General features: G+C 68.6%; 56 protein-coding genes, 2 tRNA genes, 1 other RNA gene and 4 pseudogenes (2 of these 63 cut by a window edge). 40 read left to right on the top strand and 23 right to left on the bottom strand.

Annotated elements, in window-relative coordinates:
* The 3 genes from P0592_RS17380 to P0592_RS17390 form a co-directional block, all read left to right on the top strand.
* On the top strand, positions 1 to 351 hold the 3' portion of the coding sequence (locus P0592_RS17380; RefSeq protein WP_276272173.1) for a hypothetical protein. Its footprint begins 285 nt before the window's first position; the window shows 351 of its 636 coding nt (coding positions 286-636); its start codon lies off the left edge, out of view; its stop codon occupies positions 349 to 351.
* Positions 352 to 353: 2 nt separating this feature from the next.
* Entirely contained in the window at positions 354 to 1,589 is a 1,236-nt protein-coding gene (locus P0592_RS17385) for a P-loop NTPase (RefSeq protein ID WP_276272174.1), read from the top strand.
* A 130-nt stretch (positions 1,590 to 1,719) separates the two neighbouring features.
* Positions 1,720 to 1,872, top strand: a complete 153-nt coding sequence (locus tag P0592_RS17390) for a hypothetical protein (protein ID WP_276272175.1) — start codon at positions 1,720 to 1,722, stop codon at positions 1,870 to 1,872.
* Positions 1,873 to 1,904: 32 nt separating this feature from the next.
* Here the strand turns inward: P0592_RS17390 and ffs are convergent.
* An RNA gene (gene ffs / locus P0592_RS17395) (signal recognition particle sRNA) lies at positions 1,905 to 2,222 on the bottom strand.
* A 62-nt stretch (positions 2,223 to 2,284) separates the two neighbouring features.
* Entirely contained in the window at positions 2,285 to 2,698 is a 414-nt protein-coding gene (locus tag P0592_RS17400) for a DUF7548 family protein (RefSeq protein WP_276272176.1), read from the bottom strand.
* 79 nt (positions 2,699 to 2,777) lie between these two features.
* Here P0592_RS17400 and P0592_RS17405 point away from each other — a divergent pair, with 79 nt between their 5' ends.
* On the top strand, positions 2,778 to 3,023 hold the full coding sequence (locus P0592_RS17405; protein WP_276272177.1) for a DUF5798 family protein: 246 nt from the start codon (positions 2,778 to 2,780) through the stop codon (positions 3,021 to 3,023).
* Here the strand turns inward: P0592_RS17405 and P0592_RS17410 are convergent, their stop codons facing one another.
* Positions 3,024 to 3,656 (bottom strand): RAD55 family ATPase, encoded by a 633-nt coding sequence (locus tag P0592_RS17410; protein WP_276272178.1) that lies wholly within the window; start codon positions 3,654 to 3,656, stop codon positions 3,024 to 3,026. It lies immediately after the preceding gene.
* Between the two features lie 126 nt (positions 3,657 to 3,782).
* Here P0592_RS17410 and P0592_RS17415 point away from each other — a divergent pair.
* From P0592_RS17415 to corA, 9 genes are all read left to right on the top strand, one after another.
* Positions 3,783 to 3,857 (top strand) — tRNA-Arg (locus P0592_RS17415).
* A 144-nt stretch (positions 3,858 to 4,001) separates the two neighbouring features.
* Positions 4,002 to 4,685 (top strand): nucleotidyltransferase domain-containing protein, encoded by a 684-nt coding sequence (locus tag P0592_RS17420; protein ID WP_276272179.1) that lies wholly within the window; start codon positions 4,002 to 4,004, stop codon positions 4,683 to 4,685.
* Between the two features lie 2 nt (positions 4,686 to 4,687).
* Complete coding sequence (locus P0592_RS17425) at positions 4,688 to 5,182, top strand: DUF8154 family protein (RefSeq protein ID WP_276272180.1); 495 nt, start codon at positions 4,688 to 4,690, stop codon at positions 5,180 to 5,182.
* A gap of 242 nt (positions 5,183 to 5,424) precedes the next feature.
* Complete coding sequence (locus P0592_RS17430; protein ID WP_276272181.1) at positions 5,425 to 7,875, top strand: heavy metal translocating P-type ATPase; 2,451 nt, start codon at positions 5,425 to 5,427, stop codon at positions 7,873 to 7,875.
* Positions 7,876 to 7,975: 100 nt separating this feature from the next.
* Complete coding sequence (locus P0592_RS17435) at positions 7,976 to 8,452, top strand: DUF7523 family protein (RefSeq protein WP_276272182.1); 477 nt, start codon at positions 7,976 to 7,978, stop codon at positions 8,450 to 8,452.
* A 65-nt stretch (positions 8,453 to 8,517) separates the two neighbouring features.
* On the top strand, positions 8,518 to 9,996 hold the full coding sequence (cysS, locus tag P0592_RS17440) for a cysteine--tRNA ligase (RefSeq protein WP_276272183.1): 1,479 nt from the start codon (positions 8,518 to 8,520) through the stop codon (positions 9,994 to 9,996).
* 48 nt (positions 9,997 to 10,044) lie between these two features.
* Positions 10,045 to 10,680, top strand: a complete 636-nt coding sequence (locus P0592_RS17445; RefSeq protein ID WP_276272184.1) for a DUF6517 family protein — start codon at positions 10,045 to 10,047, stop codon at positions 10,678 to 10,680.
* A gap of 47 nt (positions 10,681 to 10,727) precedes the next feature.
* Positions 10,728 to 10,898: a hypothetical protein gene (locus P0592_RS17450; protein WP_276272185.1), complete on the top strand. Its 171-nt coding sequence runs from the start codon at positions 10,728 to 10,730 to the stop codon at positions 10,896 to 10,898.
* Positions 10,895 to 11,872, top strand: a complete 978-nt coding sequence (corA, locus tag P0592_RS17455) for a magnesium/cobalt transporter CorA (protein WP_276272186.1) — start codon at positions 10,895 to 10,897, stop codon at positions 11,870 to 11,872. Before P0592_RS17450 ends, corA begins: the two co-directional genes overlap by 4 nt.
* On the opposite strand, the gene P0592_RS17460 is transcribed toward corA, so the two are convergent.
* From P0592_RS17460 to P0592_RS17475, 4 genes are all read right to left on the bottom strand, one after another.
* The gene (locus P0592_RS17460; protein ID WP_276272187.1) at positions 11,867 to 13,093 is read right to left on the bottom strand and encodes a tripartite tricarboxylate transporter permease; all 1,227 of its coding nucleotides are present in this window, start codon (positions 13,091 to 13,093) and stop codon (positions 11,867 to 11,869) included. The genes corA and P0592_RS17460 overlap by 6 nt on opposite strands.
* Before the next feature lie 134 nt (positions 13,094 to 13,227).
* Complete coding sequence (gene rpl12p / locus P0592_RS17465; RefSeq protein WP_276272188.1) at positions 13,228 to 13,578, bottom strand: 50S ribosomal protein P1; 351 nt, start codon at positions 13,576 to 13,578, stop codon at positions 13,228 to 13,230.
* A gap of 18 nt (positions 13,579 to 13,596) precedes the next feature.
* Positions 13,597 to 14,637: a 50S ribosomal protein L10 gene (locus P0592_RS17470; protein ID WP_276272189.1), complete on the bottom strand. Its 1,041-nt coding sequence runs from the start codon at positions 14,635 to 14,637 to the stop codon at positions 13,597 to 13,599.
* A gap of 1 nt (position 14,638) precedes the next feature.
* Complete coding sequence (locus P0592_RS17475) at positions 14,639 to 15,277, bottom strand: 50S ribosomal protein L1 (protein ID WP_276272190.1); 639 nt, start codon at positions 15,275 to 15,277, stop codon at positions 14,639 to 14,641.
* A gap of 197 nt (positions 15,278 to 15,474) precedes the next feature.
* On the opposite strand from P0592_RS17475, the gene P0592_RS17480 reads away from it, so the two are divergent.
* Positions 15,475 to 15,954: a universal stress protein gene (locus tag P0592_RS17480; protein WP_276272191.1), complete on the top strand. Its 480-nt coding sequence runs from the start codon at positions 15,475 to 15,477 to the stop codon at positions 15,952 to 15,954.
* 153 nt (positions 15,955 to 16,107) lie between these two features.
* On the opposite strand, the gene P0592_RS17485 is transcribed toward P0592_RS17480, so the two are convergent.
* Both P0592_RS17485 and P0592_RS17490 read right to left on the bottom strand, forming a co-directional pair.
* A complete protein-coding gene (locus P0592_RS17485) occupies positions 16,108 to 16,596 on the bottom strand; it encodes a 50S ribosomal protein L11 (RefSeq protein ID WP_276272192.1) in 489 nt (162 codons plus the stop codon).
* A gap of 136 nt (positions 16,597 to 16,732) precedes the next feature.
* A complete protein-coding gene (locus tag P0592_RS17490; RefSeq protein ID WP_276272193.1) occupies positions 16,733 to 16,933 on the bottom strand; it encodes a VNG_1110C family protein in 201 nt (66 codons plus the stop codon).
* 176 nt (positions 16,934 to 17,109) lie between these two features.
* On the opposite strand from P0592_RS17490, the gene P0592_RS17495 reads away from it, so the two are divergent.
* The 4 genes from P0592_RS17495 (at position 17,110) to artA (ending at position 23,416) form a co-directional block, all read left to right on the top strand.
* Positions 17,110 to 18,219, top strand: a complete 1,110-nt coding sequence (locus P0592_RS17495; RefSeq protein WP_276272194.1) for an OBG GTPase family GTP-binding protein — start codon at positions 17,110 to 17,112, stop codon at positions 18,217 to 18,219.
* A gap of 58 nt (positions 18,220 to 18,277) precedes the next feature.
* Entirely contained in the window at positions 18,278 to 18,724 is a 447-nt protein-coding gene (locus P0592_RS17500) for a TIGR04206 family protein (RefSeq protein WP_276272195.1), read from the top strand.
* 337 nt (positions 18,725 to 19,061) lie between these two features.
* Positions 19,062 to 22,271 (top strand): DUF7282 domain-containing protein, encoded by a 3,210-nt coding sequence (locus P0592_RS17505; RefSeq protein WP_276272196.1) that lies wholly within the window; start codon positions 19,062 to 19,064, stop codon positions 22,269 to 22,271.
* A 140-nt stretch (positions 22,272 to 22,411) separates the two neighbouring features.
* The gene (gene artA, locus P0592_RS17510; RefSeq protein ID WP_276272197.1) at positions 22,412 to 23,416 is read left to right on the top strand and encodes an archaeosortase A; all 1,005 of its coding nucleotides are present in this window, start codon (positions 22,412 to 22,414) and stop codon (positions 23,414 to 23,416) included.
* Positions 23,417 to 23,426: 10 nt separating this feature from the next.
* Here artA and dph5 read toward each other — a convergent pair whose 3' ends face one another.
* On the bottom strand, positions 23,427 to 24,197 hold the full coding sequence (gene dph5, locus P0592_RS17515; protein WP_276272198.1) for a diphthine synthase: 771 nt from the start codon (positions 24,195 to 24,197) through the stop codon (positions 23,427 to 23,429).
* Positions 24,198 to 24,272: 75 nt separating this feature from the next.
* On the opposite strand from dph5, the gene P0592_RS17520 reads away from it, so the two are divergent.
* The 13 genes from P0592_RS17520 (at position 24,273) to P0592_RS17580 (ending at position 35,616) form a co-directional block, all read left to right on the top strand.
* On the top strand, positions 24,273 to 25,253 hold the full coding sequence (locus P0592_RS17520; RefSeq protein ID WP_276272199.1) for a class I SAM-dependent methyltransferase: 981 nt from the start codon (positions 24,273 to 24,275) through the stop codon (positions 25,251 to 25,253).
* A 68-nt stretch (positions 25,254 to 25,321) separates the two neighbouring features.
* Positions 25,322 to 25,573, top strand: coding sequence for a hypothetical protein (locus tag P0592_RS17525; RefSeq protein WP_276272200.1), 252 nt, complete (start codon positions 25,322 to 25,324; stop codon positions 25,571 to 25,573).
* Positions 25,574 to 25,646: 73 nt separating this feature from the next.
* On the top strand, positions 25,647 to 27,194 hold the full coding sequence (locus tag P0592_RS17530) for an SLC13 family permease (RefSeq protein ID WP_276272201.1): 1,548 nt from the start codon (positions 25,647 to 25,649) through the stop codon (positions 27,192 to 27,194).
* 160 nt (positions 27,195 to 27,354) lie between these two features.
* A complete protein-coding gene (locus P0592_RS17535; RefSeq protein WP_276272202.1) occupies positions 27,355 to 28,677 on the top strand; it encodes an amino acid ABC transporter substrate-binding protein in 1,323 nt (440 codons plus the stop codon).
* 5 nt (positions 28,678 to 28,682) lie between these two features.
* Entirely contained in the window at positions 28,683 to 29,570 is an 888-nt protein-coding gene (locus P0592_RS17540) for a branched-chain amino acid ABC transporter permease (RefSeq protein WP_276272203.1), read from the top strand.
* Complete coding sequence (locus tag P0592_RS17545) at positions 29,567 to 30,655, top strand: branched-chain amino acid ABC transporter permease (protein ID WP_276272204.1); 1,089 nt, start codon at positions 29,567 to 29,569, stop codon at positions 30,653 to 30,655. The genes P0592_RS17540 and P0592_RS17545 overlap by 4 nt, the downstream gene beginning before the upstream one ends.
* Positions 30,652 to 31,437, top strand: coding sequence for an ABC transporter ATP-binding protein (locus P0592_RS17550; RefSeq protein WP_276272205.1), 786 nt, complete (start codon positions 30,652 to 30,654; stop codon positions 31,435 to 31,437). Before P0592_RS17545 ends, P0592_RS17550 begins: the two co-directional genes overlap by 4 nt.
* A gap of 1 nt (position 31,438) precedes the next feature.
* Positions 31,439 to 32,185: an ABC transporter ATP-binding protein gene (locus tag P0592_RS17555; protein ID WP_276272206.1), complete on the top strand. Its 747-nt coding sequence runs from the start codon at positions 31,439 to 31,441 to the stop codon at positions 32,183 to 32,185.
* Between the two features lies 1 nt (position 32,186).
* Positions 32,187 to 32,600 (top strand): universal stress protein, encoded by a 414-nt coding sequence (locus P0592_RS17560; protein ID WP_276272207.1) that lies wholly within the window; start codon positions 32,187 to 32,189, stop codon positions 32,598 to 32,600.
* A 128-nt stretch (positions 32,601 to 32,728) separates the two neighbouring features.
* Positions 32,729 to 32,803, top strand: a tRNA-Thr gene (locus tag P0592_RS17565).
* Between the two features lie 388 nt (positions 32,804 to 33,191).
* Positions 33,192 to 33,953, top strand: coding sequence for a hypothetical protein (locus tag P0592_RS17570; protein ID WP_276272208.1), 762 nt, complete (start codon positions 33,192 to 33,194; stop codon positions 33,951 to 33,953).
* Positions 33,953 to 35,197, top strand: coding sequence for a DCC1-like thiol-disulfide oxidoreductase family protein (locus P0592_RS17575; RefSeq protein ID WP_276272209.1), 1,245 nt, complete (start codon positions 33,953 to 33,955; stop codon positions 35,195 to 35,197). Before P0592_RS17570 ends, P0592_RS17575 begins: the two co-directional genes overlap by 1 nt.
* Positions 35,198 to 35,313: 116 nt before the next feature.
* Positions 35,314 to 35,616, top strand: coding sequence for a DUF7562 family protein (locus P0592_RS17580; RefSeq protein ID WP_276272210.1), 303 nt, complete (start codon positions 35,314 to 35,316; stop codon positions 35,614 to 35,616).
* 14 nt (positions 35,617 to 35,630) lie between these two features.
* Here the strand turns inward: P0592_RS17580 and P0592_RS17585 are convergent, their stop codons facing one another.
* The 3 genes from P0592_RS17585 to P0592_RS17595 form a co-directional block, all read right to left on the bottom strand.
* Positions 35,631 to 36,671 carry an NAD(P)-dependent alcohol dehydrogenase gene (locus P0592_RS17585; protein WP_276272211.1) on the bottom strand — a complete coding sequence of 347 codons (1,041 nt, stop codon included), beginning with the start codon at positions 36,669 to 36,671 and terminating at the stop codon, positions 35,631 to 35,633.
* A 69-nt stretch (positions 36,672 to 36,740) separates the two neighbouring features.
* On the bottom strand, positions 36,741 to 36,986 hold the full coding sequence (locus tag P0592_RS17590; protein ID WP_276272212.1) for a DUF7385 family protein: 246 nt from the start codon (positions 36,984 to 36,986) through the stop codon (positions 36,741 to 36,743).
* Positions 36,987 to 37,024: 38 nt separating this feature from the next.
* On the bottom strand, positions 37,025 to 37,891 hold the full coding sequence (locus P0592_RS17595; protein WP_276272213.1) for a cytochrome c oxidase subunit 3: 867 nt from the start codon (positions 37,889 to 37,891) through the stop codon (positions 37,025 to 37,027).
* Between the two features lie 174 nt (positions 37,892 to 38,065).
* On the opposite strand from P0592_RS17595, the gene P0592_RS17600 reads away from it, so the two are divergent.
* The 5 genes and pseudogenes from P0592_RS17600 (at position 38,066) to P0592_RS17620 (ending at position 45,317) form a co-directional block, all read left to right on the top strand.
* The gene (locus tag P0592_RS17600) at positions 38,066 to 41,143 is read left to right on the top strand and encodes a dipeptide ABC transporter ATP-binding protein (RefSeq protein ID WP_276272214.1); all 3,078 of its coding nucleotides are present in this window, start codon (positions 38,066 to 38,068) and stop codon (positions 41,141 to 41,143) included.
* An 89-nt stretch (positions 41,144 to 41,232) separates the two neighbouring features.
* Positions 41,233 to 42,906 (top strand): ABC transporter substrate-binding protein, encoded by a 1,674-nt coding sequence (locus P0592_RS17605; RefSeq protein WP_276272215.1) that lies wholly within the window; start codon positions 41,233 to 41,235, stop codon positions 42,904 to 42,906.
* A 67-nt stretch (positions 42,907 to 42,973) separates the two neighbouring features.
* Positions 42,974 to 44,014, top strand: a pseudogene (locus P0592_RS17610) (ABC transporter permease); the annotation flags it as partial.
* 61 nt (positions 44,015 to 44,075) lie between these two features.
* Complete coding sequence (locus P0592_RS17615) at positions 44,076 to 44,960, top strand: ABC transporter permease (protein WP_276273953.1); 885 nt, start codon at positions 44,076 to 44,078, stop codon at positions 44,958 to 44,960.
* A 3-nt stretch (positions 44,961 to 44,963) separates the two neighbouring features.
* Positions 44,964 to 45,317: a DUF7268 family protein gene (locus P0592_RS17620; RefSeq protein WP_276272216.1), complete on the top strand. Its 354-nt coding sequence runs from the start codon at positions 44,964 to 44,966 to the stop codon at positions 45,315 to 45,317.
* 1 nt (position 45,318) lies between these two features.
* On the opposite strand, the gene P0592_RS17625 is transcribed toward P0592_RS17620, so the two are convergent.
* Complete coding sequence (locus tag P0592_RS17625) at positions 45,319 to 46,353, bottom strand: YhjD/YihY/BrkB family envelope integrity protein (protein ID WP_276272217.1); 1,035 nt, start codon at positions 46,351 to 46,353, stop codon at positions 45,319 to 45,321.
* Positions 46,354 to 46,475: 122 nt separating this feature from the next.
* Between P0592_RS17625 and msrB the strand changes: the two genes are divergently transcribed.
* Positions 46,476 to 46,886, top strand: coding sequence for a peptide-methionine (R)-S-oxide reductase MsrB (gene msrB / locus P0592_RS17630; RefSeq protein ID WP_276272218.1), 411 nt, complete (start codon positions 46,476 to 46,478; stop codon positions 46,884 to 46,886).
* Positions 46,887 to 46,896: 10 nt separating this feature from the next.
* Here msrB and P0592_RS17635 read toward each other — a convergent pair whose 3' ends face one another.
* The 5 genes and pseudogenes from P0592_RS17635 to rpl7ae all read right to left on the bottom strand — a co-directional run bounded on the left by P0592_RS17635 (position 46,897) and on the right by rpl7ae (position 48,661).
* A complete protein-coding gene (locus P0592_RS17635; protein ID WP_276272219.1) occupies positions 46,897 to 47,136 on the bottom strand; it encodes a glutaredoxin family protein in 240 nt (79 codons plus the stop codon).
* A 59-nt stretch (positions 47,137 to 47,195) separates the two neighbouring features.
* Positions 47,196 to 47,658: pseudogene (gene ndk, locus P0592_RS17640) on the bottom strand (nucleoside-diphosphate kinase).
* Positions 47,658 to 48,056 (bottom strand): 50S ribosomal protein L24e, encoded by a 399-nt coding sequence (locus P0592_RS17645; RefSeq protein ID WP_276272220.1) that lies wholly within the window; start codon positions 48,054 to 48,056, stop codon positions 47,658 to 47,660. Before P0592_RS17645 ends, ndk begins: the two are co-directional and overlap by 1 nt.
* 3 nt (positions 48,057 to 48,059) lie before the next feature.
* Positions 48,060 to 48,287 carry a 30S ribosomal protein S28e gene (locus tag P0592_RS17650; RefSeq protein WP_276272221.1) on the bottom strand — a complete coding sequence of 76 codons (228 nt, stop codon included), beginning with the start codon at positions 48,285 to 48,287 and terminating at the stop codon, positions 48,060 to 48,062.
* An 11-nt stretch (positions 48,288 to 48,298) separates the two neighbouring features.
* Positions 48,299 to 48,661 (bottom strand): 50S ribosomal protein L7Ae, encoded by a 363-nt coding sequence (gene rpl7ae, locus P0592_RS17655; RefSeq protein WP_276272222.1) that lies wholly within the window; start codon positions 48,659 to 48,661, stop codon positions 48,299 to 48,301.
* 245 nt (positions 48,662 to 48,906) lie between these two features.
* On the opposite strand from rpl7ae, the pseudogene tmcA reads away from it, so the two are divergent.
* From tmcA to P0592_RS20295, 3 genes and pseudogenes are all read left to right on the top strand, one after another.
* Positions 48,907 to 51,145 (top strand): annotated as a pseudogene (gene tmcA / locus P0592_RS17660) (tRNA(Met) cytidine acetyltransferase TmcA); the annotation flags it as partial.
* Positions 51,146 to 51,226: 81 nt separating this feature from the next.
* Complete coding sequence (locus tag P0592_RS17665; protein WP_419181141.1) at positions 51,227 to 51,631, top strand: DUF456 domain-containing protein; 405 nt, start codon at positions 51,227 to 51,229, stop codon at positions 51,629 to 51,631.
* Positions 51,628 to 51,792, top strand: coding sequence for a DUF8014 family protein (locus tag P0592_RS20295; protein WP_276272242.1), 165 nt, complete (start codon positions 51,628 to 51,630; stop codon positions 51,790 to 51,792). The genes P0592_RS17665 and P0592_RS20295 overlap by 4 nt, the downstream gene beginning before the upstream one ends.
* Here P0592_RS20295 and P0592_RS17670 read toward each other — a convergent pair.
* From P0592_RS17670 to P0592_RS17685, 4 genes and pseudogenes are all read right to left on the bottom strand, one after another.
* Positions 51,791 to 52,518 (bottom strand): annotated as a pseudogene (locus P0592_RS17670) (GNAT family N-acetyltransferase); the annotation flags it as partial. The gene P0592_RS20295 and the pseudogene P0592_RS17670 overlap by 2 nt on opposite strands.
* 69 nt (positions 52,519 to 52,587) lie before the next feature.
* The gene (locus P0592_RS17675; RefSeq protein ID WP_276272223.1) at positions 52,588 to 52,947 is read right to left on the bottom strand and encodes a DUF8055 family protein; all 360 of its coding nucleotides are present in this window, start codon (positions 52,945 to 52,947) and stop codon (positions 52,588 to 52,590) included.
* Positions 52,948 to 52,953: 6 nt separating this feature from the next.
* Positions 52,954 to 54,612, bottom strand: coding sequence for an FAD-dependent monooxygenase (locus P0592_RS17680; RefSeq protein WP_276272224.1), 1,659 nt, complete (start codon positions 54,610 to 54,612; stop codon positions 52,954 to 52,956).
* Positions 54,605 to 55,839: the 3' portion of an electron transfer flavoprotein subunit alpha/FixB family protein gene (locus P0592_RS17685; RefSeq protein ID WP_276272225.1), read on the bottom strand. It continues 421 nt past the right edge of the window; 1,235 of the gene's 1,656 nt are visible here — the last part of the coding sequence; its start codon lies beyond the right edge, outside the window — the gene reads right to left on this strand; its stop codon occupies positions 54,605 to 54,607. Before P0592_RS17685 ends, P0592_RS17680 begins: the two co-directional genes overlap by 8 nt.

Raw genomic sequence — 55,839 nt, forward strand, 5'->3', positions numbered from 1 at the left:
AAGGCCGCGGACTACGACCGGCGGGCGATCGACCGCTTCGACGGCGTCTCGCTTGACGCCGACCGCTCGTCCGTACAGGCCGAGATCGACGAGGGCCTGCGCTGCCGGCGCAACGCGGACACCTTCCGGGACGGCGTGGCAGCGGCCTACGACGACGGCCGCTTGGACGACGACGACGTCGTCGCGGCGCTGGAAGACGCCGACTTCGACACCGGCACCATCGCCCGCCGGGAGGCCCTGCTGGAGCGGCTCGACGGGGCCTTCGAGCTCGACTACCGCCCCTACGGGGGGACCCTGATGGACGACGAGGCGGGGCCGAGTCCCGATCCCGACCACGAGGAGACGTGGTGACGATGTCCGGGGACACAGATCCGACGGCGGCTGCCGTCGAGGACGCGCTCCGGACCGTCGCGTCACCGACGGGCGAGGGGAGCGTCCTCGACGCCGGGCTGGTCGACTCGGTCGCCGTCGACGACGGCGCGGTCGCCGTGACGGCGTCGCTCTCTGAGCTGGACGCCGAGGCCGCCGACGCACTGACCGACCGGATGCGCGCCGCGGCCCTCGAGGTCGGCGGCGTCGACAGCGTCGAGGTCGACGCCGACGTGTCGTCACCGGACCACGGCACGGCGCTCGACGGCGTCGATCGGGTGCTGGCCGTCGCCAGCGCCAAGGGCGGGGTCGGGAAGACGACGGTGGCCACACAGCTGGCCCGCGGGCTCTCGGCGGCCGGCGAGCGCGTCGGCCTGTTCGACGCCGACCTCTACGGGCCGAACGTGCCCGAACTACTCGATCTCGACGGCCCGCTCGAGTCGACCGACGACGGCCGCGCGAGACCGGCAGAAGTCGAGGGATTGCAGGTCGTCAGCGTCGGGCTGATCGCCAACGACGAGCCGATGGCCTGGCGCGGCGCGATGGCCCACGAGGCCGTCGAGGAGCTGCTGACGGAGACGGCCTGGGACGTCGACACCCTCGTCCTCGACCTACCGCCGGGGACGGGCGACGTCGTCCTGACGACCCTGCAGTCGCTCCCGGTCGACGGCTGTGTCCTGGTCACGACGCCGTTCCCGACGGCCGCCGGCGACACGGACCGCTCGGCGACGCTGTTCCGCGAGGAGGGCGTGCCGGTCCTGGGCACCGTCGTCAACATGGCCGGGTTCACCTGCCCCACCTGCGGCGACGAACACGCGCCCTTCGGCCGTGATCCCGACGTCGAGGCCGACGTCCTCGCCGAGTTGCCGATCGACGAGCGCCTGCGTGTCACCGACGGCGACGTGCCCGCCCCCTTTCGGGACCTCGCGGAGCAGGTGTCGACGGCTCCCGACGAGCGGACCACGGTCGCGGTTCCCGAGAGCGCACTCGACCTCCGTGGCGTCCCCGACCGCGCCCGCCTCGAACAGGTCCGCGCGGAGTTCCGCGCGCTCGCGCCGGGCGAGTCGCTGCACGTCCTGACCGAGCGCGAGCCGGGCGACGTCGCCGGCGCTCTCTCGGGACTCGCCGACGGGAGACCGACGGTGGCGACCGACCGGAAGGGGCCGGAGCGGTGGGCCATCCGGGTGTCGAAACCGACGGCGTCGGCCCGCGGTGCGTGACCGCCCGACGACCGGCGGGGCTCGACGGCCCCAGCCGGCACGTCGTCCGTGACCATCTGGTCCGTCGCCGGCGGTAAACGGGACGCACGCTCAAGCCGTCCGACGACTTCCACCCACCGGAGAGATACCGATGAGAGACACGCAGTCGACAGTCTGTCGGCGGTGCGGAGCGCCCGTCGGTCCCGAGGACGTCGTCGTCCGTCACGCGGAGTCCGACCCGCTCGTTGTCTCGGAGTGTGGCCGCTGCGGGGCCATCGTCACCATCGGCGGGCACCCCTGGTGACGGGCCGACGGCTATCGAATGAGGATCGCGATGAATGGACGGACGCCCGGGATTGCCCGGCGTTCGGACGTGGGTAATCCCGTTTGCCTCCTCCACCCCGCGACCCCACGAGCGACGGGTGTCCGATGGTCCGCTGCTCACTTCCGTGCCTGGCGGGGTGCCATCGACCAACCACGCGGGCGCGTCCCTGCGGATGCGACCGCGTGGACCGCCGTCCCCGTGGGACGAGGCTTCCACGTTGGCTCACGGGGTCCACGTCCGTCTGACCGGACGCCCCCGGGGTTCGGTCCCCGCTGATGACCATAGCGCGGGCGGGAGAGGGGGGCCAAGCCCCCCGACCTAGTCCACTCGGATTTCCGCCGGGACGACATAAGGGCCTTTCGGACCACCGCCGGACTGCGGCGGGACGCCGTCAGAACAGCCCCAGCGCGCGGGCGAACCACGCCCCGCCCAGCGGCACCGGGAGCGCGGCGGCGACGACGGCCCAGCGGTGGTGTTCCATCAGGGTCGACTCGGTCAGTCCCAGAACGAGGCTGGTCGGCACCGTCGCCGCCCACGCGAGGCTCAGCCCGACGACGAACAGCCCCAGCACGATGCCGGCACCGGCCGCCAGCCCCGGGTCCGTGCGGCCCTCCCGGCCGGCCGCGAAGACGATGATCCCGACCGCGGCGAGGACCGCCGGGACCGCCGGCGAGAGCACGCCCGCGCCGTAGTAGGCACCGACGGCACTGCCCGTCTCGACGACGAAGTACGGCACCGCGAGCGCGACCAGAAAGCAGCAACAGCCGGCGATGGCGACGGCCGGCGCGGTCTGCAACTCGTCCATACCGGCGCTGGGGGCGGCCGCGTCTTAACGGCCACGTTCGAGCGAAACGCGGAAATGGCTACCACAGCTACGCCGCGGTATGGGACTGGGTTCGACGGCGAAGAAAGTCCAGAAGGTCGCCGACGTCGCCGAGAAGCTGTACGCGAAGGTGAACGAACTGAAAGAACAGGTCGAGAACCTCCGGGAGACGGTCGAAGACACGAACGAGCGGGTGGAGAGCGTCGAACGGGACCTGACCGAACAGCGGGCGCTGCTCGAAGCGGTCGCCGAGGAGAGCGACGTCGACGTCCAGTCCGTCCTCGACGACGTCGGGGACGACGACTGACTACCGGTCGACGGTTCGGGGTTCGCTCCCCGGGAGATCGACCGTCGCCGTCCCGTCGGCGTCGAGGTCGATCCGAGCGTCGAACAGTTGCGCCAGCGTGTTCAGCACCTCCGTCCCGTGGGCGGTGGCGGTCACGGTGTACAGTCCAAGTGCGGAGGCGTTCTCGACGCGCGAACAGAGGCGGTGCGCGAACCGGAACACGGTCCGGAGCGTCGAGTACAGCAACGGCGGCGTCAGCGAGTCGAGGAGGAGCCGCGTCCGGCCCCCGTCGTCGTGACACCGGCGGAGCTGTTCGGAGCACGCGACGCCGATGTCGGTCAGGGCCGCCGGCGACGCGACGTACCTGGTCGCCGAGGCGTCCGCCGACCGGCCGACGTGTTCGGTGACGGCGTCGACCACGTGGAGTGGCTCGCGTGGCTCGGCCAGTGCCCGGTACTCGTCTCTGACCCGCGGTGCGCCCTCCCGCGTCGTGACGACGACGGCATCGTCGCACCCGGTGGCGAGCGTTCGCAACCCCAGACGCCGCTTTCCCACGAGCGGCGGTCCGGTTATCAAGACGTTCGCGCCGGGGCGGACCTCAAGCCCCGCGAGGTGGTCCCCGAGATCGTACATCAGTTCTCTCTCCCGTGTCACCCGACGGCGTCGTCCCCTCAGACGCGATCGGCGTATATTCCACTTTCGCACTCGGCTGAAGTATCGGTCCGGCGGCGTACCGAATCGGTTGGTTTAAACCGGTACGCGCGAGTAGCGTGTGACACGGGGCGCTTAGCTCAGCCTGGACAGAGTGCTTGGCTTCGGACCAAACCGTCGGGGGTTCAAATCCCTCAGCGCCCGTAGCGAATTTCCACGTTCCGAACCGCCCGACAGCGGCGGATTTATCTCCTATTCGAACGAGGCGGAAGAGTACGTTCGTTCACGCGTCGAACGGTGTCACGCGTTGCGCAATCTTTTTGCACAATACACAAGTAATTGCATAATATGCAAGAAGGTGCGCGGGTGTGTCTCGACTTCCCGCTCCCAGATGAGCGTATCTTCCGGTATCAGGCGATGCAGGATATCCTCCACCATCTCGTCAACAACCCGTTCGAAAGCTTCTCACAACAGGAACTGGCCACGATAACTGGCGCAGACGTGTCCTCGATTTCCCGAGCGGTTGATCTACTCGACAAGGCCGGTGTCGTTGGCATCGAAGACGGCGTCCCGTCCCGGATCAGTATCGACCAGAACCACGTTGAACGGGCCGACCCTCTGTTCGCGATTCCACAACAACAGTTCAGAAAGCCTGTCCGCGAATTCCTCGACGACCTCCGAGATCGGGCCGATACGGCAGAGAAAATAGCTGATATCGTTGGTGTCGTTCTCTTCGGCAGTGTCGCCCGCGGCGATGCCGACCGGAGCAGTGACATCGACCTCCTCGTCGTCGTCGAGGGCGACGGCACGCACGGTCGCCGCATCGGGGCGAAGATCGCACGGGAACTGGAGGACCAGTCATTCGACGGCGACCGCTATCAGTTCGAAGTTCTGGTCGAAACACCTGAGAGTGCGATGTCTCGTGGTGAACGTCTGAAAGAGATATTCGATGAGGGCATCGTCCTGCTGCAGAACGACCGCTTACGCGAGATACGAGACTCGGCATACGGGACCACTGAGGGAGGCGCGTGAGCGTGCCACTCGACCTCGACGATATCGAACCACTCCTCTCGGACGCCGAAGCAGCGTTCCGGCGAGGTGGACAGGAGACGGAAGACGGACTCGATGTTTCAGATGCCGGATTCGTACAGCTACGGAAAGCGTGTCGGTCTCTCACTGGTGGGGACCAACTACTGACCGACGGATTCTACACGCTCGCTATCGAGGCCGCATTCACGTCGGTCGAGAAGACGTTCATGTTCTGGCTGATCAAAGAGGGACACCAGGATCCGGCCAATCCGCCGCAGTCCCACACGACAGCTATCAAACGCAGTGCGACTGTCGGATTTATCGGTACTGAAACGGCCGACCGACTCGAAGAGCTGTGGACCGAAAATCGAGCGCAGACCTATTACCAGGACGGGAAAGCGACACGAGAGCGTGCCGAAACGATGGTCGCGCTCGCCAACCGAATCCATACCTTGATCGTCGATCTCGTCGGTGTTCGACACGAGTGTGTCTGTGATTGACACCGCGCCTTACAGAGCTAGTATGTGAGATTTGAAACGGCCGATCGTGGTCGATTCACGCCTGACAAGGGGATCCGTTCACCAGTCGAGCGAGCGCCCTCAGCGCCCGTGGCTTCTGCGCGTATGACGGTGAGCGGCGAGCGTCGGTCGACCCCCTCGCGCACCGACGAATTGATGTGTGCGTTGGGTGTTACCACACGTGTGCCACGACCCGGCGGGTGAGACCGGGACGGAGACACGCGATGACAGGTGAACGCGACGCCGACGGCTGTGCGCTCTGCGGGCTCCCGGTCGGGGAGCGAGCGGTCGCCGACGAGTCCGAGAGGGCCTTCTGCTGTGTCGGGTGCCGGAACGTCCACGAACGGCTGGCCGACGTCGACGGCGTGACCGACGACGACGTGGCGACGACCGCCGCGGACGGGACGAGAGCGGGCGTCCCCGACGGCTGCGAGCGGGTCTACTTCCGGGTAGACGGGATGCACTGTGCCACCTGCGAGTCCTTCGTCGAGTCGCTCGCGACCCGGCTGGACGGCGTCGAGTCGGCGGCGGCCAGCTACGTCACCGAGAGCGTCCGCGTGGACTACGACCCCGACGCAGTCGACGCCGAGGAGGTTCGGGCGGCGCTGACGACGGCGGGGTACACCGCACGTCGGCGGACCGACGCGACCCCCGGCGAGGACGACGAGGAGACGAAGTGGCGGCTCGCCGCCGGCGTCCTGTTCGGGATGTGGGTGATGATGCCCTACGCCATCTTCGTCTACCCGCTCCACCTGGGGCTGTACGGCCCGTCGCTGGCGGCGTTCACGCGTCAACAGCTCGCCGGACCACACCACCTCGCGTTCGTCCTCTTCCTGTTCACGTCGCTCGTGCTGTTCTACACGGGCGCGCCGCTGCTGCGGGGAGCACTCGTCAGCCTCCGGACCGGCGAGCCCAATATGGACCTGCTCGTCGCGCTCGCGGCCTGCAGCGCCTTCGTCTACAGCATCGTCGCGGCGCTGCTGGGCCGGATCGACCTCTACTTCGACGTGACCGTCGCCATCGTCCTCGTCGTCACCGCCGGCGGCTACTACGAGTCCCGCATCAGACGCCGCGCGGCCGACCGTCTGGCCGACGTCCACGCCGCCCGGACCGACACCGCACGGCGACTGGACGCGGCGGGCGAACCGACGGAGGTGGCAGTTGAGGACCTCGCGGAGGGAGATCGCGTCCTCGTCCGCGCCGGCGAGCGGGTCCCCGTCGACGGGACGGTCGGGGAAGGGACCGGGACCGTCGACGAGGCCGTCGTGACCGGCGAGGCGCTCCCGGTGCCGAAGTCCGACGGCGACGGCGTCGTCGGCGGATCGGTGGTGACCGACGGCGCGCTCGTCGTCGCCGTCGGCGAGGGCGCGACCAGCGGGGTCGACCGCGTCGCCGAACTGATGTGGGACCTCCAGAGCGGGACGGAGGGCGTCCAGCGGCTGGCGGACCGCCTCGCCACCGTCTTCGTCCCGGGCGTGCTCGCGCTGGCGGTCGCCGCCGGCGTCGGCTACCTGCTCCTCGGTGCCGGCGTCGAGGCGGCGGTGCTCGTCGCACTGACGGTCCTGCTGGTCTCCTGTCCCTGCGCGCTCGGCCTCGCGACGCCGCTCGCGGTGGCGTCGGCCGTCCGCGAGGCGCTGTCGCGGGGGATCGTCGTCTTCGACCGGACGGTGTTCGAGCGGGTCCGCGACGTCGACACCGTCGTCCTGGACAAGACCGGGACGCTGACGACCGGGGACCTGCGCGTCGAGGAGACAGCGGCCCCGTCACCGCTGCTACGGGCGGCGGCGGCCGTCGAGGCGCGCGCGTCCCACCCGGTCGGTGACGCGTTCGTCGCGGCGTTCGGTGAGGGCGCGGCCGCCGGCGACCCGCGAGCGGACGGCGGCGCGGTGGTCGACGACACGGCAGACGGCAGCGACGCGGGCGACTCCGACGGCGCGACCGTCGAGTCGTTCCGCCGGCACCAGCGCGGCGTCGAGGGCGTCGTGGACGGGGAGCGGACGCTGGTCGGCCACCCCGACTGCTTCGGCCGACGCGGCTGGTCGGTCCCGGCGGAGTGGGCGAGACGGGCGACAGATGTCCGCGAGCGGGGCCTGCTCCCGGTGCTCGTCGGCCGCGAGGGCACCGCCGAGGGGATCGTGGCGCTCGCCGACGAACCGCGCGAGGGGTGGCGATCGGCCCTGACCGACCTCGGGGAGCGCGGCGTCGACGTGGTCGTCCTCACCGGCGACGACGAGCGAGCGGCGGCCCGGTTCGGCGACCACGCCGCCGTCGAGCAGGTGTTCGCCGGGGTCCCGCCCGAGGCCAAGGCCGAGACGGTCGAGCGACTGCGCGCAGACGGGACCGTGGCGATGGTCGGCGACGGGACGAACGACGGCCCGGCGCTGGCCGCCGCTGACCTCGGGGTCGCGCTCGGCAGCGGGACGGCACTCGCCGTCGACGCCGCCGACGTCGCCATCGTCGACGACGACCTCGCCTCGCTCGGGACGGTGTTCGACCTCTCGACGGCAGCGGCGCGGCGGATCAAGGGCAACGTCGGCTGGGCGTTCGTCTACAACGCCACCGCGCTCCCGCTTGCCGTGGCGGGCCTGCTGAACCCCCTGTTCGCCGCCGCGGCGATGGCGGCCAGCAGCCTGCTGGTGGTCGTCAACTCCGACCGGGACCTGCTCGACGACTGAGCCGGCGACGGCCGGTGGTGGAGACTGCCCCCCTCCGACCCCGTCGCTTCCCGCAGGGGATCGGGGCAGCCTTTTGGTTCCCGACGCCGGCGTACCGGGTATGTCACTGGCCGCCGCGACCCGCGAGGCCGTCCGGGCGCGCCCGTTCCTCTACGACGCGCTCCGGGCCGGCGTCGTCAACTACACCGCCGCCGCACGAACGCTGGACGTCGACGGCGAGACCGACGCCGTGGCCACGGCCCTGCGACGCTACGCCGAGGAGCTGTCCGACGATCCCGCCCACGACAGCGACGCCCGCGTCTCGATGGAGAGCCGCCTGGGGGAGGCCGGCGACGGCGACGACGCGCTCCTGGCCGTCGGCGACACGGCCTTCGCGAGCGGCGCGGGATCGCTGACCGGGATCGTCGCCACCGGCGACCTCTCACCGGCCGCGCTGGGGGACGTGCTGGGCCGCCTGCGAGCGAACGAGGTCCCGGTCGAGGCCGCCGGCGTCACCGGTGGGACGCTCGTGGTCGTCGTCGCCCGCCGTGACGGCCCCGACGCCCTCCGGGAGATCGAGGCCGCCGTCGGCCGCTGAGGTGGGAGACGGCTCCCGCGTCCGGTCCGACGGGCTAATGTGGCGTGGCCGTGACCACTCCGATAATGACGCTCCGGGTGACGAACACGCTGACCGGCGAGAGGGAGCCGTTCGAGCCACGCGACCCCGACTCCGTCCTGCTGTACTACTGCGGGCTGACAACGTCGGACCCGCCCCATCTGGGCCACGCCCGCGGCTGGGTCCACGTCGACGTGATGTGCCGCTGGCTGGAGTGGCTGGGCTACGACGTGCGCCACGTCGAGAACTTCACCGACGTCAACGAGAAGATCGTCGCCCGCGTCGGCGAGGACGGCGACAGCGAGGCCGACGTCGCCCGCCGCTACGTCCGGCAGGTCATCGAGGACATGCGCTCGCTGAACCTCGACCGCGCGGAGGTGTACCCCCGGGTCTCCGAGCACGTCCCGGAGATCATCGACCTCGTGGAACGACTCGTCGAGAGCGGCCACGCCTACGAGGCCAACGGGTCGGTGTACTTCGACGTGACCTCCTTCGAGGACTACGGGACGCTCTCGAACCAGACCGTCGAGGACATCGAGTCCCAGGGCGAGGCCGCCGAGTCCGAGAAACGCCACCCGGCGGACTTCGCGCTCTGGAAGGCCGGCGGCGTCGCCCCCGACGACATCGCCGAACACCAGCACGCCGGCGCGGCACCGGCCGAGGAGGCCTGCGAGACGGCCCAGACCTGGGACTCGCCGTGGGGCGAGGGCCGTCCCGGCTGGCACATCGAGTGTTCCGCGATGTCGATGACCCACCTCGACGAGTCCATCGACGTCCACGTCGGCGGGCAGGACCTCGTCTTCCCGCACCACGAGAACGAGATCGCCCAGAGCGAGGCCGCCACCGGCGAGCAGTTCGCGAAGTACTGGCTCCACGTCCGCCTCCTCGAGACGGACGACGAGAAGATGTCCTCCTCGCTGGGCAACTACTTCAGCGTCAGCGACGCGGTCGCGGAGTACGGCCCCGACGTGCTCCGGACCTTCCTGCTGTCGACGGCCTACACCTCGCGGGCCACCTTCAGCGACGAGACCATCGCGGAGGCCCGGGAGCGCTGGGACCGCCTCCAGCGGGGCTACGAGCGGGCCGTCGCGGCCTGCGACAGCGTCGACGCGTACGCGAAGGTCGAGGACGCGGACCTGCGAGCGGCCGTCGACGAGGCCCGCGCCGACTTCGAGGCCGCGATGAACGACGACTTCAACACCCGGGGGGCGACGACGGCGCTGCTGGACCTCACGAGCGCGGTCAACGCCCACGTCGACCGGGCCGACGGCTACGACTTCCGGGCGTTGCGTCGGGCGGTCGAGACGTTCGAGGAGTTCGGCGGGGACGTGCTGGGCCTCGCCTTCGGCGAGCGGGACGACGGCGACGTGGAACTGGCCGACGACCTGATCGAACTCGTCCTCGACGTGCGCGAACGCGAGCGCGAGGCGGGGAACTACGAGCGGGCCGACGAACTGCGCGACGACCTCGAAGCGCTGGGCGTCGAGGTGCAGGACACCGACGACGGACCGACCTTCAGGCGGTAAGCCCCGCCTGCCAGGAGACTTATCTCCCCACGTCCTGTCTCCCCCTGTATGAGACGAGTGGTTCTCAGCGCGCTGGTCGCGCTGCTGGTGGTGTCGTCGGGCTGTGTCGGCCTCGTCACGGGCGATACGGTCACGTTCGAGTCGGCACCGACCAGCATCGACGACGGCACGCTGTCGGAGACGGGCTACGAGCAGTCGAACTCGACGACACAGAACATCACCCGGACGGTCTCGGTCGCGGGCCAGGAGCGGACGATCCGCGTGGTCAACCACGTCGACCAGTACCGCCGGAGCATCGACCTCGGTCCCATCGGCGAGCTCCCGCTGGCCCGGTTCGTCGTCGTCTCGACGCCGGGCGCGACGGTGGCCGGACAGACGCTGAACCCCGCGGCCGACTGGTCGAACCGCCGCGTCGTCGAGCAGCTCGCCGGTCGAACCGGACAGATAGACGACGTCGGCTTCGAGGAGAACCGGACGGTCCGGTCGCTCGGCGAGGATCGGACCGTCGGGATGTTCTCGGGGACGACGACGGTCCAGGGACAGGAGATCGACGTGACGCTGCACGTCGCGAGCTTCGAACACGAGGGGGACGTGCTCCTGGTGTTCGCCGTCCACCCGGAGCAGGTCGACGAGCGAGCCCGCGTCGACGCGATGTTCGGCGGGATCCAACACGAGGGGAACTGACGCCCCGGGGGAGTACGCTTTTTTGTAGTCGGTGTGTTCCAGGCCCTATGCAGTCCGTCTCAGTCGGCGGCGCGCTGCTGACCGTCGGCGGTGTCGCCGGCTACGTCGTCGGCATCACTGCCCCGTATCCGGGCCGTGCCTTCTCGCTGACCGCACTGATGGTCGGGCTGACGCTCGTGGCCGTCGGGCGAGCCGGCGACGGGGAGGACGAGCGGTGATCTCCGCGCTGGTCTACAGCGAGGGGACCGCGGTCGCCTACGACGACCTCGCGGCCGCCCGCACCGCGGTCGGGACCACCTGGGTCCACGTGGCCGACGCCACCGACGCGGAGGTCGATGCCGTCGCCGAGGCGTTCGACCTCCACCCGCTGGCCGTCGACGACGTGCGCGGAGACGTGCGCGCGAAGACCGAGGAGTTCGCCGACCACACGTTCGTCCTGGTCAAGAGCGCGCGCCTGACCGCCGGCGAGACCACCTTCGAGAAGGAGGTCTCGACGCGGCCGGTCGGCGTCTTCGTCGGCCGGGACTGGGTCGTCACCCTGTCGTTCGAACCGACCGGCCCCATCGACCGGGTGATGGACGCGGTCGAGCGCGGCGACGAGCGCCTGCTCCACCGCGGCCCGGACTTCACCGCCTACCGGGTCGTCGACACGATCGTCGACGCCTACTTCGACCTGCTGGACGACGTCGAGACCGACATCGAGGAGATCGAGGAGGAGGTGACGATGTCGACGGACATCGAGACCTTAGAGAAGATCAACGACGTGCGCCGGGACCTGCTCTCGTTCCGCAAGCAGGTGTGGCCCGCCCGGGAGGCCGTCGGCGTCCTCGCCCGCGGCGACCCGGCCCAGGTCCAGCCCCAGACGGAGAAGTACTTCCGGGACGTCCACGACCACCTCGTCCAGATCGTCGACCTCACCGAGACGTACCGCGACCTCGTCGCGGGCGCGCGGGACATCTACCTCAACACGCTCTCGCAGTCGACCAACGAGGTGATGAAGGTGCTGACCGTCGTCGCGACGATCTTCATCCCGCTGACGTTCGTCGTCGGCGTCTACGGGATGAACTTCGCCGACAGCCCGTACAACATGCCGGAGCTGGGCTGGACGTTCGGCTACCCCGCGACGATGCTGGGGATGGCGCTGCTGGTCGCGGTCCTGCTGGTCCACTTCCGCCGCCGGGGCTACCTATAGGGCCAGCGGGACCAGCAGGACGCCCATCGCGTTGGCTCGCCGCGCGCCGAACCGGGGCGGGAGGTGGCCGACCAGCGTCGCCACACCGAACGCGCCGACGCCGACGGCCCCGGCGAACAGCGCCGAGAGGCCGACCAGCCCACCGAGCACGGTCACCGAGAGCCACCGGGGGTCGAGCCGACCGACCGTCCGAAGGTACCGGTCGCCGAGCGTGGGGACGAGCAGGGCGGCGACCCCGGCGGCCACGGCCGTCGCCGTCAGTAGCGCGGGGACCGCGAGCGGCACGGCCGCGCGGTCGAGCGCGACGAGGACGCCGGTCCGGGCCTCGCCCAGCGCGACGAGCGCGAACAGGGCGAACACCGCCGTGGCCGTGTTGACGCCGCTGGTCGTGACCACGAACGCCCGCGGCCCGCCGCTCGCGGTCAGCCCGAGCGCGAGCGTCGCCGCGACGGCGCTGGAGACGCCGGGGAGGTAGCCGACGACGGCACCGCACAGCGTCCCGACGGCGGTCAGGGCCGCCAGCGACCGCGGCGGGGTCGTCACCTCCGGCCCGGCCTGCGGCGGGACCCCCTCGCCCTCGATGGCCGCCAGCAACACCGGCGCGCCGAACAGTCCCGAGAACAGCGGGACGAGGACGTCCGCGACAGGGAGCGCGCTCGACACCCGCGCGTCCAGCAGCAGGTGGCCCAGCCCGCCGCTCGCGGCGAGGGTCAGGACCGCGCCGACGCGCGGTCGGACGCCGCCCTCGGTCGCGACCAGCAGCGCAGCGATGCCCGCGAGGAACAGCGACAGGTGCGCCGAGACGAACGGGTACACCCGCTGCATCGCCGCGGTGACGGGGACCGCGAGCGGCGCGGCAAGCAGGACCGCCCCGCCGCTACCGATCGCCGACAGGCGGAGCGCCTCGCGGCCCCGTCCCTCGACGACGAGCCGGTGGCTCGGGAGCGCGCCGGCGGCCATCGCCGGGTCCGGGACGCCCAGCGCGAGCGCCGGCACCACGTCGAGGAAGGTGTGGGTCACGCCCGCCGCCAGCATCGCCGCCCCGACGAGGAGCCGCGGCCCCGGAACGTCGCCGGCGACGGCCGCGAGCAGGAGCGCGAGCGTGTTCGCGTGCAAGCCCGGGACGAGGCCGCTGAGCGTCCCGAGACAGACACCGCCGGCGACGGCGACGAGCAGTCCCGCAACCGCCGACGGCTCCGCCGTCAGTCTGACCGGGAGCATACCGGCTCTGGTCGCGGCCCCTTACTTGAACGTCGGGACCGCGGGCGGCGGCGGTCAGCGACCGGTAGCGAGCGACGGTCCCGTCGCTGTCGGGCGCAGCGCGCGAAAGAAGTGCTGTCCGAGTGGCTGCCGCTTCAGCCGAAGAGTTCGCCGAGGCCCTCGCCGCTGGCCTCGTCGTCCTCGTCGTCGTCGTCGTCGCCGCCCTCGTCGGCGGCCTCCTCCTCTTCGGCCTCCTCGTCGTCACCCTCGTCGGCGTCCGCCTCGTCCTCCGCGGGCGCGGCGGCACCGCCGCTGGCGGGGACGGGTGCGGCAGCGGCCTCCTCGACGGCCTCGCTGATGTCGACGTCCTCGAGGGCCGCGACGAGCGCCTTGACGCGGGACTCCTCGACGTCGACACCGGCGGCTTCGAGCACGTCGGTGAGGTTGTCTTCGTTGATCTCTTCGCCCGATTCGTTCAGGATGAGTGCAGCGTAAACGTATTCCATTGGTCTGTGGTGTAGTGGTTAGAACATCGCTCCGAGCGCGTCGCCGGCGTCCTCGTCGTCGTCATCGTCGTCCTCGGCCTCTTCGGCCTCGGCTTCGGCGTCGTCGGCGTCGTCCTCGGATGCGGTGTCCTCGGTCTGGTCGTCGGTCGATTCCTCGGTCTCGGCAGTCTCGACGCCCTGCAGTTCCTCGGGCAGGGCCTCCTCGTCGTCGATCTGTGCCGCGAGCGCGCGGACCTGCGCGTCGGCCTTGCTCACGAGATCGGGGACGACCTCGGGGTCCTCGATGGCGGCCTGGAGCGCGAGGCTCTTGGCGTCGCCACGGGCCGACTGCAGCATCGTCGCGACCGTCGTCTCGGTCGGGTAGCCGGCGTTGACCGAGAGGTTGAACGCCTGTCCAGCGGCCGCGCGGATGTCGCTCGCGTACTGGTCGACGTCGAGTTCGAGCTCGTCGGGTTCGAAGAGGACGCCGTCGGCGAAGACGGCGCGCAGGTCCAGGCCGACCTCCTTGGGCTCGATGCCCAGCTCGTTGAGGACGTTGGCCAGGTCCTGCGAGACCTCCTCGCCGGCGTCGAGCACGGTCGAGTCGGAGAGGACCTGGATCGACCCCTCCTGGATGCGTGCGTCCGCGCCGACGCCCTGAAGCTCGCCCACGAACGGACCCGGATCGACGCCGGTGTCACCCTCGGGGATGACGATGTCGTTGGGCGCGATCTCGCCGGCACCGATCGGTGCGGGCGTCTTCGAGGCCTCCAGTTCCTGGTACAGCGAGAAGGGGTTGCTGTTCGTGCCGATGAGCCCGACCTGGCCGGAGACGTACTCCGTCAGGTCCTCGAGGCCGTCGTCGACCTCTTCGAGCGCCCGCACCAGCAGGGTGTTCCGGGAGACCCGGAGCTCCGCGGTGCCGTGGAGATCACGGCGCATGTCCTGGAGCTGCCGGGACGGGATGCCGGTGATGTCGACGACACCGACGCTCTCGTAGGAGTCGACGATCTCGGCGATGGCGTCGACTTCCTCCTGCTTCCACTGCGGGATGGTCTCGGTCTTGCGTTCGGCGCTCATCTCAGGCCACCTCCACGGCGGGGCCCATCGTCGTCTTCACGAAGACGGAGTCGACGTTGAGCGGCCCCTTCTCCAGGTCAGCGTGGAGACGGCGGATGATGACGTCGATGTTGTCGGCGATGTCCTCCGCGGACATATCCTCCGCACCGACGCGCGTGTGGAACGTCCGACGCTCCCCACTGCGGAGCTGTACGGTGTTCTTCATACGGTTGATGACCTCGACGACGTCGTCGTCGGGGTCGAGCGGTTCCGGCATCTTCCCGCGCGGGCCGAGGACGGTCCCGAGGTACCGGCCGATGTCCTGCATCATGTCCTGCTCTGCGATGAAGAAGTCGGTGTCATCGGCGAGGTCCTTGGCGGCGTCGTCGTCGCCACCGAGCTCCTCGAGTTCGTCCTGGCTGAGCACGTCGTCGGCTGCCTCCTCGGCACGGAGGGCTGTCTCGCCCTCGGCGAAGACCACGATGGTGGTCTCCTGTCCGGTGCCGGCAGGGAGGACGACGGACTCGTCGACGCGGTTCGACGGGTCGTTGAGGTCCAAGTCGCGAAGGTTCACTGCGAGGTCCACCGTCTCGCGGAAGTTCCGCTCGGGTGCGTCCTCGAGTGCGCGAGAGACTGCGTTCTCTATTTCCTGATCTGCCATTGTTCACCTCCGTAGTGCGCCAAGTGGGCTGCTACGGGTCAGTGAAACAGGCGGATGCCTGTCTCGTCTGGGCAGAAGCCGATGCGACACTTAAAGCCGTCGAACCGGCCCGCTGGGCGGGGCAGCGTGCCACGGCGGCGACGCGGCGAGGATGCAAGCATCACCTTCACCCGTCTCTCGGTGAAAGTACGGGTGGAATGTACGACCGAATCCTCGTTCCGACCGACGGGAGCACACAGGCGACCAACGCGGTCAAAGCCGGGCTCTCGCTCGCGGCGGAACTCGACGCGACGGTCCACGCGCTGTACGTCGTCGAAGAGTTCGAAGGGCGGATCGTCCCGATAACCGACGCGGAGGCGGAAAAGAGCGAGGAGTACCACGACCACGGCGAGGAGGTCGTCGGCGAGGTCGCGGCCGCCGCCGAGGCGATGGGCGTCGACTGCGTGACCAGCGTCGCCGACGGCGTCGTCCACGAGCAGATCGCCGCCTACGTCGACGACAACGACGTCGACCTGATCGTGATGGGGTCTCGCGGCCGCTCGAACATCGAGAAGGCCATCATCGGCAGCACGGCCGACAAGGTCATCCGGACCCTCGACGAACCGACGACGGTCGTCCACGAGCCGCCACAGTCGTTCGAGGGCGTCGACCGCGAGATCCGTCTGGACGGGTGGTAGCCTACGTGGCGGCCGCCTCGACGAACACGCCAGAAACTCACTCCGGTCGTCGCTGCGCCGTCGCGTCGTCGGTCGCGGCTTACGCCGCGGCCTCCGCCGAGAAGACACCGAAAACTCGCTGCACTCGTTTTCGAGCGTTCACTCCGTCAGCCGCTATGCAGCGGCTCCCTCGGCGAACACGTCGTCGTACTCGCCCTCGTCGATCCGCTCCTTGAACTCGCGGGGGTCGTTGCCCTCGATGGTGACGCCCAGCGACGTGCAGGTGCCGACGACCTCCTTGGCGGCGTTTTTCAGGTCGTAGGCCAGCAGGTCCGACTGCTTCTGCTCGGCGATCTGCCGGACCTGGTCGACCGAGAGGTCGGCGACGAACTCCTCGTGGGGTTCGCCGCTGCCGGTCTCGAAGCCGGCCTCGTCCTTGACGAGCTCGGCCGTCGGCGGGACACCGACGTCGATAGTGAACGACCCGTCGTCCTCGTACTCGATGGTGACGGGGACCTCGGTGCCGTCGAAGGCCTCCGTCTGGTCGTTGATCTCCTGGACGACTGCCTGCACGTCCACCGGAGTCGGTCCGAGTTCCGGACCGAGCGGCGGGCCGGGGTCGGCCTGCCCACCGGGGACGAGCACTTCGATAGTTCCAGCCATACACGAGCAATCCTCCGCGGCAGTTTAAAGGATTGCGTTTCAACCGCGGGTCCGTGAGTCCGACACACGGCCTCGACCGGTCGAGAGCGGCGACGTTCTCGATCCAGCGGTCTCGCCGCGGCTCGGCTCGGGGTGGTCAGGCGAAACTGACGCCGTTCATCGCCAGAAAGTCACCGGCGTCCTTGATCTCGACGGGCGACCCGATGACGCGGACCTGCTGTCCCTCGCGACGGACGGTCACGGTGAACCGCGCCTCGAGCTCGTCGCGGATTCCGTCGAGTGCCCCCACCGGGAGGAGTATCTGCGTACTATCGCGGAACCGATCCGCATCAGCCATCGTCAAGGATTGATAGTGGGGATCGTATAGGTGTATCGAAATCCGGGAGACGGACCCCCGTTCGGCCGCTCAGTGGGGGCGTGGCGTCGGTCTCGCTCGTGATAGTCGACGACGCCGCTGACCGCTTCGGGGCGGGTGGAAAGTCTTATTCGGTGTGAGGGGCCGACGTACACCTAATGGGGCTCGAAGAGGAGATCGAGGAACTCGAGGAGGAGATCGCCAACACGCCCTACAACAAGTCGACAGAGGAGCACATCGGCCGCCTGAAGTCCAAGCTCGCCGAGAAGAAGGAGAAGCTCGAACAGCAGTCCGGCTCCGGCGGCGGGGGCGGGTACGGCGTCGAGAAACACGGCGACGCGACCGTGGCCCTCGTCGGGTTCCCCAGCATCGGCAAGTCGACGCTGCTGAACGCCCTGACCAACGCCGAGTCCGAGACCGGCTCCTACGAGTTCACGACGCTCGACGTCCACCCCGGGATGCTCAAGCACAAGGGGGCGAACATCCAGATCCTCGACGTGCCCGGTCTCATCGAGGGCGCGGCCGGCGGCCGCGGTGGCGGCAAGGAGGTCCTCTCCGTCGTCCGGACCGCCGACCTCGTCGTCTTCCTCGTCTCCGTCTTCGAGATCGAGCAGTACGACCGTCTGCGCGAGGAGCTGTACAAGAACAAGATCCGCCTCGACACCGAGCCCCCGCGCGTGACGATTCGGAAGAAGGCAAAGGACGGGCTCTCGGTCAACAGCTCCGTCGACCTCGACCTCGACGAGGAGACGGTCAAGAGCGTCCTCCGCGAGCACGGCTACGTCAACGCCGACGTGACCATCGGCGAGCAGCTCGGCATCGATCGGCTCATCGACGGCGTGATGGACAACCGCGAGTACGTCCCCTCTATCGTCGCGGTCAACAAGGCCGACCTCATCGAGCCCGACTACCTCCCGACCGTCGAGTCCGAGCTCGAAGCGCGTGACATCGACCCCGACGAGGCCATCTTCATCAGCGCCGAGGAGGAGAAGGGGCTGGACAGCCTCACCGAACGGATCTGGGAGGAGCTCGGCCTCATCCGGATCTACATGGACAAGCCCGGCCGCGGCGTCGACCGCGAAGAGCCGCTCATCCTCCGCGAGGGCGACACCGTCGGCGACGCCTGCGAGAAGCTCGGCGGGAGCTTCGACGAGCGGTTCCGGTTCGCTCGTGTCAGCGGCCCCAGCGCCAAACACGACGAACAGCAGGTCGGCCGCGACCACGAACTCGCCGACGAGGACGTGCTCCGCATCGTCGCTCGGAAGTAGTCCTTCGCGCACACACGCGAGACTACACACTCTTTGTCGTCGGGCACTGGGTGTCGGTATGGCCGCTGGTCCACGCCGCCGCCTCGCCGCCGTCGTCGCCGCCGGACTCGTCCCGTGGACGGTCCTGCTGGTCCGTGGCGAACTGACGATGCTGTTCACGTTCGGCCTGTTCAACACGAACCCCGCTCACCTGGTCTCGGTCTACGACTACTTCTTCCGGTTCACCCGGGGCCTGCCGCGGTTCATCGAGGCGTGGGGGAGCGGCGTCGTCCTCTATCTGATCGGCCTGACCAGCGCCGTCGCCGGCGTCGTCGGTCGCGAGGACCCCCGGATCACCGCCCTCGCCGTCGTCGGGGCCGGCCTCTCGCAGCTCACCGTCGCGCTCGGGTTCCACAGGCGGATCGGCTACGTCGTGGTCCCCGTCGGGACCGTCGTGCTCCTCGCGGTCGGCTGGTGGTACTACTGGCCGCTGGTCGGGACACCACAGTCGACGCCGGACCGATGACTCGCCCCCGCGATCGGTGGCACCGGCCGGCGTCCGAGGCGTATGTCACCGGGTGACATTCCCGGCCGTCAGACGATCGTATGACAGCAAATTTAGTATAACCACAAAGCGCTTATACCCCAGTGAGAGACGCTAGAAAACCGGATCTCGGGTGTGTGGATATCTCACATCCCGCTCGTCTGACCACAAAGCATTTATAACATCCGACGTACGTTTGCAGTGTACCCCTACCCATGGCGCCAGAAGTGAGTACACCGGTTTGGTCTGTGCGCGAGGCCGCTCGCGTGCCGACCGCGTGGAAAACGGCTGACGCCGCCCGATAGCAACCAACCAAACTATGACAGATACAAGCGAAAAAATCCGCAGCCTGTTCCTGACAGCGCTGATGGTATTCTCCGTCATCGGGGGATCCATCGCGTTCGCTGGGAGTGCAGCCGCTGCGAACAACGGGTCTCTGACTCTCACGCCGAACGATAATGAGGAGGCAGGACCCACCCAATACGATCACAGTGCAGACCTAGAACTAGACAGTGACCAGTCACTCTATTACGTTGACGTTGACTTCACCAGTGATTCGTCGGCAAATGTCGACCTGAGTGATGTCAGCGCTGAGGACATCCAGGTCCAGACCCCTCAGGGTGATCGGACCCAGGCAAGCGACTTCACGGATGTCACGAAGTCTAACGGTGTCCTTTCGTTCAAGCTGTCGAACTCGATCGACGGCCTGAGCGATGAAGACACCGTGCAGGTCATCGTCGATGATGTCGACAACCCGGTCGCTGCTTCCGGGGGCTCGACGTATACGTTCGAAGTCTCGTATAGAGACTCTTCGGACAGTCAGTTCGACTCGAACAGTGTTGACTACACGATTTCCAACACTGGTGGCGAGGCCGGTACGCCGGACATCCGGAAGGCAACGCACTATGTCCCGACCGATGCTCCCAGCGGTGAAGGTAGTATTGAAATCGCCTTTAACGAGGACATTATTGAGGGCAGCACCGGTGACGAGTCGATCGTCGTCGGCTACGAGAACGGTAGCGAAAGCGACAACCTCGCGGACTCCGCCTCTATCGACGCGGACTCCGGACGGCTCGTCGTTGATCTGAACGCGGTCATTACAAACGTCCAGAACGTTACTGTCTCTGGCTACGAAGACGAGGCCAGTAACGAGATGGACGAGCAGACCGTTGACTTGGTCTTCGCACCGTCGACTGTCGATATGACAAGCGACGGTACTGACGAGCAAGTTGACGATGAAGCCTTCCAGGGTGCGAACGTCGCACTCGAAGGTACCGTTAACGACGAGTTCCGTATCCAGGGAGCAGACGACGATAACAGCCAGGTTGACCTCACCCGCGGTTCGGGCACGCACAGTCAGGTTTACGTCCTTGATACGGACAACCTCGATACTGGCGACTACGATGTTGAGAACACCGATGTCTCTGACATCGCCAGTGAGAACCAGATCAACCGGACGCTCCGGCTGAACAACCTCGGTCTGGAAGTCTCGGCCGACGAGAACACGTTCCAGACTGACGAGAACGTCACCGCCACCGTCGAGTCCAACGCCATCGACCGCGATGTCGATGCCGAACTCGTCGACTCTAACGGTGACGTCGAAGAAGAGGTCACGGTCCGGATCGACTCCGACGGTAACGCCGAAGCCGACTTCGGCGAAATCGACACCGGTAACTACACGGTCAACGCAACCGACGTCAACACGGGCGTCACGGCCACGTCGGACGAGTTCGAAGTCGTCGACGCCGGTGACGCGTCCGTCAGCTTCAACCAGTCCGTCGTGACCGAGCAGCAGGGTGACATCGTCGAAGTCGTCGTCAACCTGCAGAACACGGACACCGCGACCGTCCAGATCGGTGACTACACCGACGACAACTACAACATCACCGGCGAAGTCGAAGACGGTGATGGTGACGGTCAGGTGACCGTCGAGTTCAACAGCTACACCGCTGGTGCCGTCAGCGGCGACGAAGTCGTCTCTGTCGCTGACAGCGACGACGAGATCACCAACGTCTCCCAGGGCGGCGAGTTCACTGATGTCGCCGGCCGGGATGCTGGTGAGAACCTGCTAGAACCGAGCGACTACGACCTGCTGGTCGAAGCCGGCGCGATGACCGGTACCACGGTCGACGACGAGGACGCCGTCGCGACCCTGTCGCTGGCGGAGCGCTCCACGGACGCCACCCAGGTCTGGACGGCTCCCGAGGACGACCTCCAGAGCCTCCAGGACGCTGAGGCCTCCGAGGTCTACGACTACATCGCAGCCAACAACCTGACCCAGGCCGACACGGTCGCGCAGAGCGACACCGTGGTCGTCCAGGTCCAGGCCTCCGGGCTGGAAGGCGCGCTGGCGGCGACCGCTGACGATACCACCGACGCCTACATCGAGGCGACTGGTGCGTACGACAGCGACAGTACCGCCGATCCGATCCAGTTCCAGTTCGAAGAAGTCACGACCGCTGCGAACGCGGTCCCCGACACCGTCACCGTCGGTGACCTCGACAGCGACGAGGTCTCCGTCATCTACGACGAGGCCAACGACTCGCACTTCCTGGTCGTCGACAGTGACGGCGTCACCGACGAGTTCAACGGCCACGAGAGTGGCGACGAGTACGAGGCCAACTTCACGGTCTACGACAACACTGAGCTCAGCGAGGACAACGTCACGGTCAACGATACGTTCGCTATCGAGGACCGCGACGCCACGCTGAACGGTGGCAACGACATCGTCGTCCAGTCCGCGACTGGTCAGTCGATCTCCGGCACGACGAACCTCGCACCCGGTAGCGAGGTCACCGTCCGCATCCGCGACGACGCTGACACGGCCGCGTTCCTGAAGCAGCCCGACGCCACGGTCGGCGTCAACGGCTCCTTCACGGCGACGGCCGACTTCAGCGACGTCAGCCCGGGCACGAACTTCACGGCCCAGACGCGGATCGGCTCGAGCAACGTTGGCGACTCCGTCGACGGGACGGTCACGAGCGGTCCGGCCGCCTCCGTCATCATCAGCGATCAGGAGTCCAACGGTGAGACCGTGACGGTCGACAGCGTCACCCTCTCCGAGGGTGGCTTCGTCGCGATCCACCTGAACAACGCCAGCGGTGACGTGATCGGTGCCTCGGACTACCTCGAATCCGGTACTCACGAGGACGTCGAGATCACGCTGGACAGCGCTCAGGACGAGGACTTCACTGCGGTCGCGATGCCGCACCTCGACACTGACGACGACCAGACCTACGACTTCCCGGACAACGACGGCCCGTACACGGCTAACGGCTCCGCTATCACGGACTCCGCCAACGTGACGGTCGTCTCCGAGGACACGGACACCGAGACGGAGGCCCCCGACACGGACACCGAGACGGAGGCCCCCGACACGGACACCGAGACGGAGATGCCCGACACGGACACCGAGACGGAGACCGACGAGCCGACGACCACTGGCAGCAGTGGTCCCGGCTTCACGGCCATCGTTGCCCTCGTCGCGCTGCTGGCCGCCGCGCTGCTGGCAGCCCGCCGAGACAACTAACGGGAGCAGTTCCCGTCCCTGACACTCGCACTTTCTTTCGGACGCTCGCCCGATAGCGGCAGCGCCGCCCTCGTGCGCTCTGTGCGCACAGACCGGCGCAACGACAAAGCATATAGGTCGGATCAGCCAACGTTCCGGTAATGAACCCGACAGTCCTACAGTCCCGTCTCACCCTCGGTGGACTGTCGTTCGATCCGCTGGTCTACTCCGAGCCGCTGATGTGGCTCGTACTCGGGGCGTTTCTGGGGAGTGCGCTCCTGCGACGGTACGACGAGGCGTGGGCACGCGGCGTCGCCGTCGCCGGCTGGGGCCTGTTCGGCCTGTTCTGGCTGGTCCTGTTCCCGCACTTCACGTTCACGCAGAAGAGTCTCATCGAGGGGGTCGGGGGCCTCGCGGCGGTGCCGCTGTCGCTGTACGCGGGCTACCTGCTCTGGCACGGCCGGGACTCCATTTTCGTCCTGACGCGCGCGGTCGGCCTGATGGGGATCGTCTACGTACCGTTCATCGCGATCGGGCCGCTCCGGCAGTGGCTGGTCGAACTGGTCACGGCACAGACCGCGTTCCTGATGTCGCTGCTCGGCGTCGACCCGCTGGTCGTCGGTGGGTTCTCCCACGACGGACTCCGGATCACCGGCAAGGTGTACCCCTACGAGAGCACGTTCTGGTTCGAGCGGGAGGACGGCCCCATCACCTACAACATCCTGCTGGCGTGTACGGGGATGGGGAGCATCTCCATCTTCGCCGGCGGTATCCTGGCGGTGTCGGCTCCGTGGCGGCGGAAACTCCGGGCGCTTGCGATCACCGTGCCGGTCATCTACGGCCTCAATCTGCTCCGGAACGTGTTCATCGCGGTGTCGTTCGGTCAACAGCGGATGCAGTTCTTCGAGGGGACCATCATGACGCTGTTCGGGTTGACGGACCCGCGGATGGTCTCGTACTACCTCGCGGACCGCATCCTCGCACAGACCGGCTCCGTGGTCGTCCTCGTCCTCATCACGTGGGCGCTCGCCCGGGAACTGCCGGAGCTGACCGTGCTGGTCGAGGAGCTACTGTACCTCGTCACCGGGACCGAGTACGACCTCGCGGCGGCGGTCGACGCCGAGCGCGAGACGGTCGAGGCGGACCCGGCGGTGTCGGACGACTGAGCGGCTCCGTTCAGTCGTCGGCGATAGCCGAGAGTGCCTCCTCCTCGATCGGGTGACGTTCGGCGGGGATCACCAGCAGGTGCAACGGGTCGCCGAACGAGCGAGTGGCCAACTCCGACAGCGGAGCCGCCGCCACGGTCGGATCGGGGCTGCCCGCGCGGGCGACGACGACGCCGAGCGTCTCCGGAAACGGGTCGGCGAGCATCGCCGCGGCCCGGTCGGCGGTCAGGTAGGTGTCGTCGCTGTCGTCCCAGTGGGGGTCGTCGACCTTGATGTCGAGGTAGACCAGCGTGTGGAGGTCCCGCTCGCGGTTGTCCTCGATCGTCCGGACGACGCTGTCGGGGACGCCGTCGCCGCCGTGAGCGGCCTCGAACGGCAGCGTCGTCGCCTTACCGAAGCGGTAGTTCTGTAGTCCGGTCAGGGAGGCGGCGGCGGTCTGTGCCGTCGTCCCGTGGACGACGCGGGTGTCGATACCGCGGTCCTCGGCCCGGAGCCGGAGGTCCGTGTGGGTCGTCGAGACCATCGTGTCGCCGGCGGTCAGGAACGCGACGTCCCGGTCCTCGGCGGCCGCCAGGATCGGCTCCGGGTCCTGTTCGACGCCGGCGCGGTCCCGGACCTCGATGGTCGTGTCGTGGTACGCCTCCAGCGTGTCGAGGTCGGTCCCGACGAGCCGGCTGGTGTAGAACTCCGCGAACACGCGGTCGGCCGCGCGGACGGCGTCCCGGCCGGCGACGGTGACCGAGCGTTCGTCGTAGAGGCCGAGTCCGACGAAAGTGAGCATACCGTCGGTGGGTCGGGCGCGGTGATAAAGGGCGCGAAGCGTCAGGCTTACCGCCCGCGGTGGGGGAGTGAGGGTATGGGCGTCCCCTGCGTTCGCGTCGCTCGCGAGGACGGCGAGGCGACTCGGCAGCGGCTGGCCGAGGCGGACCTCGTCGACGACGGCTACGACATCACGGTCGCCGACGGGTCGCTGTACGTCCCCGTCACCGACCCGACGGCCGTCCCCGACGCGTTCGACGTGGTGGAGTTCGACGCGCCGGTCCGAGAGGGCCAGACGATGCCGGCGGACATCCTGGGGGTCGACCCCAGCTACGAGCGCATCGGGGACCTCGTCATCATCGACGAGGACGACCCAGAGCGCGCACGGACGATCGCCGACGCCATCGTCGACTCGGACCTCCCGGTCGAGGGCGTGTTGAACCGGGCGTCGAAGATCAAGGGGGAACAGCGGGTCCGCGACTGGGAGGTGCTGGCCGGCGACACGACCGAGGTCGTCCACCGGGAGTACGGCTGTGCGTTCGAACTCGATCTCGCCGCGGTGTACTTCTCGCCGCGGCTGGCGACCGAGCGCCACCGCGTCGTCGAGCAGGTGCGCGAGGGCGAGCACGCCTTCGACATGTTCGCCGGCGTCGGGCCGTTCGTCGTCCCGTTCGCGAAGCGCGGGGCCACCTGCGTCGGCACGGACATCAACGAGCGGGCCGTCGAGTACCTGCGGCGCAACGCCGAGCGCAACGGCGTCGCGGACCGGATCACCGCGATCCACGGCGACGTCCGCGAGGTGGCGGCCGACTACACGGGGTGGGCCGACCGCGTCGTGATGAACCTCCCCCACAGCGCCGACGAGTTCGTCGAGACGGCCGTCGAACTGGCCGGCGACGACTGCGTGCTCCACTACTACGACATCCAGCCCGACGAGGACCTCTACGGTCCGGGCGAGCGGGCCGTCCGCGCGGCCGCCGAACCGGCCTACGAGGTGACCGTCGAGACGCGCCGGACGGTCCGGTCGTACGCGCCGGGCGAGCAGAACGTCGTGCTGGACGTCCGACTCCGGCGGTGACGGGGACGGGCGGACCGGGCGTGAAGAACAGTTATGTGCGTCCGGGAGGAGAACCGAAGTAGTCACAGATGGGTGCGAGCGGGGCGGACGACATCGACGTTCGTGACATCTCACCGATGGCGTGGCGACTGCTCCGGGTCGCGGCCGGGTTCGGACAGCGGGAGGTCGAGACGGAGGTCGACGACATCATGCAAGCACACGTCTCGATGCTGGAGAGCGACACTCGCAGTCTCTCGGAGGCGCGCTTGGAGGAGCTGTTCGCCCTGTACTGCGCCGAACTGACCGACGAACAGCTCCGGGCACTGGTGGAGCACTTCTGACCATGACGGGGACACACACGAGGGGGCCGACCGGATCGGGCACGGACGACGAGGGGAACGGGAGGTGGCACCTGTGAGCTGGAACGTCACCGAGAACCCCCGCCGGGTCGCGGCGGGGCTGGTCCTCGGGATCGGCAGCACTGCGCTGGTCGCGCTGCTCCCGACCCCGCCGGGGCTGAACCCGGCCGCTCAGTACGCGCTGGCGACGATGGCGCTGGCCGCGAGCCTCTGGGTGACGAAGGCGCTTCCGCTCCCGGTGACGGCGTTGCTCATCCCGGTGGCACTGACTGGCTTCGGCGTCTACGACTCGATGGAACGGGCGCTGTCGGGGTTCGCGGACCCGCTGATCTTCCTGTTCATCGCGGGCTTCATGCTGGCGGAGGCGCTCCAGACGCACAACATCGACCGGCGACTGGCGCTGACGCTCATCAACCGACTGGGGCGGTCCCCGCGGCTGCTCGTGCTGGCGATCATGGTCGCGACGGCGTTCATGTCGATGTGGGTGTCAAACACCGCGACGACGGCGATGATGACACCGGTCGCGCTCGGGATGCTCGCCGAGGTGGTCGGTCGGGACTCGTCCACCGGCGAGGTGTCGAACATGCGGGTGGCGACGCTGCTGGGGACGGCCTACGCGGCCAGCGTCGGCGGGGTCGGGACGCTCATCGGCACGCCGCCGAACGTCGTCGCCGTCGCCTTCCTGGACAGGCTGGTCGGCGTGGAGATCTCGTTCGCTCAGTGGCTCGTCGTCGGCCTCCCCATCGTCGCGGTGACGCTCCCGCTGACGTGGTACGTCCTGGCCTTCCGGCTCTACCCGCCGGAGATCGACAGCGTCGACGACGCCCGCGAACAGGCCGCGACCTACCTCGAGGAGGAGGGCACGCTCTCGCCGCGGGGACGGCGCGCAGCGTACATCTTCGCGGCGACGGCGATCCTCTGGATCCTCGGGGGGCTCGGGTTCCTGTTCGAGGGGCTGTTGCCCGAGCCGTGGTTCGTGACGCTGTTCGGCGGGGACGGGACGAACGTCTTCGGCCTGGAGGGCCACCGGGGGATCCTGTACTTCGTCGTGGTGGGACTGCTCGCCATCCCGGCACTGGTGCTGTCCGACGCCGACGACTGGGAGAACCTCGTCGACATCGACTGGGGGACGATCGTGCTGTTCGGCGGCGGCATCTCCCTGGCCGACGCGCTGGCCGAGACGGACGCGACCGACTGGCTGGCGACGACGGTGTTCGACGCGGTGATCGGCGCGCCGCTGGTCCTGGTCGTCCTCTCGGTCGTCGTGTTCACCGTCCTCGTCACCGAACTCTCCTCGAACACGGCGACGACGACGATCCTCGCGCCGATCCTCATCGGGCTCGGCAGCGTCCTCGCGAGCACGCTCGGCGTCGATCCGGTCACCGCGTCGGTGTTCCTCACGGTCACGGGCGCGATCGCGGCGAGTTTCGCCTTCGCGCTGCCGGTCGCGACCCCGCCCAACGCCATCGTCTTCGGGAGCGGCCACCTCGAACAGCGGGACATGATCCGGGCCGGAGTCGTCCTGAACGCGCTGATGACGGTGGTCCTGACCCTGTTGCTGGTGGTGCTGTTCTCGGTGTTGTGGCCGCACGTCCTCTGGTAGGGCGCGCGCGACACGCGTCGAGACCGAGCGGAGAGGCGCTCGTCCCGAGAGCGGTTATTTCAGCGCGAACCCGACCCCATTAATCCCTAATGGTTAATAGGTCGTGTTACTTTGACACAGATAGTGCGTGTATCACTGATACACGCTCTGAACACCAACTATGACGCGAGAACACGACCGACGTTCGTTCATCAAGGTTGCGGGAAGCGCAGGCGCGCTCGGACTGACTGGCCTCGCCGGCTGTTCCGGAGACGGCGGCAGCGGCGGGGACGGTGGCGACGGCGGCGGCGATGGCGGCGACGGCGGCGGTGACGGCGGGTCCACCGGCGAGAGCGGGAGCGGGACAGACGTCATCACGCTGGGTGGCTCGATGAGCCTCACCGGGGACAACGCCGACCTGGGCCAGCTGTATCAGGACGCCTACCAGCTCACCATCGACCGTATCAACGAGCAGGGCGGCGTCGAGGCGGGCGACGGCAACACCTACGAACTGGAGATGATCCTCCGGGACGACGGGACCGACGCCTCGACCTCGAAGTCGATCTACCAGGAGCTGATCGACCAGGAGGACATCAACTACCTGCTGGGCCCGTACTCCAGTACGGTGACGCTGCCCGCCAGTGCGGTCGCGGCACAGAACCAGCTCCCGATGGTCGAGGGCGGCGGTGCGAGCCCGGAGATCTTCGCGCAGGGCAACGAGTGGATCTTCGGCCTGCTGCCGACGGCTAACAAGTACGCGAAGAGCTACATCGACATGTGCCTGGCGCAGGACCCGACGCCCGAGTCCATCGCCATCCTCGCGGAGGACGGCACGTTCAGTCAGTCGACGGCGGAGGGCGCACGCAACAAGATCGAGGAGACGGACCTGGAGCTCGTCGTGGACCAGACGTTCCCCTCGGGGACGTCCGACCTCTCGACCAACCTCGGGCGGGTCCGAGACCAGGACGCGGACGTCCTGCTGCTGTGTGCCCACCAGAAGCACAACATCATCCTGGCGAACCAGATGGAGAGTCAGAACGTCAACGTCGACGCCGCGATGGGCACCGTCGGCAGCCTCAACGAGTCGTTCAAGAACGAGGTCGGCGCGAACGGGGACTACATGTACGGACCGTCCTCCTGGGCGACCAACGCGGACTTCGAGGACCCGGTCTACGGCAGCACCAGCGACTTCGTCTCCGCCATCGAGGAGCAGTTCGGCTACCCGCCGGACTACCACAGCGCCGCCGGCGAGGCGGTCATCCTGACGTTCATGAACGCCTTCCAGCAGGTCGACGAACTCGGGCCGACGCCGGTCCGCAACCAGATCCGGCAGTCCGACTTCATGACCGCCTACGGCAACGTCGCCTTCGACGACAGCGGCGTCATCAACAAGAACATGCTGGTCTACCAGTGGCAGCCCGACCCGGGCCTCCAGATCACCTACCCCGAGAACGTCGCACAGTCCGATCCCATCTACCCGATGCCCGACTGGAGTGAGCGCTAACACCGATGGCGGCGACGCAGTTCATCGTCAACGGCCTCCTCGTGGGGGCGCTGTTCGCTGCGGTAGCCGTCGGCTTCGCGCTCATCTGGGGTGTCGTCGACATCATCAACCTCGCCCACGGCGAGATGGTGATGCTCGGCGGCTACACGTCCTACTGGGCGCTGACGCTCGTCACGGGGAACGCCGAGGGGTCACCGATCCTGTTCCTCGCGACGATCCCGATCGCCATCGGCGCGATGTTCGTCGTCGGCTACGCGCTCCAGCGCGTCCTCGTCTCGCAGGTCATCGGGACGGACATCTTCCTCACCCTGCTGGTCACCTTCGGAGCGAGCATCGCGATCCAGCAACTGGCCATCCAGGCGTGGTCGGCGAACCCGCGGTCGATCCAGGTCTCGTTCGCCAGCCCGTCGTTCACGGTCGGGGGCGTCGTCGTCCCGAAGATGAAGCTGGTGGCGTTCGTCGGTGCCATCCTGCTGACGGTGGCACTGTACGCCTTCCTCCAGCGGACCCGGACCGGTCGCGCGATCCGGGCCGTCTCGCAGAACCCCGAGGCCGCAGCGCTCGTCGGCATCGACGTCGAACGCACTCGGGCGATCACCTTCGGACTCTCGTCGGCCATCGCCGGCGGCGTCGGCGCGTTCATCGGCGTCATCCTCAACATCCAGCCCCAGATGGGTCTGATCTACACGCTGAAGAGCTTCGTCATCGTCGTCTTCGGCGGCGTCGGCTCGATCCCCGGCGCGATGGTCGGGGGCCTGTTGCTCGGCTCCGTCGAGGAGTTGGTCGCGGGGTTCATCTCCTCGCAGTGGACGCTGGCGGTGAGCTTCTCGCTGCTCATCGTCCTGCTGGTCGTCAAGCCGAAGGGCCTGTTCGGTGAGGGGGTGAGCGAATGAGCACCGAGACCGACGACTCGGGTGCGCTGCGCTCGCTCGTCCCCCCCGAACAGATCGACCGCCTGTTCTCGGTCTGTGACGCCCACGGCTGGAAGCTGCTGGCCGCGGGGGCCGTCGTCGGCGCGCTCCCGCCGGTGCTCGGCCTCCAGCAGGGCTACATCATGACGGTGCTGTCCGAGATGTACCTGTTCGCCGTGCTGGCGCTTTCGTGGGACATCGTCGGCGGACAGACCGGCTACCCCAGCTTCGGGAACATGGCCTTCTTCGGCATCGGCGCGTACACCTCGGGCATCCTGTTCAAGGACTTCGCCGTCGCCTTCCCGGTCGCGTTCCTCGTGGCCGGCGTCGTCGCGACGGTGTTCGCCCTGTTCATCGGCGCGATCGTGCTCCGACTGCGGGGCCACTACTTCGCCATCGCGACGCTCGGCGTCCTGCTGGCGGCCCAGCAGGTGTCCCGGAACCTCGACATCACCGGCGGCGCGAGCGGGAAGATCCTGCTGAACGGACCCGACGGAGCGGTGTTCTACTACCTGTTCCTCGGGTTGCTCGTCGTCGAGGCCGCGGTCGTCTACTACCTCTCGGACACCCGCTTCGGGTTCGTCCTCAACGCCATCCGGGACGACGAGGGGAAGGCGACCGCGATGGGGTTCAACACGACCTACTACAAGACCGCCGCGTGGGGCATCGCGGCGCTGTTCACCGGCTTCGCCGGCGGCGCGTACAGCCTGTTCAACACGTTCATCAACCCACAGACGGCCTACAACGGCGCGTGGAACGTCGAGCTCATCGCGATGGCGCTGCTGGGCGGCTCCGGCACCGTCGCCGGTCCCATCATCGGCGCGTTCGGCCTCCACACGATCATCGAACTCGTGGAGTCCCACGCCGTCGGCTGGCAGCTCGTCCTACTCGGGCTGTCGGTCATCGTGACCGTCATCGCTATCCCCGAAGGCGTCGTCGGGTCGCTCCGGGAGTACGCCAGTCAGATGGAGTACTACAAGCGCGGCGGGATGGCCGCGACCGACGACACCGCCGAAGACGGGGACCAGCCGGACGACGCCCCGCCCGCGGGAGGTGACTCGGCGTGAGCCAGGCGACCGACGCGCCGGCGACCGACCCCGGGAACGACCGTGCGGTCCTCCGGACCGACGGCGTCACCAAGCGCTTCGGCGGGCTCACGGCCGTCGACGACGTGGACGTCGAGGTCAACGAGGGGGAGATCGTCGGTCTCATCGGTCCCAACGGGGCCGGCAAGTCGACGCTGTTCAACTGCGTCACGGGGACCCTCGACGCCGACGAGGGGAGCGTCTACCTCCAGGGCGAGGACGTCACCGACTGGCCCGAGTACAAGATCGCTCGGGCCGGCCTCGGGCGGATGTTCCAGGAGACCCGCATCTTCGGGGATATGTCGGTCCAGAAGAATCTCCTGCTGGCCGCCCAGGAGGGCGGCGAAGACGTGAGCGACCTGCTGCGTCGACCCGACGACGAGCTGTTGGGCCGCGCACAGGAACTGCTCGAGTACGTCGACCTCGGCGGCCTCGCGGAGGTGCGGGCCGGCCGCCTGAGCTTCGGCCAGCAGAAGCTCATCGAGTTCGCGATGGCGCTGATGGCCGAGCCGGAGGTGCTGCTGATGGACGAACCGGCCGGCGGCATCAACCCCTCGATGATCGAGAACCTCATCGAGTACATCCGCACGGCCAACGCCGACGAGGAGGCGACCATCTTCCTCATCGAACACAACATGGACTTCGTGATGGAGATCGCCGACCGCATCTACGTGCTGGCCCACGGCGAGCGCATCGCCGAGGGGCCGCCCGAACAGATCCAGAACGACCAGCGCGTGCTCGACGCGTACCTCGGGAGGGAGTGAGATGGCCACGACAGACTCCGACACGACCACGACCGACGACACCGTCCTCTCGATGGAGAACGTCACCGCGGGGTACGGCAACACGACCGTCCTCCACGACGTCAACGTCGCCATCGAGGACGGACAGATCGCCTGCCTCATCGGCCCGAACGGCTCGGGGAAGTCCACGCTGATGAAGAGCATCTACGGCTTCGCGGACGTGAAGGCCGGCAGCGTCCACTTCCGCGGCCAGGAGATCACCGGACGCTCTCCCCAGGCCAACCTCAAGAACGGGATCAGCTACGTCCTGCAGGACGCCAGCGTCTTCCCGAACACGAGCGTCCACGAGAACACGCTGATGGGCGGGTACGTCTTCGAGGACGACGAGAAGGCCGCCCAGCGTGCGGAGGTGCTGTACGACGAGTTCCCGATCCTGGGCGACATCCGTCAGCAGGACGCCGGGACGCTCTCGGGCGGTCAGCGCCGGCTTCTGGAGCTGGCGCGCGCGCTGATGGTCGACCCCGACGTGATGCTGCTCGACGAGCCCTCGATCGGGCTCGAACCGCGGTTCATCGACGACGTCTTCGAGCGCATCGAGCAGCTCAACGACCTCGGGACGACGATCCTGCTGGTCGAACAGAACGCCGAGAAGGGCCTGTCCGTGGCCGACCGCGGCTTCGTGCTGGCCAGCGGCGAGATCAAGTTCACCGGCACCGGCACCGAGCTGCTCAACGACGAGCAGGTCGGCCGGCTCTACCTGGGTGGCTGAGATGTACCGCGTACTCGTTCCGGTCGACTCCGATCCGGACCGCGCCCGCGGACAGGCGGCCTTCGTGGCCGAACTCCCGACCGCCGCCGACAACGTCGCGGCCGTCGTCACCCACGCGCTCACCGAGGAAGAGATCGACGCCCCGGACGAACTCCGGACCGTCGAGCGCGTCGAGACGGTCAAGCTCGTCCGGGACTACCTCGCCGAGCGCGGCGTCGACGTCGAACTCGCCGAGGGCCGCCAGCCGCCAGCCGACGGCATCCTCGAACTCGCCGACGAGTTCGGGGTCGACCACGTCGCGATGGGGTCGCGCAAGCGCTCCCCGACCGGCAAGGTGGTCTTCGGCAGCGTCGCACAGGAGGTGATGCTCCAGGCGGACGTCCCCGTGACCGTCGTCGGCGCGCGCGAGGAGTGAGAACGGCTCTCCCGGCCGTCGGGATTCGCAATCCTTATTGCGGTTATCGGTACTACGAAGAACTGCAAGTGGCACACGACCGACGTGCTGTCGTCACGTGAGTCTGGTCGCGTGTGCTCGCTTTCGGTGCCGGTGTAGCTCAGACTGGCTAGAGCGAATCCTTCGTAAGGATTAGGCCGAGGGTTCAAATCCCTCCACCGGCTTTCTGCTGCGAACGGTTCGTGAGCAGCGAACGCCACGACGAGGGATTTGACGCACGGAACGAGAGAGCGAAGCGACCGAAGTTCCGGCGGTTCAAACGCTCTCCACCGGCTTGTTCCGCCGCCCACGAACTCGCGGGTGGCGACGCTGCAGTGTGGCGGGTCCGGATCTGTCCCCACCGACGACGAGGGTTCGAAGCAGGTACCCGTCAGAATCGGGCGGGCGTACTCGCCGTTAGTTCGTCTGTACCGGCCGAATATAGCGCTCGTAACTAAGTCCGGGTCCGGCAGACGGCCCGTATGCGGACCGGTTGGACCGTCGTCGGGGTGTCGGAGCCGTGATCGGGAGTCGAGTCCACCGCGGTCCGAGCTGTGGAGGTGTGAGAGCGCCGTGAGCCTGCTCGTCGGTGGTCGACCGCTCGCGGTGGGTCTCGTCGAATTCCTCCAGCCGTACGCTTCGTACCTCCTCCCCGGTATCTTCGTGGGGTTCCTGGCCGCGGCGGCCGTCGCGGTGGCGCTGTCCGACCGCTTCCACGCCCGGACGGTGTTCGTCGCGGGCTTCTTCCTCGCGTTGCTCGCTGTCAACTTCGTCGTCCCGACGGCTCCGTACCCGTTGGTCTCGTGGGCGCACTTCGCCGAGCCGACGGCGGAGACCGAGACGTACCGGGAGTTCCGGGTCGTCGACGAGTCGGGCCACGAGCTCAAGATGCACGGGCGGATGACCCTCGCCTTCGAGGGCGTGTCGATGAACTCGCTCCGGCGGAGTATGCTCACCGAGTACGACCGGGAACGGAACGAGGCGGTGGCGCGGTACCTGTTGCTTCGCGCCCGCGAGTACCGCGACCGGGTCGGTGAGCGGGGACTCCTCTACCGGCTCCGGTACCCCAACCACGGATTGACCGCCGTCTGGACGGAGGGGACCCTCGAACGGTACGACGCGTTCGTCGGCATCCGGATCTACGAGATGACGTTCGTCACGTCCGCCGACGGCACCGAGGTCGTCGAGTACGAGGAGGAACTGGTCTTCGAGTCGTTCCCCCTCGGCGGGCGGACGAGCGTCCCGGCCCAGCCCAGCGCGATGCCGACCCGGGAGATGAATCGGACCGTCCTCGATGCGGGGGCGAACGGAACCGTCCGGGAGGGGAGCGGCTGATGTTCGTCAACTACGTCGCCGACGACGAGCGCTCGTCGCCGATCAACTACGCGGCCGCCCGTCTCGTGCTCGCGGTCTGGCTCGTCTGGAAGACGGTCTGGTACGACTGGCCGCGGCACGTCAGCGTCCCCTTCCGGGCGATGGCCGGCGAGAGCTACGCCTGGGCGCTTCCGGTCGGGGCACCGTGGCTCCTGACGGTCGAGCAGTGGCTCCTCGTCGGCCTGTTGCTGCTGTTCGCCGTCGGCTACCGGACCCGGGCGACCGGGTTCGCGAGTGCGGCACTGCTGGCACATCTGGGTGTCGTCCGAGCCACCCTCAACAACAGCGGCGAGACCAAGAGCCTGTTTCTGGGTTCGTTCGTCCTGCTGTTCTTCGCGCTGTACGCCGACGACGACGCGCTCTCTGTCGACGGACTCAGGCGAACCGCCGACTGGTCGATCGAGACGCTCGTCGAGCGACTGAAGTCAGACGCCGGCGGCCGGTACCGGCTGCGCGGGCTGACGTACTCGCTCCTCCTGCTGGCGGTCCTCTTTTTCAGCACGGCGGTGAGCAAGGTCGTCGCCGGCGACGGCCTCGGGTTCGTCGCGCCGGACAACCTCACGCGCCTCGTGCTGGTTCGCTCGTACGTCTACCCGTGGTACGACGCACAGCTGCTCCTCGTGGAGTATCCGGTCCTCGGAACTCTCGGCGGCGTCGGGACGCTCGTCGTCGAGATGGGGTTGCTCGTCGCCGTCCTGCTCGGGATCACCGTCACACCGGTCGTGTTCGGGCTGGCGACGTTCACGCTCTCGAACGTCGTCCTGCTCGGGATCTTCTTCGTAGACAACCTCTTTCTCCTGGCGCTGTTCACCGCCTTCGACCGGGTCCACGCTCGGCTGGCGCTCGACCGTGACCTCGACCTCGTGTTCGACGAGCGTTGTCGGTTCTGTGTGCGGGCGCTGTACCCGTTCAAGCTCGTCGACGTCGCGGGGTCGGTCACGTTCTACTCCCAGTCCGACGTCCCGGCCCGGTACGGCGATCGCGAGGACGTGGACTTCGGCACTGCGATGTACGTCTTCGACGACGGGACGGCACACGAGGGATACGACGCGTTCCGGGAACTCTGCCGGCAGTACCGAACCTTCCTCCCGTTGGTCGGGGTGATGGGACTGCCGCCGGTCCGCGCCGTCGGTCGGCGCATCTATCGCTACGTCGCGGCCAACCGGAGCCGGCACTTCACCTGTGACCCCGACAGCGCGGGCTGATCGGTAGGGGGCTGTGGATCGACACGCCGATTGGCGGGTCCCGAACCCCGCTATGTTTAAATTACCCTCGCAAGTGAGGCAGTAGAGCGACCGTCCCGGGCCACGAGACGACGAGTATGAGCTACCGCAACGCCTGGCACCGCGACGGCGACGAGAGGGTGGTCTGTATCGCCTGCGGGGACGAGGTGGACCGGGACGACGCCCGCGAGTACGACAAGCACGGCGACCGCTGGGACCGCGGCGAGAAGTCCTTCGAGTACCTCTGCAAGCCCTGCGACGGGGACCGGTCCCACGCCCCCCGACGGGGACTGGAGGAGCGACTCGTCGAGGCGGGAGCGGGCGAGACCGACCGCGAGACGTTCCTCGGGCGGTACACCGCCCTCGTGAGCGACGAGGAGCGGGCCGAGCGACGGGGCTGATCCGCGCGGCGGCGCTACGGCGTGATGACCGCCCGGCCGTCGATCTCGCCGTGTTCCAGCTTCTCTGCCACCTCGTTGACGGCGTCGAGGTCGTAGCGGCTGGTGTGGAGGTCGACGTCCCCGCGGTCGACCAGTGCGACCAGCTCCTGCAGTTCGGTGTACTGGCCGACGATGTTACCCCGGAAGGAGAACTCGCCGTTGACCAGCGCCTGTGCCGGTTCGTGGACGTGGCCGCCGTAGCCGATGATGTGGTGGTCGCCGCCGGCCGCACAGAGATCCGGCGCGAGCTCGGTCGTCTCGTCGGCACCGACGAAGTCCAGGACCTGTGCCGCACCGACGCCGTCCGTGATGTCGTCGACCTCGCTCGGGACGTCCTCGCTGGTCGGGTCGAGCGTGTAGTGAGCGCCGAAGCGGTCGGCGAGGTCGCGGGCGGACGCCTTGACGTCGACGGCGACGATGTCGGCGGCGCTCATCGCGTCGACACACTGGAGGCCGATGTGGCCGAGGCCGCCGATACCGATGACGACGCAGGCGTCCCCGGGGTCGAGGTCGGCGACGGCCTTCTTCGCGGCGTGGTAGGCCGTGATGCCGGCGTCGGCGTGGGGCGCGATGTCGGTCGGGTCGACGCCGTCGGGCAGCGGGATCACCGACCGCTCGTCGGTGAGCAGCTGGTCGGCGAAGCCGCCGTCCGTCGTCAGGCCGTTGAACGCCTGGTTCTCGCAGTACATCGTCTCGCCCTGCCGGCAGGGCCGACAGGTCCCGCAAGTCTGGACCGGGTGACAGATCACCTGGTCGCCCTCGTCGACGATCCCGACTTCCTCGCCCACTTCGACGACCGTGCCCGCGTTCTCGTGGCCGAGTGTCAGCGGGAGCGGCTGCTCGACGTACTGCTCCCACATCCCCTCGATGATGTGGTTGTCAGTCTGACACCAGCCCGCGCCCTCGACCTCGACGACGACGCCGCTGCTGTCTGTCACCTGTGGTGCGTCGACCTCGTCGATCGAGAGCCCGTTCGCCATATCGTCCGTGTACTCGTGGAGTCTTGCTGCCTGCATCGGCCCTGAGTACGTGTCACACACTCAAAAGTACTCGTCCGGGCGTCGAGTCCGACTACCACGACCCGGCTACCGATGTGTCAACAACAGGAGCTCGTCGTCGGTGCGGACCAGACAGAACGGCCCGCCGGGGTCGCCGAACGTGTTCGCTCGCTTCTCCGTGACGAACAGGCGCTCGAAGGCCTCGCCACAGGCCGGGCAGGCGAACCCGTCCCTGTTGGCCAGCGTCGTCGTCTCCCGGTCCTGGGTCAGGAGCTTCAGCCCGTGACGGTAGTCGTGGACGTCGAAGCCGTCGCTGACGTCGAGCCGCTCCATATCCGGGGCAGTGGCGCGGGGAAGTTAGGGGTTCGCGTTCAGGCGAACAGGTTCGCGCCGATGTAGAGGACGACAACGAGGAACACCCACACCACGTCGACGAAGTGCCAGTACATCGACGCCGTCGAGACGGAGGTGTGGCGCTCGGGCGAGTACTGGCCGTAGTAGGCCCGCGCGAAGACGATGCCCAACAGCACCGCGCCCATCGTGACGTGGAGCCCGTGGAGACCGGTCAGGCCGTAGAACGCGGAGGCGTAAGCGCCGCCGGTGATGGTGAAGCCCTTGTGGACGATGAACTCGTAGTACTCGTACACCTGGCCGCCGATGAAGACGGTGCCCAGCAGCAGCGTCAGCCCGAGCAGGCGGACGAACCGCGAGCGGTTGCCGTTGATCAACGCGACGTGGCTGTAGTGCAGCGTCACCGAACTGATGATCAGGATGACCGTGTTGACGATGACCAGCGAGCCGAACACCTCGGGGACGGACGTCTGGGTCCAGACGTCAGTCCCGCGGACGATGAAGTAGTAGACGAAGCCCGCGCCGAAGGTGGCGAGCTCCGAGCCCAGGAACAGCAACATCGCGAACTTCAGCGTCCGGCCGGAGTGGTGGTCGGTCCCGCGCTCCCAGAAGTTGACGACGAAGGCGTGGTACAGCCAGCCGTAGATCCCAAGCAGGAACAGGCCGACGCTCCCGACGGTGGCGACGGCACCGACGGTCGTGCTCACGAGCGCGTTCTCGCCCAGCGAGAGGACGAACAGTGCCGCGCCGACGTAGATGCCGGAGCCGCCGATGGCGGTGATGAATGGCCACCAGCTCGCCTCGCCGAAGCCGCGGGGCCAGTCCTCCGTCGCCGGGAGGTGGTGGTCCCCGTGGCCGCCGTCGGCGTGTTCCTCGGTCGTGCTCATACTCGACCCATAACGAAGCGATCACTAAAAGCCCATCCAATTCCGTCCGGCGGAACGCAGTTACGTCGTCTCGACGCGAGCGGAGCGGGGGAGCACAGACTCGACCGGTCGGGACGGCAGCCCGCGTCGTCGCCGGCGGAAGCTATATCCGTGGGCTGTCTCCACTGTGTGACAGTGACTGGCCTACTCTCCCTGGGCGAACTCAGGACACAGTTCGACACGGACCGCGGTGCGGTGAAGGCCGTCGACGGACTCGACCTGACGATCGAGTCCGGCGAGACGGTCGGGCTCGTCGGCGAGAGCGGCTCGGGCAAGAGCGTCACGGCGCTGTCGGCGATGCGGATCGTCGACGACCCGGGCGAAGTCGTCGGCGGCGAGGTCGTGTTCGGCGACGCGGAGGTCGTCGCCGAACTCGCAGCGACGCATCCGGACGCCGTCGCGTCGTACCCCTACGAGCTCGTCGCCGCCTGCCGGCGGGTCGCGGGCGACCTCCGCGAGGCGGCCGATCCCCACGCCGCGGCCGACGAACTCCGAGGCATCGCGACTGATCTCGACGGCGCGGACGATCCCGGCGCGCTGGCGGCGGCCCTCCGGGGGATCGCCGACCGCCTGGAGTCGGGCGCGGACCCGGAGGCGGTCGGCCCCGAGATCGACCACGCCGTCGCGGACGCGCTGGACGGGTTCCTGTTCGTCGAGGGCGCGCGACTCGACCCGGAACCGGACAGCGACGTCGACCCCGGGGCCGACCCCTGGGAAGTGTTGCGCGAACGCGAGGACGGCCCGGAGCACGTCAGGCTCGACGGGGCGCGGGTCGACATCACCACAGCGCCCGAGCGGGCGATGCGGGACATCCGCGGCGGCGAGATGAGCATGATCTTCCAGGACCCGATGACGTCGCTCAACCCCGCGCTCACCGTCGGCGAGCAGATCGCCGAGAGCCTGCGGCTCCACCGCTACGACCAGAAGAAGGCCGACACCTGGCTCAACGGCGTCCGGGAGGTGATCGACCGCGGCGACACGGACGAGGAGATCGTCCAGGACGTGATCGAGATCCTCGAGGCCGTCGGCATCCCGGAACCGGAGTCCCGGCTCGACGAGTACCCCCACGAGTTCTCCGGCGGGATGCGCCAGCGGGTGCTCATCGCCATCGCGCTGGCCTGTCGGCCCAAGCTGCTCATCGCCGACGAGCCGACGACGGCGCTTGACGTCACCATCCAGGCCCAGATCCTCGATCTCATCAACGACCTCCAGGCGGAGTTCGGGATGAGCGTCCTGTTCATCACCCACGACCTCGGCGTCGTCGCCGAGACCTGCGACCGCGTGGCCGTGATGTACGCCGGCGAGATCGTCGAGGAGGGGCCGGTCGACGAGATCTTCCACAACCCCAGCCACCCCTACACCTACGCGCTGCTGGAGTCGATCCCCAGAGAGGACACGGACCGCCTCCAGCCCATCGAGGGGAACGTCCCGGACCTCATCGACCTCCCCGACGGGTGTCACTTCGAGCCGCGGTGCCCGTGGGCCCGCGAGGAGTGCACCTCGGGCGAGATCCCCTACCTCGACCACGGTCCGCCGGACGTGTCCCACAAGTCGAAGTGCGTGCTGGAGGAGTTCGACACCGACGAGTACGGCGCGGCGGCCGGCGAGATGGCCGTCGAGTCAGAGACGTTCGGCGGGGACCCGATGGTGGAGGTCGACGGCCTCCGGAAGTACTTCTCCCGGGCCGAGGGGTGGCTCGACGAGTGGCTCTCCGACGAGCCACAGACCGTCAAGGCCGTCGACGGCGTCGACTTCGACATCTACGAGGGCGAGACGCTCGGCCTCGTCGGCGAGTCCGGCTGCGGGAAGTCGACCACGGGCCGGTCGCTGCTTCGCCTGCTCGAACCGACGGACGGCCGGGTCGTGTACGCGGGCGAGACCATCACCGACCTCGACGACGACGCGCTGGGCGCGAAACGCCGCGAGATGCAGATGATCTTCCAGGACCCGATGTCGTCGCTTGACCCGCGCCAGACGGTCGGCAAGACGATCCGGGAACCGCTGGAGATCCACGACCTCCCCGTGAGCGACCCGCTCGTCGACACGCGCGCCGACGTCTCCGTGAGCGGTATCGACCGGAGCACCGTCGAGGTCGCGGTGGCCGACGACGCCGACGCCCTCGTCCCCAGCAGCGACGGGGTGGCCGTCGTCGACGTCGCCGTGACCGTCGACGGGGACGAGGTGGCCGTCGAGACCGGGACACCGATGGCCGTCGACACCACGGTCACGCGCTCCGACGGTCGGATCACCGCCGTCGAGATCCGCGTCAGTGCGGGCGACTCCGAACGGGCGCGACGGCGGAACCGCGTCGCGCAACTGCTGGAGGCCGTCGGGCTCGAACCCGCGCAGTACGACCGCTACCCCCACGAACTCTCGGGCGGACAGCGCCAGCGGGTCGGCATCGCGCGGGCGCTGGCGGTCGACCCGGACTTCATCGTCGCCGACGAGCCCGTGAGCGCACTGGACGTCTCCGTCCAGGCACAGATCCTCAACCTCCTGGAGGACCTCCAGGACGAGTTCGACCTGACGTACCTCTTCATCGCCCACGACCTCTCGGTCGTCCGCCACATCTGCGACCGGGTCGCGGTGATGTACCTCGGGAAGGTCGTCGAGACGGCCCCGACCGAACAGCTGTTCGAGACGCCGAAACACCCCTACACGCAGGCGTTGCTGTCCGCGATTCCGGAGCCCGATCCCCGGGCCGACGACGAGGGCCGTATCCTCCTCAAAGGGGACGTTCCGAGCCCGGTCGACCCGCCCTCGGGCTGTCGGTTCCGGACGCGCTGTCCCGAGGTCATCCCTCCCGACGATCTCGACGTCGAGCAGGCGGTGTACCGCGACGTGATGGACTTCCGGGAGGCCGTCGAGAACCGCGACATCCCGCTCGACGCCGTCCGCGACGACGCCGAAGCGCGGGCCGACGACGGGGGAACGGCCGAGGCCTCGGCCGACGGCGGTCGCGATCCGGAACGCCGGGCGTTCGTCCGAGCGATCTGGGACCGGGAGTTCGAGACCGAGCCCGACGGGGAGGTGCGCGAGGTCGTCCAGGAGGCCATCGACGCGCTCGCGGCGGACGACTGGGAGACGGCCGAGACGGTCCTGCGCGACCGCTTCGAGAGCCCGTGCGAGCGCGAGGAACCCCCCCTCTCCGGCGCGGCCGAACAGCCGGTCGCCTGCCACCTCTACGACGACCAGGGACACCGCCTCGACTGACAGCTACCCGGGAGATCCCAATCGTATGGGTACGATAGTCTCGGTCGGTACCCCGGTAAATTAAGTGGCCGACCGATACACGTTTTCCTATGTCACGCGATAGCACTAGTCGTCGAGACTTCCTGAAGGCCGCCGGCGCAGCGACGGTGGCCGCATCGTCGACAGCCGGCTGTGCGAGCTTCGGCGGCGGCGGTGGCGGGGGCGGTGGCACCCTGATTTACTCCCGCGGTGACCACCCCACGAACTACGACCCCCAGCAGACCACCAGCGGCGAGGTCGCGAAGGTGACCAACCAGGTGTTCGACACCCCCATCGACTTCAAGCCCGGGAGCGGCGGCGCACTCACCGACGGGCTGGCCAAGGAGTGGGAACTCGACGGCACGACGACGACGCTGACACTGAAGGAGGGGATCACGTTCCACGACGGCAGCGAACTCACCGGCGAGGACGTCCGCGCGACGGTCCGGCGGTTCATCGACACGGGGTACGAGCACTTCCTCGGGGAGAAGCGGTCGGGCTACTCGTCGGTCACCTTCGGCGACTGGGTCGAGAGCATCGAGGTCCCGTCGGAGTACGAGGTCCGGTTCAACCTCAAGCAGCGGTACGCGCCGTTCGTCCGCAACCTCGCGATGTTCGCCGCGGCCGTCCTCTCGAAGGACCAGATCGAGAGCCTCGGATCGGGGCCGGAGTCCCAGGCCCAGCTCGGGACGGAGCCGGTCGGGACCGGCCCCTTCCAGTTCGAGGAACTCGACAACTCGAACGAGAAGATCCGGTTCAGCGCCTACGACGACTACTGGGGCGAGGGACCCCACGTCGGCTCGCTGGTGGTCAAGACCATCAAGTCGAACCAGACCAGGGCGCAGGACCTCATCAACGGGGACAGCCACATCACCGACAACCTCGGTGCCCAGTCGATCAAGCAGATCCGTGACTCGGACGCGGCGAGCATCAAGGAGAAAGACGGGATCAACGTCGGCTACATGGCGTTCAACCAGTCCCGGAAGGCGGCGTTCCGCAAGCCGAAGGTCCGCCGTGCCATCAGCTACGCCGTCGACACGGAGGCAATCGTCGACTCGATCTATCAAGGGTTCGCGGCGGAGGCCGACCAGGCCCTCCCGCCGGACGTACTCGGCCACAACGAGGACGTCGACCCCTACCCCCACGACCCGGAGAAGGCACAGACGCTCCTCGAAGAGGCGGGCGAGAGCGACCTGGAGTTCGAACTCGCGACGTTCTCGAACCCGCGCGGGTACAACCCCAGCCCCGTCGCGACGGCGAACCAGATCCGGTCGGACCTGGAGGACATCGGCCTGACCGTCACGATCAACCAGTTCTCCTCGTTCGGGCCGTACATCGACTACACGTACGGCGGCAAACACGACGCCGCGCTGCTGGGCTGGTACACCGACAACGCCGACCCGGACAACTTCCTGTACGTCCTCCTGCACCCCGGCGTGTCCATCGACGACGTCCCGGACGGGCAGAGCTACGTGAGCTGGGACACGAAGGCCAACGCCTCGAACATCTCCTCGTGGGCCAACACCGACTACATGGAGCTGGTCGACGAGGGGCAGACGACCTACGAGAAGAGCGCCCGCGAGGAGCTGTACCTCGAAGCCGCGAAGATGACCCACGACCAGGCCCCGTGGGTCTTCATCGACTACGCCCAGCTGATCCGTGGCATCCACCAGTCGGTGCAGGCCGACAGCTACACGGTCAGTTCCGTCGGCGGGCCGTACCTCGAACTGGTCCAGCTGGAGTGAACCGATCGACTGATCGACCGTCGTACCGGGCGCAGGCCGCTTCGACAGCCGACAGTCTCCCCGACAGATGACATCCAAACGCTTCGTCCTCAAACGACTGCTGTTGCTCGTGCCCGTCCTCCTGGGCGTCGCGACGTTCGTCTTCGTCATCCTGCACCTCTCGCCGGGCGACCCGGCGCGGGTGATACTCGGACAGCGGGCGTCACAGGCCCGCGTGATCGAGCTCCGCCAGGAACTCGGGCTGAACGACCCGCTGTACGTCCAGTACGGGCGGTTCCTGCTGGAGGCGGCGCAGTTCGACTTCGGCCAGTCCTACAAGGTCGCACAGGGCCAGTCGGTCCGGAGCGTGCTTGCCTCGCGGCTCCCCGTCACCATCGAACTGTCGCTGTACGGGCAGGCCATCGGACTGCTGCTCGGGCTCCCGCTTGGGGTCATCTCGGCGGTGAAACAGGACACGCTCGTCGACCACGGTGGCCGGATCGGCGCGCTCTCGGGCATCTCGATCCCCATCTACTGGTCGGGGCCGATGCTGATCCTGCTGTTCTCGACGTACCTCGGGCTCTTCCCGGCCAGCGGCCGAATCAGCTCGACCGTCTTCCTCGCCGACCACTGGCACCTGTTCGGCACGGAGCTCCCGCTGACCGGGATGGTGACCATCGACACGCTGTTGCTGGGCCGGCTGGACGCGTGGTTCTCGGCCGTCCGGCACCTGTTCCTGCCCTCTGTCACCATCGGCATCTACTCGCTCGCGCTGATCTCGCGGATGATGCGGTCCTCGATGCTCGAAGTCGTCAGACAGGACTACATGCGGACCGCGCGGGCCAAGGGCCAGGGCGAGAAGATCACCATCATGAAACACGGCTTCCGGAACGCGCTCATCCCCGTCGTCACCGTCGTCGGCATCCAGTTCGGCACGCTGCTGGGCGGGGCCGTCCTCACCGAGACCGTGTTCGGCATCAACGGCATCGGGACCACCATCGTCGCCGCCATCAACGCGACGGACTACCCGCTGGTCCAGGGGACGGTCCTGACCTTCGCGCTGCTGTTCACCCTGGTGAACCTCGGCGTCGACATCACCTACAGCTACCTCGACCCCCGGATCCAACAGTGGCACGAGCACGGAAACGACCACCCAGACGCCGTCCGAGGACCGCGGCCTCGTCGACCGCCTGCGCTCCTCGCAGTTCCTCTCGGAACTGTTCTCGAACCGCATCGCCCTGACCGGGATCGCCATCATCGTCGCGATGGTCCTCATCGCGGTGTACGCGCGCCTGTTCCTCGACCTGCCGCCGCTGACCGATTCGCGGCTCGGCCAGGGGATACCGGATCGCGCCCCGCCCGGATGGGTCGGCCCGGCACCGGCCGACACCCACATCTTCGGGACCGACGCGGCCGCCCGCGACATCTTCAAGCGGACGCTGTACGGGGCCTGGATCGCGCTGAAGTTCGGGACCGTCGCCGTCGCCGCGTCGACGGTCGCCGGGATCGGCCTGGGGACGATCGCCGCCTACTACAGCGACGTCACCGACAACGTCATCATGCGGGCGATGGACGTCCTGCTGGCGTTCCCGTCGCTGCTGCTCGCGCTCGCGCTGGTGTCGATCTTCGGGGCGGGGCTCTGGAAGGCCACGGCGGCGCTGATCCTCGTGTACACCCCGCGGTTCGCCCGCGTCGTCAGGGGGGCGGCGCTGAAGGTCCTCGAGGACGAGTACATCGAGGCGACGGAGGCGCTGGGCGCGAACGACGCCCGCGTCCTCGCTCGCCACGTCGTCCCGAACTCGCTGGCCCCGATCACCGTCCAGTCGACGCTGAACTTCGGGCTGGCCATCATCGACATCGCGGCGCTGTCGTTCCTCGGGTTCGGTGCGCAGGCCGGCACGCCGTCGTGGGGCCTGATGCTCGCGAAGGGCGTCGAGAACGGCCTGCTCACCGGCAAGTGGTGGATGTCGGTGTTCCCGGGCCTGTTCCTCGCGGTGACGGTGCTTGGGTTCAATCTGCTGGGCGACGGGATGCGGGACGCGCTGGACCCGCGGATGCGGGAAGCGGTCGACTGACCGATGCAGGCGGGCGTCGAGGCCGAGGGGCGGGACTGGGGCCTGCTGGCGAGGGCGACCGGCGTCGGCTTCGCCGCCGCCGTCCTGCTGTTCTACGGTCTCGTGGCGACGGGGTGGTCGCCCCGCGACGCCAGCGAACTCGTCTTCCCGCTGGCGGCGCTGCCGTTCTCGCTCGGCCTGATCGGCTGGTCGACGGTGCTGCTGTCGGGGCGGGCCATCGAGACCTTCTCGACCGAGCTGGGGATCAGCGAGGGCTGGACCGTCGAGGGTGGTCGGCAGGGGACGGCGCTACTGACGCTGTTCGGGCTGGGCGGGATGGTCGGGGCCGCCGTCGCCGGCGCGCCGTTCGGGGTCTGACTCACTCCTCGTCGGGCCACCACCGGAGCGTCAGCGACACCGAGTCGTCGAGCCCGAAGACGCCCGTCTCGCGGTCGACGGTGACCGACTGGGGGGCGACCAGGTCGACGGCGTCGTCGCCGACGCTCACACGTAGGTCGTCCCCGTTCCGGTCGAGGCGGTCGGCCAGTGCGTCCAGATCCGAGAGCAGCGCCGTCCGGTCGACGGCGGCTCGCTCCCTCGTCGCGTCGGCGGCGTCGCCGACGACCGGCTGGATGGACACGTCCTCAGAGCGGTTCGAGAGGACGGCGTTGACGACGGCCCCCAGCAGGACGATCAGTCCGCTGACGTACAGCCACGTCAGGAGAAAGAGGATGCTGGCGACGAGGTTCTCGCCGGCTCCCCCGGCCTTGACCGCCGTGAACACGGCCTGGGCGACGGTGAGGCCGACGGCTGCGAAGGCGACGCCGGGCACGACCTCCAGGGGCGTCACGTCGGTGTCCGGGAAGACGTAGTACATCGGGTAGAAGACGACGAACAGCCCGACTGCGACCGCGCCCCCGTCGAGCAGGCGTCCGAGCGGGCCGGGGACGGCGACGGAGATCGCTCCCCCGACGACGCTGACGGCGACGATGGCGATCGCGACCGTCGCCAGCAGGAGCAGGCCGTCGATCAGCTGGTCGGCGAACGTGTTCTCGCTGCCGGTCTCGTAGATGTCCGAGAAGGCGGTGTCCAGCCCGCGGAAGATGCGCAGCGACCCCCAGACCAGAAAGCCCAGCCCCAGCAGTGAGACCGAGGCGTCCGCGCCCGCCAACCCCTCGCGGATGACCGCCGTCGACTGCTCGGTCAGGACGGCGGTCATGATGTCGACGATCGACTCGCGGAGCGTGACGTTCCGGGTCCGCTCGACGGCCGTCAGGACGAGCAAGAGGAGCGGGAGGATCGAGAGGAACGCGTGGTAGGCGATCGACCCAGCCATAAACGTGACCCGCTCTGTGCGGGCCTCGTGGACGACGGCGGTCCCGACCTCCCGCACCCGAGCGACGCGTTCGCGCATAGACGCCGTTCGACACGTCGCCGGATATACCCACCGCCCCGGGTCGTCCGGTCCCGGGGCACCGGCCGGCGAGCGGTCCGCTCTCGGGGGAACTTATGCCGCTCCGTCCCCTACCTGGGGCTATGAGCGAACAACAGAGTGACCTCCCCGAGAACGACGAGGAGTGGCGCGAGCTCCTGACCGACGAGGAGTACCGCATCCTCCGCGAGGCGGACACGGAACCGCGGTTCAGCAGCGACCTGCTCGACGTAGAGGGCGAGGGCGTGTTCACCTGCGCCGGCTGCGGCGCGGAGCTGTTCGACAGCGACGAGAAGTTCGACTCCGAGACCGGCTGGCCGAGCTTCTGGGACGTCTACGAGGAGGGCAACATCGAGACGCGGCTCGACGAGAGCCACGGGATGCGACGGACGGAGGTCGTCTGTGCTAGCTGTGGCGGTCACCTCGGCCACGTCTTCGACGACGGGCCGGAGCCGACCGGCAAGCGCTACTGCATCAACGGCGCGGCGCTGGACTTCGAGAGCGGCGACGAGTGAGCGACGGCCGTCAGGCGTAGCTCTCCTCGACGAACTCGAGGATGCGGTCGGACTCGGCCATCGTGACGCCGTAGTCGTCGTCGACCAGCACCGGCACCCCGCGCTGACCGGACACCTCCTTCACCTCGTCGCGGTCCGAGTGGAGCGCGTCGACCCAGATCGTGTCGTAGTCGACGCCGAGTTCGTCCAGTCGGTCGGCGACCTTCTCGCAGTACGGACAACCGTCCAGTTGGTAGAGCGTGCGACTCATAGCTGGGTCTGTGGACGGCTCGGAAAAGACGGTTGTGGTCGGGGGCGGCTACGAGTCCGTTACTCGTAGAGCCACGTCTCGTCGATCTGTTCCCACTCGACCAGCTCGTCCTCGTCGAAGAACAGCTCGATCTCCCGTTCGTTCGCGCCCTCGTCCTCGTGGTCGGAGCCGTGGATGACGTTCCGACCGAGGTCGAGGCCGTAGTCGCCGCGGATGGTACCGGGATCGGAGTCGGCCGGGTCGGTCTCGCCCATCATCTTGCGGACCTGTCGGGTGGCGTCCTGGCCCTCCCAGACCATCGCGAACACCGGACCGGACGTGATGAACTCGACCAGTCCGTCGAAGAACGGCTTGTCCTCGTGCTCGCCGTAGTGCTCCTCGGCGAGCTCCTGGTCGATCTGTGAACTTCCCGCCGACGAGCTTCAGGCCGCGGTCCTCGAACCGGGAGACGATCTCCCCGATGAGGCCGCGCTGGACGCCGTCGGGCTTGACCATCACGAAGGTGCGCTCGGTGTCGGACATCAGGCCTCGGCCTCCTCGGTCTCCTCGTCGTCGGCTTCCTCGTCGGCCGTCTCGTCCGTCTCCTCGTCGGCTTCCGCGGCCTCGTCAGCGCCGTCGTCGGCGTCGGCCTCGGACTCGCTCTCCGCCGACTCGGCGTCTTCGAGGTCGGGCGTCACGTCGCCGGCGTCGTCCTCGGGCGTCTCGTCCGGGACGGTGTCGTCGGCGGGCTGGTCCTCGCCCGCGGTGCCGCGGCCGGCCTCGGTCCACTCGAGGTTGCGGGCCTCCCGGCCCAGGTCGGCGTTGTTCTCGCACTTCGAGGAGCAGAAGTGGATCGTGCTGCCGTCGTTCCGGACGAACATCGTCCCCGTACCGGGTTCGATGTCCGCGCCGCAGTAGTCACATTCTCTCGTTCGGGGCATCGGTTACTGACCTCCGATGGCGTCGGCCTCGCGGGCCGTCTCGCGGAGCTGGAGCACGTCGCCCTCTCGGACCGGGCCCAGCACGTTCCGCGTGATGATGCGGCCCTGGTTCTCGCCCTCGCGGATGCGGCACTTGACCTGCATGGCCTCGCCGTGCATCCCGGTCTTGCCGACGATCTCGATGACTTCGGCGGGCGTGGAACCGCTGTCTTCGGATTCCTCAGCGCTCATCCGTGCTCACCTCAGCGGAGCTCCTCGACCTTGTCGGCGATGTCCTCGACGTCGGCCTCGGCGTCGCCGGCGTCGACGATGGCGGCGGCGGCCGAGCCGACCTCGAGGCCGGCGGCGTGACCGAGGTCGTCCTGCTGCTCGACGAAGATGAAGGGGACGCCCTTCTCGTCGGCCAGCTCGGGGATGTGCATCACGATCTCCTCGGGCTGGACGTCCTCGGCGACGTAGACGAGCTCGGCGGAGCCGCGCTCGACGGCCTTGGTGGTCTCGTTGGTTCCTTTCTTCACGCTGCCTGTGTCTCGTGCGACCTCCAGCGCCTCGAGGGCGTCGTCCTCGAGGTCGGCCGGAACGTCGAAGTCTACGTATACTGGCATTTGTGTAGTCACCTCCTGTGCACGGGCTCAGGCTCCCCCGCCGTCGCGGGCGACCCCGCGGCGCATCACTGGGATGCGCGGAGTCCTGAGAAGGCTGGGAGCATCATCAACCCGGCACAGGCTGTACTCCAATCTGTGCCACCCGTGCTAAAAAGCGCTTTCGAAGCCGCGGGCGCGTGCGAGCGGTCCACACGGGCCGCTGTCGGGACCGTCACGCCCATTTGCCACGCCGGCCCACGTCCGGTATGGACCTCGCGCGGTCGCTGCGGGCGGAGGCGCGCCGGTCGAACGAGCGGCGCGTCCTCGTCCTCGCCGGCGATCCCGATCGGACCCGCAGGCGGGCCGCCGAGGCGCTCGACGCCGCGGACGTCCCGCGCGAGGGGACGACGCTGCTTGGTCCCGAGGGGGTCCTCGACTGCGAGCGCCACGAGCAGTCGCGCGCGAGCGAACTGCTCGGCCGGACCCGCACCGCCGTCGTCCTCGACGCCCACGGGGAACTCCGGCCGAACGCGCTCGGAACGGCCGTCGGGGCCGTCGACGGCGGCGGCCTGCTCCTCGTCCTGACTCCCTCGCTTTCCGAGTGGCCCGAGCGGCGCGACGCCTTCGACGAGACGCTCGCGGTCCCGCCGTTCGGCGTCGACGACGTGACCGGGCACTTCCGCCGACGGCTGGTCGAGACGCTGCGGGCACACCGCGGGATCGCGGTCGTCGGCGTCCGGGCCGACGGCGACACCGTCGAGCGGGACGGCCTGACCGACCCGCCGCCCCGGCTCCCGCGTCGACCGCCGACCGCGCCCGCCGACGCCGCCTTCCGCCCCGAGACCTACGACGCGTGTCTCACGGACGACCAGGTGGCGGCCGTCCGCGCGTTCGAGACGCTCCGGGAGCCGGACGGGGCGGTCGTCGTCGAGGCCGACCGGGGAGAGGAAGTCCAGCGCCGCCGGCCTCGCGGCCGCGAACCTCGCGCTGGACGGCCGGGACGTCCTCGTGACCGCGCCGGGGTACCGGAGCGCCGCGGAGCTGTTCGCCCGCGCCGGTGCGTTGTTCGAGACGCTGGACGTCCCCGTCGTCAGGGACCGCGACGACGCCCCACACGAGCTCCGCGTCGATCGGGAGGGCGGGGGCAGAATCCGGTTCGCGTCTCCCGCCGACGCCGTCGCCCTGCCGGGCGACCCCGACGTCGTCGTCGTCGACGAGGCGGCCGCGCTCCCGGTCCGCCGACTGGAGTCGCTGCTCGCGGCCCCCGCCGTCGCGTTCACCACGACCGTCCACGGCTACGAGGGCGCTGGCCGGGGGTTCTCGGTCCGGTTCCGCGACCGCCTCGCCGAGAGCGACCACGAGGTGACCGACGTGACGATGACGACGCCGATCCGCTACGCCGACGCCGACCCGGTCGAGGTCTGGGCGTTCCGCGCGCTGTTGCTCGACGCCCGCCCGCCGGCCGACCAGCTGGTGCGCGACGCCACGCCCGAGTCCGTGCAGTACCGGCGACTCGACAGCGAGGAACTGCTGGGCGACGCGCACCTGCTCCGGGAGGCCTTCGGCCTGCTCGTGCTGGCCCACTACCGCACCGAGCCGTCGGACCTCGCGCGGCTGCTGGACGCCCCGAACCTCGCGGTCCGCGCGCTGACCGAAAACGGCCACGTCGTCGCCGTCGCGCTGCTGGCCCGGGAGGGCGGGCTGTCGGCGGCCACGCGGGCGGCGATGTACGAGGGCCAGCGCGTCCGCGGGAACATGGTGCCGGACGTGCTGACGACCCAGCTGCGCGACGAGGCGGCCGGCGTCCCGGTCGGCCAGCGGGTCCTGCGCATCGCCACCCACGCCGCCGTGCGCTCGCGCGGGCTCGGTTCCCGACTGCTGACCGAGGTCCGCCGGGAGTTCGAAGGCGAGGTCGACTGGCTCGGCGTCGGCTACGGCGCGACCCCCGAGCTGCTGCGGTTCTGGGGGGCCAACGGCTTCGGGACCGTCCACCTCTCGACCGCCCGGAACGACACCAGCGGCGAGTACTCGGCGGTGATGCTCGATCCCCGCTCCGAGGCGGGCGAGGCGCTGGCAGCCCGCCACGCCGGCTGGTTCTGCGACCGCGCCGCCGCGGTGCTGTCGGACACGCTCGACGACTGCGACCCCGACGTAGTCCGGGCGACGCTGCGGACGGTGGACCGGACGCCCGACCTCGACCTCTCGGCCTGGGAGTGGCGGCTCGTCGCCGGGGTCCCCGGGGGCGCGTCGATCCTCGACACGAACCCCGCGCCGTTCCGGGCGCTCGCGGTCCGCCACCTCGTCGCGCCCGCCGATCCGGACGCCCTCGGCGACCGGGCCGAGCGGCTGCTCGTCCGGAAAGTGCTGCAGGCCCGCCCCTGGGAGCGTGTCGCCGACGAACTGGGGTTCGTCTCCCGCCGGCAGTGTATGCGCGCCCTGGGAGACGCCGTCGAAACGTTGACCCGCCTGTACGGCGATGCGTGGGTACAGGAGGAACTCGACCGCTTCACGATCCCCGAACTCGTCCTCGTCGCCCTCGCGTTCCTGTTGCTCGTCGCGGGCGTCGCCGGCAGTCTCGTCCCGCAGGTGCCCGGCGCGCCGCTGTCCGTCGCGGGCGTGCTCGTCTACTGGTGGGCCACCGGCGAGCCCGGCACCGTCCTGCTGGTCGTGCTGGTGCTGATCGGCGTCCTGACGTGGGTCGTCGACTTCGTCGGGGGCGCGGTCGCGGCCCGCGTCGGCGGCGCGTCGAACCTGACGGCCGTCGTCGCCGGCCTCGTCGGCCTCGTCCTGTTCTTCGTGACGGGGCCGCTGGGGATCATCCTCGGCGTCACCGCGACCGTCTTCGCCGTGGAGTTCTACCGCCAGCAGGACGCGAGGAAGGGGCTGAAGGCGGCGCTGGTGACCACCGCCGGGATGCTCGCCTCCGGGGTCGTGCAGGCGCTCCTGACCGGCTCCATCTTAGTGGCGATGGTCGGCGTCGCGCTGCTATGACGGTCTGTGAGGAAGAGGGCTGCGAGAACGAGGCGGCGGTGGAGCTGCACGTGCCGTGGCGGGCGAACCTCGTGGTCTGCCCGGGTCACGCCCGCGTCTGGGCTCGGAAGGACGGCGTGGTTCCGGAACCCCTGGACGGCCACGAGGACGAGTGGCCCTGAGTTCCCGGGCCATCATCGTCTCGTCGACGTACTCGTCGCCGAACTTGTAGTGGTCCTCGCGGACGGCCTCGATCTCCCAGCCGTGGTCCTCGAGGAACTCGATGGCCGCCCCGTTGGTCGCCGGGATCGAGTTGTACAGTTTCTCGTAGCCGTGTTCGTCGGCCCACTCCGTGCCCCGTTCCAGCAGCCGTTCGCCGATCCCCTGCCCGCGGTACTGGACGAGCACGCCCAGCGTCAACTGTGCGGTGTGGCTCAGCTTCTCGGTCTCGGGGTGTTCGAGGTGGACCCAGCCGACCACGTCGTCGTCGACGCAGGCCACGAAGAAGATGCGCGACTCCACGTCGTTGTGCCGGAGCAGGACCCCTCGGAGTCGATGATGTCGGCCACCGTCTCCGCGTCGACGTACTCCCCGCTGCCGATCGCGGCCCGGATGGCCCCGACCAGCCCGGTCAGGTCCTCCTGGCGGGCCTGCCGGATGGTGAACTCCACGGACTCGGTCTCGAAGGCCTCCTCGCCGGGGTCCTCGTACGCGACCCTGAGTTCGTCCCCGTCCCGCTCCAGCATCCCGTCGCGCTGGAGGATCGCCACGTGGTGGCCGAAGGGCCGTGGCTCGATGTTGAGCGCGCGCCGGACCTCGTCGGCCGACGCCGTCCCGTGTGACTCGACGTAGTCGTAGATGTCGCGGCGGTCCGTGTGGTCGAACTGCAGTGGTTCCGTCAGCTCCATGTGTGATGTTACCACGACACTGCATATAGGGTTTGTCACTATCGTCCGGTTACTTTCGGAAGACGACCCCTACCGGTCGGGAACGCCGGTGAGCACGGTCGCGACGTCGCGGACGTCGTGGGTGTCGACGAGCAGTTCGGCGGCGGTGCGGATGGAGAACTCCCCGTCGAGGTCGACGCCGTAACAGGCGGCGTACAGTTCGAGCCACCGGTTCAGCGTCGCCTCCAGGCGGTCGAACTCCGACTCGCCGAAGCGGGCCCAGGTGTCGCCGGTCCGGGCCTCGCAGTACAGCGACACCGTCGGGCCGACACCCTCGCGGAGCAGTTCCAGCGCGCGCTCCTCGTCGGGCGGGTCCGGGTCCAGCGACTCCGCCCGCTCGTCGGCCCGCCGCTCCAGCGCCCGGATGCGGTCGTGGAACTGGTGGCTCACCGCCGCTCACCCCTGCTCGAACTCGACGCCCTTCCCGCCGGCGGGGTGATCCCAGTCCGTGTCGGCGACGACCGCACAGGTGCCACACTCGACGCAGGGCTGGGTGTCGAGGCTGACGAGGTGCTCCTCGTGGCCGTTCGTCTCGACCATCTCGTCGCGGTAACAGCCCCCGCCGAAGTCCTTGGCGCTGACCGGACAGGCCGTGACCGCGGTGCCCGACGCCTCGAAGGAGTTGTCAAGCAGCTGAATGTGTGGCTCGCCCACGTCGTAGGTCAGGTCGCCGATGCGGTCGTCCAGCTCCGGCGGCTCCACGCGGTTCTCGTCGGTGACCCGCTCGCCGAGTTCCTCGGCGATGACCGTCGGCAGCGTCACGTACGGCAGCTTGGTGTCCGGGATCATCGAGACCAGCGTCGGCGAGTTGTACGCGCGCTCGGCGAGGCCGCCGAGGTTCCGGACGGCGAACCGACCGACCGCCGACTCCGCCAGCGTGTTCGTGACGTCGTCGATCGGGCCGACCTCGCCGAGCTTCCCGACCACGTCGTAGCCGGTCGGTCGGAGCTTGTCCATCACGCCCTCGTCGTGGAGTTTGCGCTCGTAGTACTCGCCGGCGCTGTGAGGGTCGCCCCGCGATCGAGCCTCGACGAACGCCTCCGCGGCCAGCGCCCCCGCGGTGACGGCGTGGTTCATCCCCTTGATGATCGGCCCCTGGGCCTGCATCTGCCCGGCGGCGTCGCCGACCAGTACCAGCCGGTCCCTGTGTGGCGACTCGTGGGCCACCTTCTTCGAGTCGGGGACGAGCTTGGCGCTGTACTCCAGTTCGCGGTAGTCGTCGCCGAGCCACTGGGCCAGCAGCGGGTGGGTCAGCAGGCTGTCGAGCAGCTCCTGGGGCTCGGCGCGCTCGTCGGCGATGGAGTCGAGGTGAAAGACCGTGCCGATCGAGAGCGACGCCTCGTTGGTGTAGAGGAACCCCCCGCCCCGAACGCCGTCGAACAGGTCCCCCGAGAACAGGTGGGCGACGCCCTCGTCGTCGTCGACGTCGAACCGCTCGTTGACGAGGTCGGGGTCCATCTCCGCGACGGCCTTGACGCCCTGGAACCACTCCTCGGGGTCCTCCCAGTCCATCAGGCCGGCGTCCCGCGCCAGCTCGGAGTTGACGCCGTCGGCCGCGACGACGAGGTCCGCCTCGATCGGATCGATCTCCTCACAGGTGACGCCGACGATCTCGCCTTTCTCCCGGAGCAGGCCGGTGGCGTGGACCTCCGTCAGCAGGCCGCCGCCGGTCTCGCGGGTCAGCTCGTGGACCCGCCGGGCGAGCCAGGAGTCCATCTTCCGGCGGAGCACCGAATCGGCCCACTCCGTGTCGTGGTGGTGGAGGTCGCCGATGTCGAAGGTCTTCACCTTGTCCCCGGCGATGTTGTGGATGTAGTTCTCCGTCGCGGGCCGCTCCGTGGCCTCCTCGCGGAAGTCCGGGAACAGGCCGTCGATGGTGTAGGGGGCGGACTCCTCGGCGTAGATGAGCCCGCCGGAGACGTTCTTCGAGCCGGCGTCGACCCCCCGTTCGAGGACGAGTGTCTCGACACCGTTGTTGGCGAGCGTCGCCGCCGCCGCGGCCCCGCCGGGGCCACAGCCGACGACGACGGCCTCGTAGTGCTCGTGGTCAGTCATCGCTGACCTCCCCCATCGCCGCGGCGAGTTCACCCTGCTCGACGGCCTCGGTCAGGCGGGGCAGGACCTCGAACAGATCGCCCTGGACGAAGTAGTCCGAGAAGTCCCGGATGTCGGCCTCCGGGTCGGTGTTGACGGCGATGATCGTGTCGGACTCGTCGCAGCCGACCTTGTGCTGGATGGCCCCGGAGATGCCCGCCGCGATGTAGACGTCTGGCTCGACCTCCTGACCTGACTCGCCGATCTGTCGCTCCTCGGAGACGTACTGCTCGACGTGGCCGTCGAAGGCGTACGAGGAGGTGATGACCCCGCGCGAGAGCCCGAGGTCCGCGTCCTCGAAGGCGTCGACGAGGTCCAGCGCCAGTTCGATCCCCTCCGTCGGGTCGTCGCCGATGCCGCGCCCGACCGCCACGACCACGTCGTTGCCGGTGAGGTCGACCCCGCCCGAGAGCCGGTCGTGCTCCGTGACGTCGACCTGGAACCAGTCCTCGTCCAGGTCCATCTCGTAGTCGACGACCTCGGCCTCGCGTTCGGGGTCCGGGTCCGGGAGGTCGAAACTGCCCGGGATGACCGACGCGCCCTGCGGGTGGAAGTCCCGGTTGGGCTTGTCGATACAGAGGATCGTCGAGTACTCGAACCCGGAGAAGTCCGGCCGCTTCATGTGGAGGACGCGCTCGAACTCCTTCTTGTCGCCGGCCTCGCCGACCTTCGCGGGGTTCGAGATCATCTCGTTCTCGATGTACAGCCCCGAGCAGTCCGAGGCCAGCCCGGAGTCGAGCGCCCCCTGCACGAGTGCCGAGAGGTCCCGGCCGTTGTTCGTCGCGGGGAACAGCGTGTAGCGTGGCTCGTGGTAGTCCTTCCAGTCGACCTCCTCGTGGCCCTCGCTCGCGAGGTCCCCGCCGGCCCGCATCATGTCCACGACGATCTCGGTGTAGGGCGTGTGCCGGAAGCGTTCGAGACGGTCGTCCTCGTGGGTGACGACGAGGTCCGCGCCGTACGCGATCACGTCCTCGACGTGCTCGCTGGCCTCGTCGCCGACGAGGACGGCCACGACCCGCTCGTCCTCGTCGTAGTCGTCGTTGTACTCGTCCATCAGCCGGCGGGCCTTCCCGAGCATCTCCTTCGAGACGTCGATCAGTTCTCCGGCCTGGGTCTCGCAGTAGACCCACATGTCGCGGTACTCCGCGCCCGCGGTCCCCTCGACCCACCGCTTGTCGCTGGTCGGGT

Origin of the sequence: Haloarcula litorea, assembly GCF_029338195.1 — an archaeon.
GTDB lineage: Archaea > Halobacteriota > Halobacteria > Halobacteriales > Haloarculaceae > Haloarcula > Haloarcula litorea.

Coding starts and splice junctions, on each gene's coding strand:
- P0592_RS17385 (WP_276272174.1), top strand. CDS start 354: ATGTCCGGGGACACAGATCCGACGGCGGCTGCCGTCGAGGACGCGCTC.
- P0592_RS17390 (WP_276272175.1), top strand. CDS start 1,720: ATGAGAGACACGCAGTCGACAGTCTGTCGGCGGTGCGGAGCGCCCGTC.
- P0592_RS17400 (WP_276272176.1), bottom strand. CDS start 2,698: ATGGACGAGTTGCAGACCGCGCCGGCCGTCGCCATCGCCGGCTGTTGC.
- P0592_RS17405 (WP_276272177.1), top strand. CDS start 2,778: ATGGGACTGGGTTCGACGGCGAAGAAAGTCCAGAAGGTCGCCGACGTC.
- P0592_RS17420 (WP_276272179.1), top strand. CDS start 4,002: ATGCAAGAAGGTGCGCGGGTGTGTCTCGACTTCCCGCTCCCAGATGAG.
- P0592_RS17430 (WP_276272181.1), top strand. CDS start 5,425: ATGACAGGTGAACGCGACGCCGACGGCTGTGCGCTCTGCGGGCTCCCG.
- P0592_RS17435 (WP_276272182.1), top strand. CDS start 7,976: ATGTCACTGGCCGCCGCGACCCGCGAGGCCGTCCGGGCGCGCCCGTTC.
- cysS (WP_276272183.1), top strand. CDS start 8,518: ATGACGCTCCGGGTGACGAACACGCTGACCGGCGAGAGGGAGCCGTTC.
- P0592_RS17445 (WP_276272184.1), top strand. CDS start 10,045: ATGAGACGAGTGGTTCTCAGCGCGCTGGTCGCGCTGCTGGTGGTGTCG.
- P0592_RS17450 (WP_276272185.1), top strand. CDS start 10,728: ATGCAGTCCGTCTCAGTCGGCGGCGCGCTGCTGACCGTCGGCGGTGTC.
- P0592_RS17460 (WP_276272187.1), bottom strand. CDS start 13,093: ATGCTCCCGGTCAGACTGACGGCGGAGCCGTCGGCGGTTGCGGGACTG.
- rpl12p (WP_276272188.1), bottom strand. CDS start 13,578: ATGGAATACGTTTACGCTGCACTCATCCTGAACGAATCGGGCGAAGAG.
- P0592_RS17470 (WP_276272189.1), bottom strand. CDS start 14,637: ATGAGCGCCGAACGCAAGACCGAGACCATCCCGCAGTGGAAGCAGGAG.
- P0592_RS17475 (WP_276272190.1), bottom strand. CDS start 15,277: ATGGCAGATCAGGAAATAGAGAACGCAGTCTCTCGCGCACTCGAGGAC.
- P0592_RS17480 (WP_276272191.1), top strand. CDS start 15,475: ATGTACGACCGAATCCTCGTTCCGACCGACGGGAGCACACAGGCGACC.
- P0592_RS17485 (WP_276272192.1), bottom strand. CDS start 16,596: ATGGCTGGAACTATCGAAGTGCTCGTCCCCGGTGGGCAGGCCGACCCC.
- P0592_RS17490 (WP_276272193.1), bottom strand. CDS start 16,933: ATGGCTGATGCGGATCGGTTCCGCGATAGTACGCAGATACTCCTCCCG.
- P0592_RS17495 (WP_276272194.1), top strand. CDS start 17,110: ATGGGGCTCGAAGAGGAGATCGAGGAACTCGAGGAGGAGATCGCCAAC.
- P0592_RS17500 (WP_276272195.1), top strand. CDS start 18,278: ATGGCCGCTGGTCCACGCCGCCGCCTCGCCGCCGTCGTCGCCGCCGGA.
- P0592_RS17505 (WP_276272196.1), top strand. CDS start 19,062: ATGACAGATACAAGCGAAAAAATCCGCAGCCTGTTCCTGACAGCGCTG.
- artA (WP_276272197.1), top strand. CDS start 22,412: ATGAACCCGACAGTCCTACAGTCCCGTCTCACCCTCGGTGGACTGTCG.
- dph5 (WP_276272198.1), bottom strand. CDS start 24,197: ATGCTCACTTTCGTCGGACTCGGCCTCTACGACGAACGCTCGGTCACC.
- P0592_RS17520 (WP_276272199.1), top strand. CDS start 24,273: ATGGGCGTCCCCTGCGTTCGCGTCGCTCGCGAGGACGGCGAGGCGACT.
- P0592_RS17525 (WP_276272200.1), top strand. CDS start 25,322: ATGGGTGCGAGCGGGGCGGACGACATCGACGTTCGTGACATCTCACCG.
- P0592_RS17535 (WP_276272202.1), top strand. CDS start 27,355: ATGACGCGAGAACACGACCGACGTTCGTTCATCAAGGTTGCGGGAAGC.
- P0592_RS17540 (WP_276272203.1), top strand. CDS start 28,683: ATGGCGGCGACGCAGTTCATCGTCAACGGCCTCCTCGTGGGGGCGCTG.
- P0592_RS17545 (WP_276272204.1), top strand. CDS start 29,567: ATGAGCACCGAGACCGACGACTCGGGTGCGCTGCGCTCGCTCGTCCCC.
- P0592_RS17555 (WP_276272206.1), top strand. CDS start 31,439: ATGGCCACGACAGACTCCGACACGACCACGACCGACGACACCGTCCTC.
- P0592_RS17560 (WP_276272207.1), top strand. CDS start 32,187: ATGTACCGCGTACTCGTTCCGGTCGACTCCGATCCGGACCGCGCCCGC.
- P0592_RS17575 (WP_276272209.1), top strand. CDS start 33,953: ATGTTCGTCAACTACGTCGCCGACGACGAGCGCTCGTCGCCGATCAAC.
- P0592_RS17580 (WP_276272210.1), top strand. CDS start 35,314: ATGAGCTACCGCAACGCCTGGCACCGCGACGGCGACGAGAGGGTGGTC.
- P0592_RS17585 (WP_276272211.1), bottom strand. CDS start 36,671: ATGCAGGCAGCAAGACTCCACGAGTACACGGACGATATGGCGAACGGG.
- P0592_RS17590 (WP_276272212.1), bottom strand. CDS start 36,986: ATGGAGCGGCTCGACGTCAGCGACGGCTTCGACGTCCACGACTACCGT.
- P0592_RS17595 (WP_276272213.1), bottom strand. CDS start 37,891: ATGAGCACGACCGAGGAACACGCCGACGGCGGCCACGGGGACCACCAC.
- P0592_RS17605 (WP_276272215.1), top strand. CDS start 41,233: ATGTCACGCGATAGCACTAGTCGTCGAGACTTCCTGAAGGCCGCCGGC.
- P0592_RS17620 (WP_276272216.1), top strand. CDS start 44,964: ATGCAGGCGGGCGTCGAGGCCGAGGGGCGGGACTGGGGCCTGCTGGCG.
- P0592_RS17625 (WP_276272217.1), bottom strand. CDS start 46,353: ATGCGCGAACGCGTCGCTCGGGTGCGGGAGGTCGGGACCGCCGTCGTC.
- msrB (WP_276272218.1), top strand. CDS start 46,476: ATGAGCGAACAACAGAGTGACCTCCCCGAGAACGACGAGGAGTGGCGC.
- P0592_RS17635 (WP_276272219.1), bottom strand. CDS start 47,136: ATGAGTCGCACGCTCTACCAACTGGACGGTTGTCCGTACTGCGAGAAG.
- P0592_RS17645 (WP_276272220.1), bottom strand. CDS start 48,056: ATGCCCCGAACGAGAGAATGTGACTACTGCGGCGCGGACATCGAACCC.
- P0592_RS17650 (WP_276272221.1), bottom strand. CDS start 48,287: ATGAGCGCTGAGGAATCCGAAGACAGCGGTTCCACGCCCGCCGAAGTC.
- rpl7ae (WP_276272222.1), bottom strand. CDS start 48,661: ATGCCAGTATACGTAGACTTCGACGTTCCGGCCGACCTCGAGGACGAC.
- P0592_RS20295 (WP_276272242.1), top strand. CDS start 51,628: ATGACGGTCTGTGAGGAAGAGGGCTGCGAGAACGAGGCGGCGGTGGAG.
- P0592_RS17680 (WP_276272224.1), bottom strand. CDS start 54,612: ATGACTGACCACGAGCACTACGAGGCCGTCGTCGTCGGCTGTGGCCCC.